Below are 57671 nucleotides of genomic sequence, written 5' to 3'. Positions count from 1 at the left end.
TACCTTTGGCTGGGCAGGCGGCGCTGGCGCTGACCGCTATGCCGCTGCCTGAAACAGGGCTGGCGGTTGAGGCGCATCTGGCCTTTAACCTCGTGCTGGCGGCGGTGATCTGGCCCTTTGCCGGGCTGGTGTCGCGCCTGACTGCCAAGCTGGTGCGCGAAGACGAACAGACACCGCCAATCGAAGTTCAGCTGCTGGACGGCAGCGCGCTTGACACACCAGCTGTGGCGCTGGGCCGGGCAAGCCGCGCGGCGCTGGCGATCGGCGATGTGGTCGAGCGGATGTTGCAGCAAGCCCATACCGCGTTTGAGCGCAGCGATGATGCTCCGCTGGCCGAGGTCGCTGTGCTGGAAGAGCGTGTCGACCGCATGCAGCAAGAGATCAAAAGCTTTCTGTCTCGCCTTGGCCGCGATGCTGGTGAGGATGAGCGGCGGCAGGCTATCACCATCCTCGACTATGTCATCAACCTTGAACATGTCGGCGACATTATCGACAAGGGACTGGGTCCCGAGTTGCGCAAGAAAGCGGTGCTGTCTCTGCGTTTTTCGGAGGAGGGCTTCCGCGAGCTCGATGTGCTGTTCCTGATGACCATCGAGAATCTGCGTCTGGCTCAGACCATCTTTATGACCCGTGACCGTGATCTGGCCCGTCAGTTGATGGAAGAAAAGGTCGAGATTCGGCGGCTTGAGCGCATGTCGGCGCAGCGCCATCTGATGCGCTTGCGTGAGGGGCGGGCTGACAGCCAGCAGACCTCTTCGCTGCATCTGGACATTCTGCGCGACCTCAAGCGGGTGAATGCGCATATCGCCTCGGTCGCCCATCCGATTCTGGACGAGGCTGATTTGCTGATCGAAAGCCGGCTGAAGAAGGGCTGACGGGCAGGGGTGCGTTGCCTGCGTGCCCGCTGTCAGGGCTGGTTCATAGCCATCTTGCGATAGCCCTCCGTGACCACCATCTTGCATGGCGCGATATTGTTCTGGAGGGTTCGATGAAAACTGGGTTGGCCGCGCTGATGCTCATGGCCGTGCCCGCCTCGGCCGAAGTCGTGGGCGAGGTCGGGGTGGACTGGGTTGGAAACGATATCATTGTCGAAGCCATCGCCGATCCCAAGGTTCAAGGCGTGACCTGCCATCTGGCTTACTTTGAGCGTTCGGTGCTTGACAGGCTAAGCCAGGGAAACTGGTTCGAGGATCCCTCGAACTCGGCCATCGAATGCACGCGCACCGGCCCGGTCCGCATCGGGGACATTCGTCGCGGTCCTGAGGGTGAGGATGTGTTCAGCGCCTCACGTTCGCTGATCTTCAAGGCGCTGCGCGTCAAGCGCATCTATGATGAAGACAATCAGGTGCTGATCTATCTGGCCCATACCGATCAGGTGAAAGAGGGGTCGGCCAAGATGTCGATCTCGACCGTGGCGCTGGAGCCGGGCGAGGCGTTGCCTGCAAAGTAAGTCCAGCCTCTGGCCAAGCCGCGCGGATTTCGGATGAAAGCAGCAAAAATCCGTGTCAAAATTGACCGATACGGATTGTTCATGTCCGACAGGTGGACTCCGGCGCCCCAGGGCTGTATGAGCCGCGCGAAACAGGAATGGTAAGATGCGGATTCCGTCCAAGACCGCGAAATATAATCTGGGCCAGGTGGTCCGCCATCGTGAACATCCCTTCCGCGGGGTGGTCTTTGACGTGGACCCCGAATTCTCAAATACTGAGGAGTGGTATGAGTCCATTCCCGAGGATTCGCGTCCGGCCCGCAACCAGCCCTTCTACCATCTTTATGCCGAGACCGAGGCGACCTATTACGTGGCCTATGTCTCAGAGCAGAATCTGGTTCCGGACAATTCCGGGGAGCCACTGGAACATCCTGAAGTGATGGAGATGTTCGGTGAATTTCAAGACGGCCGTTATCCCTTGCAATTCGGGCTGAACTGAAGGGCTTTAGCCCTCATTCGACGCGACTGGCTGCCGGGGCGGTTCGGCTACAGGTACGATAAAGCCTAGGAAATTTCGCCTGCCTTCACGGAAATAGCTCAACGAAGCCGTCAGTTCCTGAATCAAGAACCAGCCAAAACCGCCTTCGGGCAATAAAAGGATTGCATCCAAAGCATCTGCCGGCGCTGAAATCGTGGGCAGGCCGTGAGCCTCCAGACAAGAGGGGGGCAGCGGCCGACCATCATCTGTTACCGCACAGGCTATGCCGCCCACATGTCGAGCGACGCATAGGTGGATCAGCGGTATATGAGGCTGGCCCTGTAACCGCTCAGCTTCGTGTCTGATGCCGTGTTCGCAGATATTGTTCAGCACTTCGGCCAGCGCCAGTTCGACTTTCGAGATGACCTCACTTTCTGCGCAGCCGTCGAACCGCTCACGCAGGAAATGCAGGACCGCGCGCACCGTTGCGGGGTTGGCGCGGAAAATCCGGTGAAACATGGGCTGCCGTCCCGGCGGGGGGCATCGCAGCCGTGTTTCAGCCTGCTTGAATGCCGCATTCATTCCGCGGCTCTTTTATTGCTGCTGGCAGGGGTCTCAGCCCATTCTTGAATGGGAAGAACTTTATCCATTCTGGTCAGACGGAATACCCGTTCGACATTCGGAGTCATGCCCGTCAGCGTTAATTTTTTTCCTGATGGCATCGCCTTGTAAATGGCAATAATCGCCCCAAGGCCCGAGCTGTCCATAAAATCAACCCCGCCCAAGTCCAGAATTATCTGGATTCCTCCGGTGGCGATCATCCCGCGTATGCGATCCTTGAACGCTGTGGCGATAGCTGCATCAAGGCGGCGTTCATCGACACGGATGATCAGCCCGTCTGGATGAGGCAGCGATTTAAGTTGCATCGTCATATCCCGGTTTCCTGTAATTCTGCCTATCTCTAATGTCCTAATCCTTACCGCTTGGTAAGCGCTCTCAGGATTTGCGCCGCAAACAGTGAAAAAGGAATGAAATTATTCCCGGCATTTTAGTTGCCGGTTGATTGCCAATGGATGGAACCGTTGAACCGCAAAACCATGCGTGCCAGAGTTCCGGGACATTCTGCCCATGGATGGAAGAGGAAAACATACGCCTTGCCCATTCCGCGATTTTGCTTGCAGTCGTGTGCCATAAGCGGCGCTTATGGCGGCGCGACCCCGTGGCGCTGATCTGCCGGCCCGGGCGAAGTGCCCCGGTGGTCCGCATTTGCACGGCTTCGGGCGGGGCTCTGCGAGGGGGGGTTATCAGCTTGTTGCCGGCAAGAACGCTCTGCTGCACCTTACGTTGAAGGCTGAGAGTCCGAATCCCGTAATCTTGCGGGTACGTCTGGTGGCCGAAGATGGCGCGGATCGGCGCGCGGGAGATGAGCCTGAACTGTCGGTTATGGACCGGACGTCGTGCCCGGGGAATTAACTGCGTGCTTTTGCCGAGCTTCTGATCGAAAATGCGTTGCCACGGACAGAACGGGACTGATTGTCGCTGCAAGAACTCTCAGAGTACCCCGGGCGGTGCAAAATGCTCCTGCAGGCTCAGCGCATAGGCTTCAACCATCCAAGGGCATTCTGAACCTCTGCCAGATAAGCAGGGGATCTGAAGATCGGGACTGGTTGAATAGAAGGTATCGGCGGGCTGGCATCCTGCGGCCGTTATTCAACACCCGGCAGCAGGAAGGTGTACGAGATGGGCAGGTTTTCAAAGGCTGAGATCACCCGTCGGCTGACCGATGGCTATTGGAAAGCCAGGGCTGCGGCCGCCGTTCGTTCGATGTCAGGTCGCGTGGAGTGCTGAACGTGGACCTCCCCGGGCCGTCGGCAGAGGGCCGGCAGTTTGCCAGAAAGGCTCTGCCCGCCTGGGAGGCGGTTGCCGGTATTACCTTCAGCCGCGATCCCGGTCTCTGCGCCACCATCCATATCACCTTTGGTGACTATGGTCAGGACGCTGTCCTTCATCAATGATGACCGGCGAAAGGATCGCGAGCTGTCATGTGAATGTGGGGTCGCTGTGGCAATGGGTGTATGACGAGAAAACCGATAGCCGGGGCAGCCTGTTCCGTCGTAGCGCGCCTGCTGCGTAATACGGATAGCCCTGAGCCGATCATATTCACCATCCGTGATCGCGACGGTGTGGATACGCTGTATCTTGCCTCGGACAATCATGATCGGCGGATCTCGCCGACGCCTGGAACCGTATCCGGGGCCCATGGCTTGTCGGCAATATTTCGATCACCTCCGATACGCTGATCGGGAACATGCAGGCCGGTTGCGGCAACGATCTGGTGATCGGAAACAGCGCCGACAACGATGTCTATGTCCCCGACGTCAAAGACAAGATCGTTGAGACAAGGGACGGCGGTATCAATCCGGTTCGGTCCTATGCCTGCATGAGGCTGGGCTGGTGGCTTGAGAACCTGGTTCTGGGATCCGACAAGGCGCAGAACGGTTCCGGCAATTCACTGGCGAACCGGATCACCGGAATGCTCGCACCAATCGTCTCAGCAGTCGTGGAGGTAATGACGCGCCTGTCGGCGTGGCCGGAAACGACACTTTTATCGGTGGTGCGGACAGTGGCTCTCTGCTGGGCGGTGGCGGGGCCGACTGCTTTTGCCGGTGGTCGGGATAAGGTACCGGGTTTTCATAACAATATCGACGGGCAGCAAATCGGCGGCACGCTGTGGGGCGGAGCCGAGATGAGCGCGGCCGCGGCACTGCAGGAGATCGGCCGGGTCGTCGATGGCAATACCGTTCAGGATTTTGGCAAAGGCGATACCATCATGCTGAACGGAGTCGGCGATCTTGGCGCGCTCGAAGATGATCCGATCATTTTCTGACGATCTGTCTGCGCATCTTTTCCCGGCTTTGCTGCGTTAAACTGCTGTGGACAGGGCCGCGGCTGCTGATCTGCCTTATATTTGGGCGGAGTGAGGCTCTGCTCTGGCAAAAACGGATTTCCCGACCATTCGCGGGGGACGCGCTGTGGACAGTGCCACTGCGGATGCGAAGATCGGGGACAAAGCAGGGGGTGGTGAAGATGATGAACTGTTACAACGAGATGCTCGAAGGCGATCGGGTGCGTGAACCCTATGCCATGCTGTCTGAATGGATCGAGACCATGCCGGTCGAGATCCGCCAGATGAAGCAGGCCGAGGCCGAGGCGCTGTTTCGTCGCATCGGTATCACCTTTGCCGTCTATGGCGAGGGGGGCGATCCGGACCGGCTGATCCCCTTTGACATGATGCCGCGGGTGTTCCTGCAGGCCGAATGGCGCCGGCTTGAAAGGGGGATCAAGCAGCGCGCCCGGGCGCTGAACGCTTTTCTGCGCGATGTTTACGGGCGGGCCGAGATCGTGCGCGCGGGCCGTATCCCGGCGCGGCTTGTTTATCAGAACGACGCTTATGAAAAAGCGATGGCAAACTTTACCCCGCCACGCGGTGTCTATTCCCATATCGTCGGTATCGACATCGTTCGCACCGGACGGGATGAGTTTTATGTGCTTGAGGACAATTGCCGCACCCCCTCGGGCGTCAGCTATATGCTGGAAAACCGCGAGATCATGATGCGCATGTTCCCGGCGCTGTTCCGCAACAACCGGATCGAGCCGGTGGATCAGTATCCTGAACTGCTGCGCCGCACGCTTGTTTCTGTCGCGCCGCGGAAATGCGAGGGGCCGCCGACCATCGTCATCCTGACCCCCGGCCATTACAACAGCGCCTATTATGAGCACAGCTTTCTGGCCAACCTGATGGGCGTCGAACTGGTCGAGGGCAGCGACCTATTTGTCGACGGCGGCTTTGTTTATATGCGCACCACGCAGGGGCCAAAGCGCGTCGATGTCATCTATCGCCGCATTGATGACCAGTTCCTTGATCCTTTGTGTTTTCGCCGCGATTCCATGCTGGGCGTGCCGGGACTGATGGATGTCTATCGTTCGGGCGGAGTGTCGATCACCTCGGCGCCGGGGGCGGGCGTCGCAGATGACAAGGCGGTCTATACCTTCGTCCCCGAAATGATCCGCTTTTACCTCGGCGAAGAGCCGATCCTGCGCAACGTTCAGACCTGGACGCTGTGGAAAGACGAGGATTATCGCTATGTCATGGCCAACCTCAAGGATCTGGTGGTCAAAGAGGTCCACGGTTCGGGCGGCTATGGCATGTTGATCGGCCCCCGCGCCAGCAAGGCCGAGATCGAGTCGTTTGCCGAGCGGATCAAGGCCAGCCCCGGCAATTACATCGCCCAGCCGACGCTGGCACTGTCCACAAGCCCGACTTTCGTCAATGAGGGAGTGGCGCCGCGACATGTCGACCTGCGGCCCTTCTGCCTGTGCGGAGACCGGATCGAACTGGTGCCGGGCGGGCTGACGCGGGTCGCGCTGCGCGAGGGCTCGCTGGTCGTGAACTCGTCTCAGGGCGGGGGCGTCAAGGACACCTGGGTCCTGACGGAATAGGAAAGGGGTCAGCCATGCTCAGCCGCACCGCCGCCAACCTGTTCTGGATGGGTCGTCATCTGGAACGTGCCGAAACCGCCGCCCGTCTTTTGGACGTGGGTGCGCGTATCACGCTGTTGCCAAACACCGAAGAGGGGTATCGCAACGAATGGGACTCGCTTTTGCGTGCCTCGGGCGCCAGCACTGCATTCGCCGAACATTACGGCGATGAAATCACGCAGGAAAATATCGAAAGCTGGCTTTTCTTTGACCATGCCAACCCGTCCTCGGTCGCCTCATGTATCGAGCGCGCGCGTGAGGGCGGGCGGATCGTGCGCACGGCGCTGACCAGTCAGGTCTGGGATGCGCTCAACACCGCCTATCAAGAACTGCGGTCGCTGGAGCGGCGGCCGCGCAGCCAGCTTGATACCGCGATGCTGACCGACTTTACCACGCGCCATGGCTCGACCGTGCGCGGGGCGATCAACGCAACCCAGTTGCGCAACGACGGCTGGCATTTTCTGAACCTTGGCTATTCGCTTGAACGGGCGGATGCCACTGCGCGGCTGCTGGACGTGAAATATTATGTGCTGCTGCCGCAGGTCGAGTTCGTCGGATCCGGGCTCGACAATTATCAATGGCAGGTGATCCTGCGCGCGCTTTCGGCGCATCGTGCCTTTCACTGGGCCTATGGCGGCGATGTAACGGCGATGAAGGTCGCCGATTTTCTGATCCTAAACGGGGAAAGCCCGCGTTCGCTTCTGACCTCGCTCTACGAGGCGGTCTGGCATCTGGACGGGCTGGTGCGCCGCTATGGCGAGGGCGTGCCCGCCACCGCCTCGGTCCGGGCGCATGAGACGATGAAACGCCTGCTTGCCCGCAATATCGACGAGATCTTTGACGAGGGGCTGCACGAGTTCCTCACCTGGTTCATCAGCGAGGTGGCCAGCATCTCGACCGCCGTGCATGATGATTACCTAAGCGGCCGGATGTAAAAAGGGGGGCGCATCATGCGGCTGAAAATTACCCATGAAACCAGCTATTTCTATGATCCACCGGCGCAGGGGCTGGTGCAGAGCCTGCGGCTGACGCCCTCGGTCTATGAGGGACAGAGGGTTGCGGACTGGACCATCTCGGTCTCGGGCGGGCAACGAGGTGCGGCTTTTCGCGACGGGGCGGGCGACTGGATCGAGGGCTGGACCGTGCGCGGCCCGGTGCAAGAGGTCGTCGTCTCGATCTCGGGTCAGGTCGAGACGCGCGATACCGCCGGTGTTTTGCGCGGCCATCGTGAAAGCGTTCATCCGCTGGTCTACCTGCGCCCGACGCCCGCGACCGGTCTGGATACGGCGTTGCGCGATCTGGCCCATTCGGCCCAGGGCGAGGACGGGTTGGACCTGGCCCATCGGCTGGCTGCCGCCGTGGCACAGGCGGTTGCCTATGGCCCGGGCGTGACCGATGCGCGGACCACCGCGGCCGAGGCGCTGGCGCTGGGGCAGGGGGTCTGTCAGGACCATGCCCATGTGCTGATTGCCTGCGCCCGCGAACGGGGTCTGCCGGCGCGCTATGTCTCGGGCTATCTGCATTCCAGCCGGGATGGTCAACCCCATGACGCAGCCCATGCCTGGGCCGAGATTCATGTCGGCCCCCTTGGATGGGTCGGCTTTGACGCGGCCAATGCCTGCTGCCCCGATGACCGCTATGTGCGGCTTGGCTCGGGTCTGGATGCGGATGACGCGGCCCCGGTGCGCGGCACCACCTTTGGCACGGGCGACGAAAGCCTTGATGTGCGCGTACAGGTCGAGGAAATGGAGCAATAGCCTTGCTGTTGCGCCTCGCCCCCGGCCGGCGTATCCGTCAGGGAGTTTTTGTGCCATGGGACGGTCATGACCTATTGCGTCGGTCTTAAGCTCAACGAAGGGTTGGTCCTTTTGTCGGACACCCGCACCAATGCCGGGCTGGACAACATCTCGACCTATCGCAAGATGTTCTTCTTTGAGAAACCGGGCGAGCGGATCATCACCATCATGACCGCCGGCAGCCTGTCGGTCACCCAGACCACCATCGCCCGGCTGCAAGAGGCGATCGACCTGCCCGAAGCGGATGAGACCACCTCGATCATGCGCGCCCAGACCATGCTGCAGGTGGCGACGATCATCGGCAATACGCTGAACCGCACCCGGCGAGAGATTGTCGAGCAATGCCGCGAACTGAACCAGCAGGCCAGCGCCAGCATGATCGTCGGCGGTCAGCGTGCCGGGGGCGAGATGCGGCTGTTCCTGATCTATCCCGAGGGCAATTTCATCGAGGCGACCGAGGACACACCCTTTCTGCAGATCGGCGAACATAAATACGGCAAGCCGATCCTTGACCGGGTGGTGCGGCCCGACACCTCTCTGGACGACGCACAAAAGGCGGCGCTGCTGTCGATGGATTCGACCCTGCGTTCAAACCTGTCGGTGGGGATGCCGCTGGATCTGGCGGTGATCCGCAAGGACGATTGCCGCGTCAGCCATCGTCGCATCGCCGAGGGCGACCCGGCATTCATGGCCATGTCCGCTGCGTGGTCGGCCGCCCTGCGCGACAGTTTCGTCAAGGTGACGATATAGGCCGCCCGGTCAGGCGGCTCCGTCCTCGTCAAGCATCGCCCGCAGCTCATAGACCAGATCCAGCGCCTCACGTGCGCTGATCGTATCGGGGTTCAGCTTGCGCAGGCGTTCCTCGACCGCCGAAGGCTGGGGTTGCGACATCGCGCCAGGCGCCGGTGCGGGCGTGGCGCGGAACAGCGGCAGATCGTCAAGCAGCGCGGCCGGTTTTCCGGTGCCCTGCCGCTCTCCGTTTTCTAGCTGGTGCAGGATGTCCCGGGCGCGCTCGACAACGGATGGGGGCAGCCCCGCCAGCCGCGCCACCTGCACGCCATAGGACCTGTCGGCGGCGCCCTTTCTGACCTCGTGCAGAAAGATCACCTCGCCCTCCCATTCGCGCACGGCGACAGTGGCATTCTCGACCCCCGGCAGGCGCGCGGAAAGCGAGGTCATCTCATGATAATGCGTGGCAAAAAGCGCCCGGCAGCGGTTTCTGGCATGCAGATGCTCCAGCACCGCCCAGGCGATGCTAAGCCCGTCCCAGGTCGCCGTACCGCGTCCGATCTCGTCAAGGATGACCAGCGCATGATCGTCGGCCTGATTAAGAATTGCCGCCGTCTCGACCATCTCGACCATGAAGGTCGAGCGACCGCGCGCCAGATCATCCGCCGCACCGACGCGGCTGAACAGCTGACTGACAAGGCCGATATGGGCGCGGCGTGCAGGGACGAACGCCCCAGCCTGCGCCAGAATGGCAATCAGCGCGTTCTGGCGCAGAAAGGTCGATTTACCCGCCATATTCGGACCGGTCAGCAACCAGATCGCCGGAGTGCCGCCTTCGGTCAAAGCGCAGTCATTGGCGACGAAAGCCTCGCCCTTGCGCTTTAGCGCGCGCTCGACGACCGGGTGGCGACCGCCTTCGATCATAAAGGCGCGGCTGCTGTCCACTTCGGGGCGCACCCACCCCTCGGCCGAGGCAAGATCGGCAAAGGCAGCGGTCAGGTCGATTTCTGCCAGTGCCCGCGCCGCCTGCCCGATCGGGCCCGCCTGTTCAAGAACGGCACCGGTCAGGCGGGCAAAGATCTGACGCTCGATCTCCAGCGCGCGGTCGCGGGCATTGAGGATGCGCGTTTCAAGCTCGGACAGCTCGACCGTGGTAAAGCGGATCTGGTTCGCCGTGGTCTGGCGGTGGATGAACCGTTCGTTCAGCGGCGGAGCCAGCATCTTTTCCGCATGGGTCGAAGTCGTCTCGATAAAGTAACCCAGCACGTTGTTATGCTTGATCTTAAGGCTTTGGACACCGCTTTCGGCAATATAATCAGCCTGCATACTGGCGATGACGCCACGGCCCTCGTCACGCAGGCGGCGGGTTTCGTCCAGATCCTCGTCATAGCCAGCCGCGACAAAGCCCCCGTCGCGGGCAAGCAGCGGCGGTTCGGCGACCAGCGCCTCGTCCAGCAGGTCGATCAGCGCGTCATGGCCCGTCAGGTCGCGGGCGGCCTCGGCCAGAACCTGTATCTGGTCGTCGCCCAGCATGGCGGCGATACGGGCGGCCTGGGTCAGCCCGGCGCGGATCGCGGCCAGATCGCGCGGCCCGCCGCGTTCCAGTGCCAGCCGCGACAGTGCCCGGTCCATATCGGGGACATGGGACAACGCAGAGCGCAGATCGGCACCAAGGCGCGGATCGTCCACCAGATGGGCGACAGCCGACTGCCGGGCGTGAATTTCGTCCAGATTGCGCGAGGGCGCGCTGATCCTGCGTTCAAGCAGCCGTGCGCCGCCTGCCGTTACGGTGCGGTCAATGGCGGCAAGCAGGCTGCCTTCGCGCCCGCCAGACAGGGCCTGCGTCAGTTCCAGGTTGCGGCGGGTGGCGGCGTCGATCTGCATCGCGCCCCCCAAAGCCTCGCGCACCGGCGGGCGCAAAAGCGGCATCCGGCCCTTTTGCGTCAGCTCCAGATAATCGGCGATCGCGCCCATGGCGGCCAGTTCAGCGCGTGAAAAGTTGCCAAAGCCGTCAAGCGTCTCGACCGAAAACAGTGCGCACAGACGACGCTGGGCGGCGCTGCTGTCAAAGCTGCCGGCGGGCAGTTCGGTCAGTGCGGCGCCCGCCTCGGCCGCGATCTCGGCCAGATCCGAACCTTCGATGACCAGAAGCTCTCGCGGGGCATTGCGCGCAAGTTCCGGTCCCAGCCGAGCGGGCGGGCAGGTCATGACCCGAAAGGCGCCGGTCGAGATGTCGACCCATGCCAGCGCCGAATCCTCGCGTACGCTGGCAAAGCTGGCGAGGAAATTGTGCCGCCGCGCCTCAAGAAGCGATTCCTCGGTCAGCGTACCGGGGGTGACCAGACGCACCACTTCGCGTGCGACCACGGCTTTTGAGCCGCGCTTGCGGGCTTCGGCCGGGTCCTCCATCTGCTCGGCGATGGCGACGCGAAACCCCTTGCGGATCAGCGTCAGCAGATAGCTTTCCGCGGCATGGACCGGGACGCCGCACATGGGGATCGGCTCACCCATATGGGTGCCGCGCTTGGTCAGGGCGATGTCCAGCGCGGCTGCGGCGGCAACCGCATCGTCAAAGAACATCTCGTAGAAATCCCCCATGCGATAGAACAGCAGCGCGCCGGGATTGGCCTCGCGGATTGCAAGATACTGCACCATCATCGGGGTGGGTTGATCGCTCATGTCCAGCCTTGTCGCCTGCGGTCCCTGTTTGGGGACGCCTGTTCCAAGAGACGCTTCTAAGGGACGCGTCGGCTGATGCAAACAGCATGGCTGCAAATCGCGTAGATCAAGGTGAAAACGGGCGCGGGCCACACGAGGCAACTGTCCGGCACCGTTCGCGGTATTTGTCGCGGGAGCCGGGCCTGAATTGTTGTGTCTCCGGTGCCATAAATGCCCGCCCTGTGCGCAAAAATCACGGTGACAGTTGCCGCGCATTGCGGCATCGTCTGCCAAAACCTGTTCGTGAGGCCGGACGATGAGATCGTTGATTCTGGGTGCTATCATGTTGTCATTGGCGGGCGCGGCCAATGCGGCCTGCCCGGATGTCTCGCTGATGCAGAACGCCGCGCGCGGCTGGATCGCAGGTCAGCGCCTGCCCGATCCGCTTGTCCGCACGGCGCAGGATGCAAGCTGTGCCTATGCCTCGTTCCGCAGCGTGCTTGAGACCGAGCTGGGCGCGCCCGTGGGCGTCAAGGTCGGCTTTACCTCACGCCCGGTGCAAGAGCGGTTCGGCGTGACCCAGCCCGTCTCGGGGGCGCTTTTCGCGCCGATGCTGGTGCCCGATGGCTCGCGCCTTAGCCTCAAGGGCAGCCGCTCGCCGTTTTTTGAGGCCGATCTGGTCGTGACCGTCGGCAGCTCTGCCATCATGCAGGCGCGCACCCGCGAAGAGGTGGCGGCGGCGCTGAAAGATGTGCGGCCGTTCATCGAACTGCCCGATCTGGCGCTGCAAAAGGGGGTGACGCCCACCGGACCCCTGATGGCGGCCTATGGCGTGACGCCCTGGCGCGGCGTGCTGGGACGCGGCATTCCGATTTCGGACCTGCGTGACCCGGTCGCCGATCTGGCGGGGCTGACGGTGAACCTCAAGCTTGACGGAAACAGCATCGACGCGGGCACAGGGCAAATGCTGCTGGGCCACCCTCTGGATGTGGTGCTGTGGCTGATCGAGCAGGGCGGCTATGAGCTAAAGCCCGGATCGGTGATTTCGCTGGGCTCGCTGGGCGGTTTGCATCCGGCACTGCCCGGTCACCGGATCGAGGCCGACTATCGGATCGGCGGCAAGACCATGAAGGTCGGTGCCGTGCTTGTCCCCTGATCTTGCGTCTGCGGTGAAAAAAACCTTTGCCAGCAAGGGCGTCGTGTCGCAAGACTGTCACCGGGGGCCGCTAGGTGGCATCCAGCCGCCAACTGGGGGCGTGTTCTGGAACGGAGTTGACCAATGACGATTCAACCGACTGTGGCAGGTCTTGCCGCTTTGATCGCGCTTGGGGCCTCGGGGGCTGCCTCGGCGCAGGATCTTGCGGCGCTGGAGGAGGCCGCCAAGGCCGAAGGTATGCTGACCACCATCGCGCTGCCGCATGACTGGTGCGGCTATGGCGAGGTGATCGCCGGCTTCAAGGCGAAATACCCCGAAATCAAGGTCAACGAGCTTAACCCCGATGCGGGCTCGGCAGATGAGCTTGAGGCGATCCGTGCCAACAAGGACAACAAGGGTCCGCAGGCGCCGGACGTGATCGACGTCGGCCTGTCCTTTGGCCCGCAGGCGCAGGCCGAGGGGCTGATCCAGCCCTATAAGGTTTCGACCTGGGATACGATTCCCGATGATGCCAAGGACCCCGATGGTCACTGGTACGGCGATTACTACGGCGTGATGGCTTTTGGCGTGAACACCGACCTGATCGACGAGGCGCCGAAAACCTGGAAGGACCTGATCAAGCCCGAATATGCGAACGCCTTTGCGCTGGCTGGCGATCCGCGCGCCTCGGCGCAGGCGATCATTTCGGTCATGGCGGCCGGCATCGCCAATGGCGGAGAGCCGGGCGAGGCTTCGGGTCAGAAGGGCATGGAACTGATGGCCGAGGTTCACAAGGCCGGCAATTTCGTGCCCGTCATCGGCAAATCGGCGACCATCGCGCAGGGCGCGACGCCGATCGTCACCGCATGGGACTATAACCTGCTGTCCTGGCGCGACAGTCTGAATGGCAACCCGCCGGTCGAGGTGCTGATCCCCGAGGATGGCGTGGTTGCGGGCGTCTATGTGCAGGCGATCTCGGCCTATGCGCCGCATCCGAACGCAGCCAAGCTGTGGATGGAGTACCTGTATTCGGACGAAGGTCAGCTTGGCTGGCTCAAGGGCTATTGCCACCCGATCCGCTTCAACGATCTGGTCAAGAACGGTAAAGTCCCGCAAGAGCTGCTGGACGCGCTGCCCGAGGCCTCGGCCTATGAAAAGGCGATCTTCCCGACCCTTGAGCAGCAGGAAGCCAACAAGAAGGCTGTGACCGAAGGCTGGGACAAGGTCGTCGGCGCAGCGGTTCAGGAATAAGAGAAAGGGACCCCGTCCACGCGGCGGGGTCACCCCCAACGGGCGAGGCGGAATGAGACAGATCGGCTGGAACTGGCTGGGCATCCTGCCCTTTTTCGCCTTTGCCCTGCTGTTTCTGGTGCTGCCGACGATGAATATCGTCATCGGCGCATTTCAGAACCCGCAAGGTCAGTTTACGTTCGACAATCTTGCGGGGCTGACCTCGCCGCGGATCGTGTCCAGCTTTGCTATTTCGATCAAGGTGTCGCTGGCCTCGGCGCTGCTTGGCTGCCTGATCGGCTTTGCCATGGCGGCAGCGGTGGTGATGGGCGGCGTGCCGGGCTGGATCAAGGCGCCTTTGATGACCTTTTCGGGGGTCGCCTCGAACTTTGCCGGGGTGCCGCTGGCCTTTGCCTTTATCGCCACCCTGGGCCGGGTCGGTCTGGTCACCATGCTGCTGCGGCAGTGGTTTGGCATCAATATCTATGCGCTGGGTTTCAACCTGCTGTCCTTTTGGGGCCTGACGCTGACCTATCTGTTCTTTCAGATCCCGCTGATGATCCTGATCATCACCCCAGCTCTGGAGGGGCTCAAGCGTGAATGGCGCGAGGCGGCCGAGGTGCTTGGTGCCTCGACCGGGCAATATTGGCGGATGGTGGCGCTGCCGATTCTGTTCCCGTCGCTGCTGGGCACTTTCGCGCTGCTGTTTGCCAACAGCTTTGGTGCGGTGGCGACGGCCTATGCGCTGACCGGCTCGTCGCTGTCGATCGTGCCGATCATGCTGTTTGCGCAGATCAGGGGCGATGTGCTGCAAGACCCGCACCTGGGCTATGCCATGGCTTTCGGCATGATCGTCGTGACCGGGCTTGCGAACCTTGCCTATGTCATCATGCGCACCCGGGCCGAGAGGTGGATGCGATGAAACGGGTCTGGTCTTGGGCCGCGCTGATCCTTGGCGGCCTTTATTTTCTCTTGCCGCTTATCGGTACGATCGAGTTTTCGCTACGAATGCGGCGCGGGGAATATTCGCTGGATGCCTATCGCTCGGTGCTGTCGGACGCGAATTTCCGTGCCACTTTCAGCTATTCGGTGGTGATGGCGCTGCTGACCATCGTGCTGGGGGTGCTGATCGTCGTGCCGACCGCCTATTGGGTGCGGCTGCGTCTGCCCCGCCTGCGGCCGGTGATCGAGTTCATCACCCTGCTGCCTCTGGTCATTCCGGCCATCGTCGTCGTCTTTGGCTATATCCGGCTTTACAACACCTCGTCGGTGCTGCCGCTGACCGGGACGGCATCGGGCACCAATCTTTTGCTTTTGTGCGGTTATGCCACGCTGGCGCTGCCCTATATGTATCGCGCCGTCGATACCGGGCTTTCGACGCTTGACGTGCGCAGCCTGACGGAGGCCGCGCAATCCCTCGGCGCTGGCTGGACGCGGATCATCGGCCGGCTGATCCTGCCCAATGTGCTGGGGGCGGTGATGTCCGGGGCATTTCTGTCCTTTGCCATCGTCATTGGCGAATTCACCATGGCGGCGTTGCTGAACCGGCCGGCGTTCGGACCCTACATGCAATTGCTTGGCGCGAACCGCGCTTATGAACCGGCGGCGCTGGCAGTGATCGCCTTTGCCGTCACCTGGGGTTGCATGGGGGTGATGCAACTGATCTCTCGCCTGTTTGGCACACGGATACCCGCGAAATGAGCTTTCTGACCCTAGACCATCTGCAAAAATCCTTTGGTACGACCCGGGTCGTGCACGGCTTTGACCTGAGCGTGGAAAAGGGCGAGTTTGTGTCCTTTCTTGGCCCCTCGGGTTGCGGCAAGACCACGGTGCTGCGCATGGTCGCCGGGTTTGAAACGCCAAGTGCGGGCCGCGTGGTGATCGACGGGCAGGATGTGACCCGCGCCCGGCCGAACCAGCGCCGGATCGGCATGGTGTTTCAGTCCTATGCGCTGTTTCCGAACCTTACGGTGGCGGAAAACGTGGGCTTTGGCCTTAAGGTCGGCGGTGTTCCCCGGGCCGAGCGGGCCGGTCGCGTGACCGAAATGCTTGAGTTGATCGGCCTGCCAGATCTGGGCGGGCGCTATCCCTGGCAGCTGTCGGGCGGTCAGCAACAGCGAGTGGCGCTGGCCCGCGCCCTTGCGCCGCGTCCGCGTGTTCTGCTGCTCGATGAGCCGCTGTCGGCGCTGGATGCCAAGATCCGCGTCAGCCTGCGCAACCAGATCCGAGAGATCCAGCAGCAGCTGGGCATCACCACCATCTTTGTCACCCACGATCAGGAAGAGGCGCTGTCGATCTCGGACCGTATCGTGGTCATGCATAAGGGGGTCGCGGATCAGATCGGCACTCCGGCGCAGATCTATAATCAGCCTGCGACCGATTTCGTCGCCGGCTTTGTCGGCACGCTGAACCGTTTCGCAGCCGAGGTACTGGACCCTGCACGTGGCATCGTCCGCGTCGAGGGGGCAGAGATTGCCCTTGACCGCCCCTTGTCCCTGGGCGGTGTCACCCTTGCCGCGCGGCCCGAAAGCCTGCGCATCGCCGAGCATGGCATCCCGGCCGAGATTACCGGCGTTGAATTCCTTGGTTCGGTTCAGCGTCTGCGGGCGCGGGTGGGCGGGCAGGAAGTGGTGCTTGACCGCTTTAACGAACCGGGGGCTGCCCTGCCTCAGCCGGGCGTTCGGGTGCATCTGACCGCGCCGCCATCGGGCTGGCTGGTGCTGGGTGAATAGTCCACCCGCCAGGGTTGATCGGCAAAAACTTGCCTAAAAGAACATCTGACCTTTGACTGCGCCTTTGTTTTTAATCGGTGCTGTTCCGCCAGTTATTTGCGGCGGCGTTTTTGCGGCTTTTCCGCAAGGTTTTTGTTCTTTGAAGGTGTTTCATGGCGACGATTCCTGGAACGGGCGGCAATGACAGCCTGTCTGGTGGGGACGAACCCGATCTCATCGACGCTGATGCCGGCAACGATACTATAGATGGCGGCGCGGGTAGCGATACGGTCAGTGGTGGCGACGGTGCTGATTTCCTGATCTGGGCGGCCAATCCTGACGCGACTGGCGATCACGACATCTATCACGGTGGTTCGGGCGGCGAGGAGTATGAGCCCGACGTCTACTCCCATAATGGCGGTGATACGCTTAGCCTGGTGTCCGCAGGGGCCGAAGGGTTCGATGTGTATTTCACCAGCGGCAGCTCGGGCGAGGTCGAGGATGCCTATGGCAACACGCTGAGCTTTGACGGTATCGAGCGTGTGGCCACTGGCGACGGCGCCGATCACATCAATGCGTCTGGCAGCGCTGAAGGCATCCGGATTTATGCGGGTGCTGGCAATGATTACATCATTGGCAGCGACGCCACGGATTATATTCAGGGCGGCGACGGCAATGACGAAATCTTTGGCGGCGGCGGCAATGACGTCATCGAGGATGGCCGCGGCGACGACACCATCCATGGCGAGGACGGCGACGACGGTATCCGCTGGGGTAACGGTGGTATCGACGGTTCGGTCGGCAATGACCTGTACTATGGCGGGTCGGGCTATAACACGCTGAACGCCTGGCAGCACGACGCCACCGGCAACGGTGTGCACATGGTGCTTACCACCTCTGACAGCGGTACGGTGGACGCCACCGGTGCGGCGACGGGGCATCTGGAGTTCTACGAGTTCCGGAACCTGCTGACCGGGAACGGCAATGACACGATAGATGGCTCGGCTGCCGGGGTGGACGGGTTCCGCGCCTATGCCGCATGGGGTGACGATTCGATCATCGGCAGCGACGGCGATGACTCGATCGAAGGCGGCTTTGGCACGGATACCATCGACGCGGGTGCGGGCGATGACATGATCTCGATGGCCGGAGACCTGTTTTCCACCAGCCACGCGTGGGAGGATGACGGCTCGGACCTGCTGGTCCTGCGCGACGGCTTTGGCAATGACACCGTGCGCGCCTTTGCCATCGAAACCACGCAGGATGAATGGGGCACCGTGCTGCCTGCTGATCGGCTGGATGTCAGCGATCTGCATGATGCCAACGGTAATCCCATTGATCTGGATGACGTGACCGTCGAGCCCCTTACCGACGCACGCGGCACCCATGCGCGGCTGGTTTTCCCCAATGGCGAGACGCTGCTGCTTTATGAGATCGACCCCGCCGCGCTGACCCGTCAGAAGCTGCATCAGCTTGGTATTCCCTGCTTTTGCCGCGGCACGATGATTCGTACAGACCGGGGCGAAATCGCGGTTGAACAACTGTCGGTGGGCGATCTGGTTCTGACCTGCGACCATGGGTTGCAGCCTATCCGCTGGATCGGCAGCCGGGCGCTGGACGCAATCGATCTGGCCGCTGCGCCAAGGCTACGGCCTGTCTGCATCCGCCGTGGTGCGCTTGGCGAAGGACGGCCTTGCGCCGATCTGATGGTCTCGCCTCAGCATCGCATACTCGTGCGGTCGGCGATTGCGCAGCGCATGTTCGGTTGCCCCGAGGTGCTGGTTGCGGCCAAGCAGCTGTTGGCAATTGAAGGGATCGAAGAGGTCGACCCCGAGATGGTCGGGTATTTCCATATCCTCTTTGACCGGCATGAGATCGTGCTGGCGAACGGGGCCGAGGCCGAGTCGCTATACACCGGTCCGATGGCGTTGAAATCCGTCGGCCGGGCCGCGCGGGAAGAGATATTTACCCTGTTCCCCGAGCTTCGCGAAACGCCGGCCAAGGCGGCAAGGCCGCTGATCCCGGGTGCCAAGGCGCGTCAGCTTGCACATCGCCATGTGCGGAACCGAAAGGCCCTTAATGGTTAAATTCGCAACCAAAGGGTGAAAATCACTGACAAATGCGGCGCTGATCTGCCCCAAAGGACAGGTCCCGCCCTTGGCGTCAGTCTAATCTAATCCGGCCCGGATAGACGTTCGGGGTCGGGTGTTTCTGGACGCTCGTGGTGTCTATCCCCAGTCATTACAGAATGGGGGCAGATATGGCCGTGATTACCGGAGGGGCGGGCAACGACAGCCTGCTGGGCACCGCAGGTCGTGATACGATCAACGGCAATGGCGGAGGCGACACGATCAATGGCGGGCGGAGCAGCGACTCGATAAATGGCGGTGCCGGGCCGGATGTCCTGATCTGGAGCCAGGACCCCAGATCCAGGGGCAATGTTGACGCTTATTATGGTGGCAACACTTTGGAACGCTATGATCCGAACCCGTATGGCAGCCTGTCGGGCGGGGACCGGCTGCATCTGAATGGGACAAAAAATTTCCGCGTTGCTTTCAGTACAACTGAGAATGGCTCAGCCGTCGATGCCTATGGCAACCGGGTGAACTTTCGCGGGATCGAGCGGTTGCAGACCGGCTCGGGCAATGACCTCATCGACGCGCGGTCTGCCAAGCTGAATTCGCCGCATGGTTCGGGTTCGGATTACACCCCCACGCATGGGCTGACGGTCAACAGCGGTGCCGGCAACGATACCATCTATGGCAGCATCGGCGATGATGTGCTTGACGGCGGGAATGGCAATGACCGCATCTATGGCGGTGCGGGCAATGATCTGTTGATGCCGTCGCAGGGCAATGATTACGGTCATGCCGGGGCAGGGGATGACAATGTCCGCTGGGGCAACAACGGTGGCATGGGGGCGATCCATGACATCGGACGCGATACACTGGTTGGCGGAGCTGGCCATGACCTGCTGAACCTCTGGGCCAAAGGGAATGGCGAGAATAGCGTAGGCACTTCGGTTGTCTTTACCAGCAACAGCGCCGGACGGGCCAGCTATCCGCAGGCCAATGGTTCATTGGTGTTCAGCGAGTTCGAGCAGTTCTGGACCCATGAAGGCCGCGATACGGTTTCGGCAGCAACCGCCAATATCCCCCTGAATGGCAAGGGTATTCAGATCAACACCCGTTGGGGCGACGATCGTATCACCGGCAGCGCCGGTAAGGATACGATCGAGGGCGGACCGGGCGCGGATACCATTAACGGCAGTCGCGGCAACGATCTTATCTCGATGACCGACGATATTTCTGCCTCTGATGGAGGTGCTGTGCCGCGCGATGCAGAGCGGGATGTTCTGGTGCTGCAGGACGGTTTTGGCGTCGACACAATACGTGCGTTTCAGGTCGGCGATGTACGCGATTCCGGCGGCGGTATCCTGCGTCAGGGTGACCGGCTGCATGTGACCGGGCTGCACGACCGTCAGGGTAACAGGGTTGATGTGGATGATGTGCGGGTGTCCTCGCATAACGGGCACGCGATGCTGACATTCCCGAATGGCGAGAAGCTGATCCTTGAGGGCGTCAGCCCGTCATCTCTGACCCGCTCGGTCCTGAACAAGATGGGTATACCTCTGCCCTCGGCGCAGACCAGTCAGGCCTCGGCGCAGATGAGTCAGGAAAGCCGCATTGCCGCCGAGGAGCCCGTTGCCGCGGGAACCGAGGCCGTCCCACAAGAGAGCAAGCTGTTCGGCCTGCTTAGCCGCGATATCTTCGTTCTGTGGGGGCGGGCAGAGCTGTCCGATAGCCGCGCAGACAGCGCAGCAGATGTTGAATCCCCGGGCTGGAGCACGTCGCAGCGGCTTTGGGGTCCCCGTGCTCTGCCTGTGCTGCATGAGCAGCAAGAGGTTGCGGATCACGACCCGGCGCCGGGCCTGCTTAAGATCGACAGTTTTGATTTCGACTGGGGCTAACCCGTCCCTGCAGGGGGGCGCTTGTCGGCGTCCCTATTCCCTGCGCATTGCCAGCGCCCGGCGCAGATGACCGGGCAGGATGGTAAAGCCCTTGGCATAGCGCAGAAACAGCCGACGCGGATTTGACAGCATCCGCCACAGCCATTCCATCTTTACCTGACGCACCAGCTTTGGCGCGCGCCGTTGATACCCCGACAGAAAGTCGAGTCCCGCCCCGATCGAGGCAAACCCGACATTGCCCAGCGCATCGCGGGCGCGGATGGCGAAAAGCTCTTGCCGCGGCGCGCCAAGGGCCAGAAAGCACAGTCGCGCGCCAGTTTCGCGGATGCGGGCGATAATTTCGGTCGCTTCATCGCCCATCGGGTCAAAGGGAAAGCCCGGCGCATGGGTCAGCGCGACCCTCAGGCCGGGTACGGCGGATTGCATGGTCTCGGCGGCGCGGGCGAGTGATTCGATGCTGCTGCCGATCAGCGCCACCGGTTCCCCGGCCGCTGCGGCCTCGCGTGCCAGCGGCAGCACCAGATCCGAGCCGGGGGCAAGATCGACCGGCCGGCCCGCGATCCGGGACAGCCAGACGATCGGATTGCCATCGGCGCAGATCAGGTCATGGGCAGCGTAAGCGGTGCGAAAACGGCTATCTTCACCCAGTCTTTGCAGGTGATCGACATTAATCGTGGCGATGGCAAAACCCTGCCCGTCGCGCAGCCGCTGTCGCACGGCAGACAGCAGCGCCGAAGAATCCCGACAGTTGATGTGGACGGCATTGCCGTCGGGAAAGGTGAAATGCATGATAAGCCTCGGGTCCGGCCGGAGTTTCTGGCAGGATGAATTCGCGACGGTGGGATTACAACGTCCTCGCGTGTCGCAGGTCAAGCAGGCGGCCCTGCCGCAAGACTGGAGTCAGGGCCATGCCCTTGTTGGCCTTATTCGCATTGCTGTCCTGGCCGCTGGTGGTGGCAGTGCTGTTTCAGCGTATGGAGCGGCCGCGCGCCCTGATCTGGTCAATCTTTGCAGGCTACCTGCTGTTGCCCCAGCTGGTCGAAATCGACCTGCCAGCTTTTCCGGGGTTGAACAAGCACATGATTCCGGCGCTGGCGGCTGCGGTCATGGTCTGGTTTGTGACCAGGGACCGCGCCCGGGATGAACCCGTCCCGCCGCCGATGGGACCATGGGTGGGGCTGCTTCTGGCGATGAACTTTGTTTCACCCATCATGACGGCGCTGACCAATCCCGATCCGCTGATCGACGGGATCAACTATCGCCCTGCCATGTCGATCAGCCAGGGCATCGCCGACCTGATTTTGCAGTTCATCCAGCTTTTGCCGTTCATGATGGGCTACAAGCTGTTGTGGGATGCCCGGGGGGCTGAACTGTGGCTGCGCTGCCTGGTGCTGGGGGTGCTGTGCTATACGCTGCCGATGCTGATCGAGTTGCGGCTGAGTCCCCAGATCAACGTCTGGGTCTATGGCTATTTCCAGCACGATTTCATCCAGACCATCCGCTATGGCGGCTATCGGCCGATTGTGTTTCTTGAACATCCCCTGTGGGTTGCGCTGATGACCATGACCGCGTTTTTGTCGGCCATTGCCATAGCGCGGAACAATCGGACGGCGCGCAATCTGCTGATCGCGGTCTATCTGGGCTGCGTTCTTGTGCTGTGTAAATCGGCTGGGGCGCTGATGCAGGCGCTGATGGCCGCGCCTCTGGTCGCGTTTGCCCGGCCGCGCATGATGGTGCTGGCCGCCGCCATGGTCGCCACCGTCGCCGTTTCCTATCCGACGTTGCGCACGACCTCATGGATGCCGCTGCAAGGCATCGTGAACCTTGCCATGTCGATATCGCCCGAGCGGGGGCGGTCGCTTGAATTCCGCCTGATGAACGAAGAGGCCCTTCTGGAACGCGCGATGGAGCGTCCGGTCTTTGGCTGGGGCGGTTGGGGGCGGCCGCTGTTCTATGACCCTTATAGCGGCAGGCTGTCCTCGATCCCGGACGGGCAATGGGTGATCTGGGTGGGTGCACGCGGGGTCTTTGGCTATCTGGCGCAGTTCCTGCTGCTGCTGACGCCGATCTTTGCCTTGCTCAGGGCTATGCCACGCGGGCGCTCGGCCCCGAAGCGCAGAGAGCTTGTGGTGCTGGGCACGCTTGCCCTGATGCTGGCGATGAACCTTCTGGACCTGATCCCGAACGCAACGCTGACGCCTTTGACATGGCTGACGGCGGGGGCGCTGCTTGGCAATGCCCGCAGGCTGAGGCAGGGGGTGCAGGGCCAGGACGAAACCATGGCCGAGACGCAAATTCTGCCTAAAAAGGCAGGCCTGCCCACGGTTTTATAGGTTGGTCGAAAGCGCCGGATTCGCTATCCCGGACAGGCGCGCCAACCGTTAATCCGGTTCTGCCCCACGGGGCATTCCACGAGTTCAAGAGGCACTGTACATGGCCTTTGACAAGATCGGCGTTGAGGATTCCGATGTTGCGGTCATCGGCATGGCCGCGCAATTGCCCGGTTCCAAGGGCGTAGCGGAATATTGGGACAACCTGTGCCGCGGGGTTGAGGCGATCCGTCGGCTGACCGAGGCCGAGCTTTTGGCGCGGGGTGAAACCCGCGTGCGGATGTCTGACCCGAACTACGTCCCCTCGGCCGCGATTCTTGAGCAGTTCGATGAATTCGACGCCGAGTTCTTTGGGTTGTCGCCCAAAGAGGCGGCGATCATGGACCCTCAGCACCGCAAGTTTCTGGAAACCTGCTGGCACGCGCTGGAAGACGCCGCCCATGTGCCCGAGCGTTTCGGCGGCAATATCGGCGTCTGGGCTGGCTGCGGACAGGGCAGTTATTATTTCTGGAACGTCTGTTCGAACCGCGATCTGGTTGATGGCGTCGGGCATTTCCTGTTGCGCCATACCGGGAACGACAAGGATTTTCTGTCCACCCGCGTCAGCCATGTCTTTGACCTCAGGGGGCCGTCAGTCAACGTTCAGACCGCCTGCTCGACCTCTCTGGTCGCGATCCACATGGCCTGCCAGTCGCTTTTGTCGGGTGAATCCGACATGGCGCTGGCCGGAGGTGTGACGATCGAGCTGCCCCATGGCCTGGGCTATCTTTACAAGGAAAACGAGATCCTGTCGCCCGACGGCCATTGCCATGCCTTTGACCATCGGGCGCAAGGCACGGTTTTCGGCAGCGGTGCGGCGGTGGTTGTGCTGCGCCGGCTTAAGGACGCGCTGGCCGATGGCGATCATATCTGGGCGGTCATCAAGGGCTCGGCGATCAACAACGATGGTGCGGCCAAGGCTGGCTATCTTGCCCCCGGCGTCGAGGGGCAGGCGCTGGCAGTGGCCGAGGCGCTGGTTATGTCCGGGCTGTCCTCGGACAGTATCGGCTATGTCGAATGCCATGGGACCGGCACGGCGCTGGGTGACCCGATCGAGGTTGCGGCGCTGAATCAGGCCTATGCGCGGGTTTCGGACGGGACGCGGCAGGGGCCATGCCGCATCGGCTCGGTCAAGACGAATATCGGGCATCTGGATACTGCGGCTGGCAGCGCCGGGCTGATCAAATCGGCACTGGCGGTACACCACGGCAAGATTCCACCCAGCCTTGGCTATGAGGCCCCGAACCCTGCTGTCGACTTTGCCGGCGGCCCGTTTGAGGTTAACGGCCGGCTCAGCGACTGGCCGGTGCCGGGTCCGCGCCGGGCGGGGGTGAACTCGCTGGGTGTCGGCGGCACAAACGCCCACGTCATCTTGCAAGAGCCGCCTCAGGCCGCGCCAGCCGGAGAATCCGACTGGCCGTTCCATGTCATCGCCGTGTCGGGGCGCAGCAAGGCCGCACTTGATGCCAACTCCGCTGCGCTGGCGGGTTGGCTGGGGACCAACCCCGGCGTGAACATGGCCGATCTGTCCTTTACCCTGACACAGGGGCGGCGTCAGTTCGAACGGCGCCGCGTGCTTGTTGCCGAAAACGCGGCTGATGCGGCGCGGCTGCTGACCGAGCCTGATCCGCTTTTGGTCTTTGATCACCAGCCGGTCAGCGACACGGCCGGGGCGGTGTTCATGCTGCCTGGCGGCGGTGCGCAATATGCGGGCATGGCGCGCGGGCTTTATGAGACAGAGCCCGTTTTCCGGGAATGGATGGATCGCGGCCTTGACCATATGGCGCAGGCGCATGGTGCTGATCTGCGTGCGCTGTGGCTGCCCGAGCCGGGACAAGAGGCCGGGGCAGACCGGCGTCTGCTGCAACCCTCGCTGCAATTGCCGCTGCTGATGATCTGCGAATATGCGCTGGCGCAATTGTGGATCAGCTGGGGGGTGCGCCCCACCGCCCTGATCGGGCATTCCATGGGCGAGAATACCGCCGCCTGTATCGCGGGGGTGATGAGCTTTGAGGACTGCATCGGCCTTGTGCGTCTGCGCGGGCTGCTGATGGATCGGGTTCCGGCTGGCGGTATGCTGTCGGTGCCACTGCCCCCCGAAGAGTTCGCGGCTGAACTTGCCGAGCTGGAGCTTGACCTTGCGGCGGTGAACGGGCCGGGGCTGTCGGTCGTTTCGGGGCCGGATGCCGCGCTGGACCGCTTTGCCGGGCGTATGGCGACGCGCGAGGTGGAATGCCAGCGCATTGCCATCTCGATCGCCGCGCATTCGCGCCTGCTTGAGCCGGTGCTGGAGGAGTTCCGCGCCTATCTCGCCGCGATCACGCTGAAACCGCCGCAGATCCCGGTGATCTCGAACCGTTCGGGGCAGCCCCTGACCACGGATGAGGCGACCAGCCCCGATTACTGGGTTGCGCATTTGCGCGGCACGGTGCGCTTTGCTGACGGGGTTTCCCATCTTGCGCAGATGCCGGGGCGGGTATTTATCGAGGTCGGGCCGGGCCGGGCGATGCAGGCCATGGCTAAGGCCCATCCGGCGGTTACTGCCAATCAGGTCATTTCGACCCTGCGTCACCGCGACCACGACACTGGCGATGACAGCTATTTCATGGGCGCGCTGGCGCGGTTCTGGGCCTGTGGCGGACAGATCGACTGGGATCAGATCTGGGGTGGGCTGCGCCGTCAGCGCCTGTCGCTGCCCGGTTATGCGTTTCAGCGCAAACGTTATTTTATCGAACGCGCCACCCATGTGGCGACCGGTGCCGCAGAGGAACTGGCCCGCATTGACGAGCCCGCCGACTGGGGCTGGCGTCCGGCGTGGAAACTTGCCGCGCCCGCAATCGAGATCGGGTCACAAGGGCCGGTCGCGCAGGGCGGGCTAAGCTGGCTTATCTTTGCTGATGAGCTTGGCCTTGCCAGCCGGGTGATCGAGGGGCTGCGGGCGCGCGGCCAACGTGTCGCCGTGGTCGAGATCGGGGATACTTTCGCCGACAAGGGCGAGGGGCGCTTTGCCCTGCCGGTAGAATCCGACCGGGAAGGGTATGAGATGCTGCTGGCCGCGCTTGTAGCGCAGGGTATGGCTCCGGATCGTATCCTGCATCTGTGGTCGGTGACGCAGGGGGCACGGTTTCGTCCCGGTTCCAGCCTGCTTAACAGTCAGCTTGAGCGTGGTTTCTTTGGCCTGCTGCATCTGGCGCAGGCGATTGGGGCCGAACTGCCCGAGGCGCGGCTGGATCTGATCGCGGTCTGCAACGATGCGCTGCGCGTGGCTGATGAACCCGCGTCGGTGCCTGAAAAGGCGACGGCTGCGGGCCCGATCCGGGTTCTGCCGCATGAGATGCCGAATGTCTCGGCCCGGCTTGTGGATATCCGACTGCCTGCAAAAGGCGGGATCGAGGCCTTGGCCGACAATCTGTTGGAAGAGGCGCTGGCCCCCTCGGGTGCTGCGGTCGCCGCATGGCGTGACGGGCGCCGGTTTGAACAGAGCCTTGAGAAGGTGGCGCTTGGTGATGACGGCATGGCCGCCATCCCGCAGGGTGCGACCTGCCTGATCACTGGTGGCTTTGGCGGTATCGGGCAGACCATTGCGCGCGAACTTGCCGGGCGCGGTGGGGCGAAACTGGCGCTGATCACGCGCGGGCTGGTGGATTCGCCCGCCGTCATGGCCTCGCTGCGTCAGCTTGAGGCGATGGGGGCCAAGGTTCTGGCCATCCGTGCTGATGTGACCAGCCCTGAGGATATGGCCCGCGCTGTAGCAGAAACCCGGGCGCGCTTTGGCGGCCTTGATGTTGTCCTGCACGCGGCGGGGGTGATCCGGGACAGCCTGATCGCCGCCAAGACCGATGATGAGGCATGGGACGTTCTTGCACCCAAGCTGCTTGGCACCCGCGCGCTGATCGAGGCGCTGGCCGGGAACCCGGCGGGGCTGACGGTGCTGTTCTCGTCGACCTCATCGGTGATCGCGCCGGCGGGACAGGCGGATTACGTCGCCGCCAACGAATATCTGAACGCAGTGGCGCGCAGTGCTCCGGCGGCGCTGGGACGCGTGGTTGCAGTCAACTGGGGCGTCTGGGCTGATGCCGGCATGGCGGCGCGGGCAATGGGGCTGGACACTGCGTCTGCGGTGGTGGTGCCGCAGGATCGGCCGCTGCTTGATGAAAGCCTGCCCATGCCCGGCGGGCGAGAGTTCCGCACCGCCCTAAAGATGCAGGATTGGATTATCGGCGGGCACAAGACGGCCTCGGGTCAGGCGCTGATGCCCGGGACCGGCTGGATTGAGCTGGTGGCCGAGGCGGCGCTGGAATGCGGTCTTGGTCTGCCTCTGGTCATCCGCGACCTGGAATTCCGCCGTCCTGTGCTGGTCGGCGATACCGCGCTTGTCAGCACCCGCGTCCTGCCCGAAGGCGATGCCATGCGCATCGAAATCCTTGAAGATCCGCAGGGAGAGCCGAACGTTTCTGCCCTTGTCTCTGGTCTGCATGAGGCTGCACCCGACGCGCTGACGATCTTGGGGCCGTGGGATCAGGACGGGCAGGGCGCTGCACTGCGCTCGGCTCAGGAAGGGCAGATGGATTTTGGGCCGCGCTGGAAGGTGCTGCGCCGTTTCCGCATCGACAGTGACGAAGGCGTGGCCGAACTGGCGCTTGCGCCCGAGTTCGAGGCGGATCTGGCGCAGGGCTGGCTGGTTCACCCGGCGTTGCTGGATATTGCGACCGGCTGGGCGATGGGGCTGATCCGGGACTGGACGCCAGAACATTTGTGGGTGCCGATGGGCTATCGCTCGATCCGGCTTTATGCGCCTCTGCCTGCGCAGGTGGTCAGCCGCATCCGCAATGCGGGCGAGAACACCGATGCACAGGGCATGGCGCAGTTTGACATTACGCTGGCCGCGCCGGACGGTACCGTCTGCGCCGAGATCCGGGGCTTTGCCCTGCGCAGGCTGGCGGCGGCGATTTCTGCCGCGCCACAGACCCGGGTGCAGCCCACGCGCAGCCTGTCCCCGGCCGAGCGTCGCCTGCAGCACAATATCAGTCAGGGCATTCCTGCCGCGATCGGGCCTGCCATGCTTTGCCGCGCCATCTCGACCGGGTTGGCGCAGGTCTATGTCTCATCTCTGGATCTGCCGGCGCTGATCGCCGAGGCTGGCAAGGTCGAGAAACCCGCCCCCGCCGAAGGAGGGTTCGAGCGCCCCGACCTCGACAGTGATTTTGTCGAGCCCGCCCCCGGCATTCAGGCCGAGCTTGCGGTGATCTGGTCCGAACTTTTGGGCATTGCCCGCATCGGTGCTGCCGACAGCTTTTTTGATCTGGGCGGTCACTCGCTGATTGCGGTGCGGATGTTTGGTCAGCTGCGCAAGAAATTTGGCGTGGACCTGCCGATCTCGACCCTGTTCGAGGCCCCGACGATCACCGATCTTGCTGCGCTTGTCGAAAAGCAGACCGGCCCGCGCGAGCTGGTCCCGCCCGACAATGTGCATGAGCTGCCGGTTGCGGCGCGGCCCCGGTTCCGTTTCCTCGTCGATATGGGCGGGCGGGGGCAGGGAACGCCCTTCTTCATGGTGGCCGGTATGTTCGGCAATATCATGAACCTGCGCCAGCTTGCCCAGCGTCTGGGGCCGGATCGCCGCTTTTACGGCATTCAGGCGCGTGGCCTGCTGGGCGATGACAAGCCGCATGAGGATTTCACCGAAGCGGCCCGCGACTATATCGAAGAGCTGCGTCAGGTGCAGCCCGGGGGGCCCTATTTGCTGGGCGGCTTTTCGGGCGGCGGGCTGATCGCCTATGAGATGGCGCGGCAGCTGCACGCGGCGGGCGAAGAGGTGGCGATGCTTGTCATGCTGGATACGCCCCTGCCGCTGCGCGAGCCGGTCAGCCGCAAGGATCGCCTGATGATCCGTCTGGGTGAGTTGCGCGAAGGCGGGCCGGGCTTTGTCTGGAAATGGCTGCGGGACCGCGTCGCCTATGAATTCCGCCGCCACAGCAAGGCCAAGGCCGCGCAGGCCGAAATCTCGGGCGAGGTTGCAACCGGCGTGTTCCACGATCTGGCGATCGAAGCGGCCTTCCTTGCCGCGCTGCCCAAGCTGCAACTGTCGGTCTGGGACGGGCCGGTGACGCTGTTCCGCCCGCCGCCGGACCAGCGGTGGAAGGTGACGGGCGGGCGCTGGGTCAACTCGGGCCGTGACTATGTCATTGCTGACAACGGCTGGACGCCGTGGATGTCAGAACTGCAGGTGATCGAAGTGCTGGGCGACCACGACTCGATGGTGCTTGAGCCGAACGTGCGTCGCCTTGCCTCGGTTCTGCGCGATATCCTGCGCGGGGCGGAAAGCCGCGCCGGGGCTTTGGCCGGGGTCAGGGCGGCAGAGTGATCCCATGACCCGGCCTGCACATATGCCCAGCGTTCATGTCATCGTGCTGAACTGGCGCACGCCAGAGATGTCTTTGCAGGCCGCCGAGGCCGCATTGCGTGAAATGCAGGGCATCGACGGCGGGCTGACCATCGTGGACAACGACTCGGGCGATGGCAGTTATGAGGCGATACAGACCGGGGTGCTTGTCCGTGGCTGGTCCCCAGACCGGGTTGAGGTGGTGCAGTCGGGCTGGAATGGCGGATTTGGCGCGGGGAACAATTACGGCATCCGTCAGGGGCTGCCGGATGGCCGACGCGCTGACCTGATCTATCTGCTGAACTCGGACGCGATCCCGCAGCCGGGGTCTATCCGGGCGCTGGTCGATTATCTGGGCACCCATCCCCGGGCCGGGATTGCCTGTTCGCGCCTGCGCGGCGTTGATGACGTGCCCCATAGTACTGCCTTTCGCTTTCCCAGCGCGGCAAGCGAATTTGAAGCGATGAGCCGGACCGGGCCGATCACCCGGCTTTTCAGGCGCAAGGTGGTGTCTTTGCCGCAGCCTGAACGCTCTTGCCCCGTGGATTGGTCGGCAGGCGCTTCGATGATGATCCGCATGGACGTGCTGGATCAGATCGGCCTCTTTGATGAAGGATTTTTTCTTTATTACGAGGAAACCGACCTCTGCCACCGTGCCGCCCGTGCCGGCTGGCAGACCCATTATGTGGTCGAAAGTCTGGTGCTGCACATCGGTTCGGTAAGCACCGGCATGAAGCAATGGAGGCGTGCGCCGGATTACTGGTACGATTCACGGCGGCGCTATTTTGAAAAACATCATGGGCGGCTGGGCGCGCTTTGGGCCACGGTCGCGCATCTGGGCGGCGCGGGAATATTTCGCCTGCGCTGTCTTTTGTCGGGGCGCAGGGCGGATATGCCGCCGGGCCATCTGGCCTGTCTGACGCGCCACGCGCTTCGTTTTCAGCCAAAGCCCGTTCATGTTGAAAAGGGTAAGCCATGACGCAATTTTCCGCGATTCTGGTGGGTAATGAATCCCTGTTGCGCCACGCGGCCGAGATGCTGCTGGCGCGCGGGCATCGCATCAATGCGGTGGTGACGCGCAACCCCGGCCTGCGCGACTGGGCGCAGGGTGCGGGGCTGGCGGTTGAGGATCAGGATGCGCCGATGCCGGCTGACGCACCCCAGGCCGACTGGTTGTTCAGTGTGGCCAACCTTTCGATCCTGCGGCCCGGGATGCTGGCGCGCGGTCGCCAAGGTGCGATCAACTTTCACGATGGGCCGCTGCCCAAACTCGCGGGGCTGAATGCTCCGGTCTGGGCGATCATCGGTGGCGAGGCGCAGCATGGCGTCACCTGGCACATGATCGAAGGCGGCGTGGATGAGGGCGACATCCTGACCCAGCGCCTGTTCGGGATCCGTCCCGACGATACGGCCCTGACCCTGAACGCGCGCTGCTTTGCCCGTGGGGCCGAAAGCTTTGCCGAAGTGGTCGACCAGCTGGAGACGGGCACCATTCAGCGCATCCGGCAGGACCTGTCGCTGCGCAGCTATGTCGGCCGCGACAAGCGTCCTGAGGCGGCCGCGGTTCTGGATTTCTCGCAACCGACGGCGCAGATCGGGGCGCTGGTGCGCGGTCTGGATCACGGCGGTTACTGGAACCCGCTGGTCATGCCCAAGATCGTGCTTGGCGATCAGGTGCTGCTGGTCACGGGATCAGAAGGGGTCGAGCCCACCCGTGCCGCGCCGGGGACAGTGCTGGCGGCGGATGGGGATCTGGCGCTGATCGCGGCGGCGGATGGGGCGGTGCGGCTGCGCCTTGCCTCTGACGCGCCTGCGGTGGGTACGGTGATCGCGCCGATAGCTGAAGATGAGCGTGCGCGCCTGACCGACCTGGCTGCGCAGGCTGCGAAACATGACGGATACTGGCGGGCGCGGCTTGCGCGGATGAATCCGGGGGTGCTGGCCGGCGAAGCCTCGGGCAAGAGCCGGCGGCTTGCCCTGATGCCTGGTGCTGCGCCTGAACGTATCGCTTTGGCCGCGGCGCTGTTGGCGCGGCTGGCCGGGCAGGCCGAGCTTGACCTTGCGCTGCGCCCCTCGGGCCAGCCCGAGGCAGCAGGGATCGTTGCTGATTGGCAGCCCCTTTTGGTCAATGCCTCGGGGGGGCAGACGCTTGCCGAACTGGGGCAGGCGCTGGCCGATGAGATCACCTTGCAGGCCAAGCGCGGCGTCTTCATGGCCGATCTTTTGTACCGCGCGCCTGAACTGCGCGGCATGGCGGTGCCGGATCTGGCAATCAGCCTTGATATGCAGGGGCCGGTCCGGGGCGCGGCGCTGACCGTGACCCTGACCGAAAGCGGCGCCTGGCTGGATCACGACCCCGGTCGGGTCACCCCCGCGCAGGCGCAACGGCTGGCGCGCGCGCTTGATGCGGTGCTGGCCTTGCCCGCTGCGACGCTGCTGCGCGATATTCCCCTGATGGACGACGCCGAGCGCCAAGAGCTTTTGGTTGCGCGCAATGCCACTCGGGTCGATGTGCCGCTGGTCTGCATTCACGAAATGATCTCGGCAATGGCGGCCGGCGACCCGGATGCTGTCGCGCTGGCGTTTGAGGATCGCACGTTGACGCGCGGCCAGCTTGACCGTGCTGCCAATGCGCTGGCGGCAAGGCTGGTCCAGATGGGCGTCGGGGCAGATCAGCCGGTGGGGCTGTTTGCCCGCCGCTCGCCCGAGCTGGTGATCGGTGCGCTGGCGATCTGGAAGGCGGGCGGGGCCTATGTGCCGCTGGACCCCGATTATCCTGCCGACCGGATCGAACTTTACATCGAGGATTCGGGCGCGGCTGTCGTGCTGGTTCAGGACGGTCTTGCCGACCGGCTGCCCAGGCACAGCGCGCAGGTGGTGACTATTCCGACCGGTCTGCCCCATGGGCTGGTCGCGCCGCCCGCCAGCGCCGTCGGCCCTGAAAATCTGGCCTATCTGATCTATACCTCGGGTTCGACCGGTCGGCCCAAGGGCGTGATGGTTGAACATCGCAATGTCGCGAACTTCTTTGCCGGGATGGATGAGGTCATTCCCCATCAGCCAGGCGACGCATGGCTGGCGGTGACCAGCCTGTCCTTTGACATCTCGGTGCTTGAGGTTTTCTGGTCGCTGGCGCGTGGTCTCAGACTGGTTATCGCCAGCGAGGAATCGCGGCTGGCAGTCTCTGCGACCCCGGCAAAGCCGCGCCACGAGGTTCGGGGTGGCATGCAGTTCAGCCTGTTCTACTGGGGCAATGATGACGGGCCGGGGCCAAGGAAATACCAATTGTTGCTGGAGGGCGCGCGCTTTGCCGATCAGAACGGCTTTGTCGCTTTGTGGACGCCCGAGCGTCATTTCCATGCCTTTGGCGGGCCATATCCGAATCCGTCGGTTTCTGGTGCGGCGGTCGCTGCGGTGACCAGGAATATCTCGGTCCGCGCCGGTAGCTGCGTTCTGCCCCTGCATCACCCCGCCCGGGTGGCCGAGGAATGGGCGGTAATCGACAACCTGACCTCGGGTCGGGCGGGTCTTGCCATCGCTTCGGGCTGGCAGCCGGACGATTTTGTCCTGCGCCCCGAAAACGCGCCGCCAAACAACAAGGCCGCGCTTGCGCAGGGCGTGGATCAGTTGCGCCGCCTGTGGCGCGGCGAGGCGGTCGAGTTTCCGCGCAAGGACGGCAGCATGTTCGGTGTCGTGACCCAGCCCCGTCCGGTGCAAAAGGAACTGCCGTTGTGGATGACGGTGGCCGGAAACCCCGATACCTGGGTCGAGGCCGGGCGTCTGGGCATGAATGTCCTGACCCATCTGCTGGGCCAAGGCATTGATACCGTGGCAAGCCGCATCAAGGATTATCACGCCGCGCTGCGGTCTGTGGGGCATGACCCGGCGAATTTCACCGTCACGCTGATGCTGCACACCTGTCTGGCCGAGGACCGCGAGACGGCGCGCGAAATTGCCCGCGAGCCGATGAAGAGCTACCTGCGCAGTGCCGCGGCTCTTGTCAAACAATACGCCTGGGATTTCCCGGCCTTCCGCCGTCCGGCGGGCATGACGAACCCGATGGCGATCGACCTTGGTTCGCTGCCCGAAGAGGAACTGGACGGCATCCTGGAATTCGCGTTTCTGCGCTATTTCGAGGATTCCGGGCTGTTCGGTTCGATCAAGGACGGGGTTGCGCGGGTCGAGCAGCTTAAATCCATCGGCGTGGGTGAGATCGCCTGCCTGATCGACTATGGCATTGCGCCCGAACAGGTGGTGGCGGGCTTTCCGCTGCTGGCCCGGCTGCGGGCCGAGGTGAACCCACATGGCGACCAGCCCGAGGATGGTGATTTCTCGATTGCCGCTCAGATCCGGCGCTGGAAGGTCACCCATCTGCAATGCACGCCCAGCATGGCGCGCATCCTCGTTTCGGACCCTCAGGTCGCGGCAGCCATGTCGGGACTGAAATGCGTGATGGTCGGGGGCGAGGCGTTGCCGCCCTCGCTGCTTGCTGAGATCAAGGCGGCGACACGGGCGCGGGTCCTGAACATGTATGGCCCGACCGAGACGACGATCTGGTCAACCGTCGCCGATCTGACCGACACGGCCGAGGTGACACTGGGCCGGCCTATCGCGAATACCCGGCTTTATGTGCTGGATGGCGATGGTACGCCCGTGCCCCCCGGTGCGCAGGGCGAGCTGTGGATTGGGGGTCATGGCGTCGCGCGCGGCTATTGGCAGCGTGAGGATCTGACCACGGCGGCCTTCCGTCCCGATCCTTTCGTCCCGGCGGATGGTGCCCCGCCTTGGGGTGTGCGCATGTATCGCACGGGAGATCTGGTGCGCTGGGGCGAGGATGGTGGCCTTGATTACATCGGCCGGGCCGATCATCAGGTCAAGCTGCGCGGTTTCCGCATCGAACTGGGCGAGATTGAGGCCCAGCTTGCCGCCCAGCCCGGTGTGTGCGAGGCGGTGGCGCTGGTGCGTGAGGATGTGCCCGGCGACAAGCGGCTGGTGGCCTATGTCACCGGCGCCGCCAATCTGTGCGAAAAGCGGCTGCGCGAAGCTCTGCAGGCGCATTTGCCCGTCCATATGGTGCCTGGTCGGATTGTGCGGCTTGAAAAGATGCCGTTGACTCCGAACCGCAAGATTGACCGGAAGCACCTGCCGGTCCCGGGGGCCGTGACTTCTGCCCCGATCGGGACTGCTGCCGGGGTCGCGACGCAGACGGCCATCGAGGCCGTCCCCGCCGCCGCGGCTATGGCCGCGAACACCGCCCCGACCGAGGATCTGTCGAAGGAGGTGCAGGCGATCTGGTGCGAGGTGCTGGGGGTCGAACAGGTTGGCCCGCGCGACAGTTTCTTTGCGCTTGGCGGCCATTCGTTGCTGGCGATCCAGCTGCACCGGACCTTGCGTGACCGGCTGGCGCTGCCGCGGCTGGGGGTGACGGATATCTTCCGTTTCCCGGTCATGGGGGATTTCCTGCGCCATGTCGCAAATTTGGTTCCGGCCAATGACGCAGCCCCCGCGGCGGCTGCCGCGCCGCCGGTTGTCACCGCCCAGACGCCGGCACCGGCTGCGCCCGTGGCGGCGCCTGCCGCTACGCCATCCGTCGCGGGGGATGACATCATGGCCCGGCGGCGGGCCTTGCGGGCACAATTGCGCGGCGCGCGGTGAGCGCTGCCGCTGCCCTTGAGGCGCTGGCGCGCCGCTTGCTGCCCGTCGGTTATGGCTGCGCAGTGCTGCCCCTTAGTGCGCAGCCCGCGCCGCTGTTGCCCGAGGAGAGGGTGGCCATCGTCCGGGCCGTTCCCAAGCGGCAGCGCGAATTCGCCTTAGGTCGCACCGTCCTGCGCATGGCGATTGGTGAGGCTGGGCATGATTTGCCGCCAACGCGCCCCATTGCAATGCGGCCCGACCGCCAGCCCGACCTGCCCGGAGGCATTCACGCCAGCCTGTCGCATGGCGGCGATTACTGCATAGCCATTGCCGCACCCCCCGGAGGGGCAAGCGTCGGGATCGATATCGAGCCCTGCGACCGTGACCAGCCTGCCGGGCTGACCGAGGCGATCATGCCGTTTCGCCTGCACACTTCTGCGGCGCCTCTTTTGGCCTTTTGTGCCAAAGAGGCGATGTTCAAGGCGCAGTATCCGCTGACCCGCCGTATGCTGGATTTCCGCGAGGTACCGGCTGTGATCGGCCCTGCGCGCTTTCGCGCCTGCATGGGGGATCGGCTGATCGGCGGGCGCTGGGGGCGGGTCGATGGATACTGGCTGGCCGTCAGTCTGTGGCGCGGCTGATTAGCTCTGCCAGCCTTTGCGCAGATTCCTGGATGTCGTGACGCCTGATGACGCGGGCGCGGGCGGCCATGCCCATGCTGTGAAGTGTCCGGGGATCGGCTTCGGCCGCGTCCAGCATGACGCGGGCAAGGGCCTCGGGGTCTCCGGCGGGGACGAGCCAGCCTTCATGTCCGGGGCGCACCAGTTCGGGGATCCCGGCGATATAGGTGGCGATGATCGGCCGGGCGCAGGCCATCGCCTCCATGATGACGACCGGCAAACCTTCGGCAAAGCTGGGGGTGACAAGCACATGGGCGGCGTCAAGTGCAGCGCGTACGCCCGCCTCGTCCTGCCAGCCTAGCAGCCGGACGGCCGCGCCCATGCCTTCGGCGGCGATCAGCGCCTCGATCTGGGGGCGCAGCTCTCCGTCCCCGACCAGTGACAGGCGCAGCGCGGGGTTTTGACGCCACGCCGAGGCAAAGGCGCGGATCAGCAGGCCAAAGCCCTTTTGCTCGGCAAAGCGGCCGATGGCGACCATGTGAAACGGGCCTTGCGGCAAGGGCGCGGGGTCAGCCCAACGGGTAAGGTCAAGGCCGCAATGTACCACATGGACCTTGTCCCAGTCCCCGGGCGCTGCCCAGCGGCAAAGCTGTGAGCGGCCATAGCTGCTGACGGCGACACAGAACTCGGCAAGCGCAAGCTTGCCGCCCAGATCAAGCGCCTGGACATTGTCGAACTCTTCCGGCCCGTGGACCGTGAAGCTAAAGCGCGGTCCGCCAAGCAGCCGCGCGTAGGCTGCGACCCGGGCCGGGTTGGTCCCGAAATGCGCATGGATATGGGTCAACCCCAGCGCGCGGGCGCGGGCGGCAATACGGGCGCCTTCGGCCAGATAGACGATTTGTCGCGCCAGGCTGGATTCCCCGGCCCGCGCCCGCCGCCATGCCAGCCGCAAAGCCGAGGTAAGCTGGCGCGGCTGAGCGCGGCCTTGCCGGAACAGATCGCCAAGAAGCTGGCGGCCCCCGGCCTCAAGTACGCGTTCGGTCCGGGCATATTCGGCCAGATCGGCGGGATCGGTCAGCGCACCCTTATCCCCGCGCATGGCAAAGCGGTGGATGTGAAAACCCAAAGCCCCGAGCGCGGCGATTTCGCGTCGGATGAAGCTGTGCGAAGGGCGGGGATAGGTGTTCACCAGATAGCCGATTCGCAAGGCGGCGGCTCCCTCTCGGAAATGTGTGGGCTCAGCCAGCGGCATTTTGACAACACCTTGAGCGAGTCCGTGGCTGGTTTGGTTTAACGACGCGGGGTAATATCCTAAGGGCAACCGGCTCTCAAAACTTTGTCTGGCGCTTTGCCGTTTCTTTGGCACTATGGATGTCAGAGATCCTGGTGTTGAAGGAGAACGACCCTGACTGGCATTCTGACCATTAGTATCGCCGTGGCGCTGGTAGGCGCGGTGATCGGGTTCGTAGCCTTTGATCTGCCAGTCTGGGCGGCGCTACTTGTTTATGTGGTCAGCGGAACGGCTGCGATGCTGTTCATTGCCTGGCGGCGCTTTAGATGCGCCGAGCGCCACGAAGTGGTCGAGCGCAGCACAACGGCTCAGTAGCCGGTACAGCGCAGGACCACCCCAACCGTCCGGGCGATGATCGAAATATCGCCCTTAAGGCTTAGTTCAGCGGCATAACGCGCATCGAACGTGGCCCGGGCCGCGAAGGTGCTGTTGTTACGATCCGAGATCTGCCACAGCCCGGTGACGCCCGGCCGCAGATGGTAATAATCCGCTCCGGGATAAAGCTGTGCCTGCTCCAGCATCATCGGCCGGGGGCCCACGATGCTCATGTCGCCGCGCAGCACATTCCACAGCTGCGGCAGCTCATCAAGCGAGGTCTTGCGCAGGAAATGCCCAAAACGGGTGATGCGCGGATCGTTCTTCAGCTTTTGCGTCAGTTCCCATTCGGCCTTGGCCTCGGGATTGGTTGCCAGATGCTCGGCCAGCCGTGCCTCGGCGTTCTCGACCATGGTGCGCAGCTTCCACAAACGAAAGCTGCGGCCTGACCGTCCGACACGCGGCTGCGTATAGAACGGCTTTTCCCCCTGCCACAGGATAATCGTGGCAAGGATAATCACCACCGGCAGAACAATCGGTGCCGCCATCAGGACGGCGATAATATCCAGCGGGCGCTTAAGGAAACGGGTGTAAAAGGATCGAACGCCGATGGGTTCACTGGAGACCCCGTCAGAGGGTGGTTGCAGCACCGATCCTATAGCTTCGATATCGAAATCAGTGGTGTGCCGCATTTGGAAACTACCTCAATCAGTACCGGCGCAGTATAGCCCGGATGTGTAATAAAACTAGAATGAATTGGCGTGCTGACTAAAAGTATAGGTTTGTTTAAAATCAATAAGTTATATAGCAAATACAGGGACTTTATATGCCTGTCTGATGGTCGGAATCAAGGATGGTTATGCCCGGCCGTCAGCGTTCCGGTTGATTTTCGGATAATGTGGCAACTGTCGGTTGAGCGGCATGGATTATGTAATTCGGTGATGCCATGATAGGGAATTAATAACCACAATCGACAGTTGTTAATATGTCTGGGATTATGCAATTTTTAATTGAAAGCGTCACTGCTGTCTATATTGGGCATAGCCTTGTCAGCCCTACAGTTCCCGGCATGATGCAGAGTTTGCTGCAAGAGCCGGTCGAAATGCAGATCATCAACGGCGCCCCACTAGAGGTGCAGTGGAATGATGCGCATCATGCCCAAGGGGTGAACGGGCGTGAGTGGCTACCGGAACATCCCGTCGATGCGCTGGTCCTGACCGAGCGTGTGCCTTTGGATCCGGCGATGGAATATCATGACACGCTGGGCTATGCGGCGCGTTGGGTTGCTTTGGCGCGTCAGTCGAACCCGGCGGTGCGACCCTATCTTTACCAGACCTGGGACTATATCGAGGCGGGGCCGACCGGACCCTGGCGCGATCGTATCCTTGCGGATCTGCCCAAGTGGCAGGCTATTGTTGATCACGTGAACATGGACCTGCCACAAGGGGCTGAACCGATGCGCCTGATCCCGGTTGGTCTGGGCATGGTGCGTCTGCATGACGCGGCCAGTGCGGGCGAGGTCCCGGGCGCGACTTCGATCCGCGACTTTTTCCGCGACGACATCCACCCGACCGAGGCGGGGGGTTTTTACTATATCGCGATGATACATTACGCGGCCCTGACCGGCAAAAGCCCGGTTGGCCTTACGAACCAGATCCCCGGGGGCGGGGGTCCCTATCCCCGTGTTCCCAAAGAACAGGCCGAGGTTCTGCAACAGCTGGCATGGCAGACGGTACAGGAATTAGCGGGGCACTAACGTCCCCGCGCCCATTCCTGGCTGTTGCGGCCCAGCCGGACGGCCAGGGCCACCGTGGAATAGGCAGCAAAGCCCAGCAGATCGCGGGACGCAAGACCGACCAGCTGGGCCTTGCTGGGGCGAACATGGCCCTGCCGGGGCGGCAGTTCGGGGAACAGGCGCGCGATCTCGGCCACGCCCTGATCCTGCCGGCGGCGTACGCGTACCAGCCGCGAAAACCCCTCGACCAGCGGCCATTCATAGGGCTCATCGACAAGAAACCGCTCGGTTTCTTCGAATTGCAGCCGCGCGAACGTGTCGTCCGAGATGATGCGCGGAAACGCACCCCAGCGCGCGCGCCCCGCCTGATTGACCGCAAACAGCCCTGCTCCGGTAACGCCCTGCGCGACAAAGGGCAGCTTTTGCCAGAACCGCGCATAGGCACGAGAGACCCAGCTATGCGCCGGGGCGACGACCAGCCGCCCGCCCGCATAGCGCGGCTCTGCCACGTCCAGAATGCGGACAATACCCGAAAGCAGCCTTGGCCCCATGCGGATATCGGCGTCCAGATACAGCCGGATCCCCGGCCCGGCGCAGGCGTCCCCATGATTCAGGGCACCGATCTTGCCGCCCTCGGCCAGTTCCTCGACACGCAGCCGCCAGCCGCGCTCTGCAAAGACGGGGGCGCAGGCGCGTGCGCGGCCGGCAGTATCGTCATGGCAGCCGTTAGCGATCACGATCAGCTCGACCGGCCCCTGATGGTCCTGAGCCAGCACATGGCCGAGGCAGGCGCCTATGTAATCCGCCTCGTCATGGGCGGGCAGGATGATGGTGCAGGGTGTCATTCAGGGACTGCCAGGTTCTGGGCCGAATCGCCTGGGGTGCAGGGGGTGGGCCGAACGGGCGCACCATTCTGCCTGGGGTGGCGTTGCGCAACGGGGCAGTGCACCAGAAAGGGGCGGGAAATACCGCGTATCATCGTGCTCCGGCATGTTTTCAGTTGTCGCGTTAATGACCTGGACGTTACCATGCCGGTGCCGGGAGAGTCATCGGCAGGCCGCCGTCGCCCAGGACGGCACTGTTTCATCAGAGGCAAAGGGGCCACAGGTTTGACGCCTGCGACAGGGAATCAACCGGACAAGATGCCGGCTGGACAAACTGCACCCAATGCGGCGTGGGGTCAGGTCTCCAGCAAGTTCATCCGCCGTGAGGCGGCGCTGGCCGCATCGGATGCGAAACACGCCAGGATCATTGCGCAACGGTTTGCGCTGTTGCGCACCCGTATCCTGCGCGAGATGCGCAGCCGCGGCTGGCGCAAGCTGGCGGTGGTGCCGGTGACGCCGGGGGCGGGCGGGACCTTCGTCGCGGTCAATCTGGCACTGGCTCTGGCGCGTCAGCCCCATACGCGGGTCGCGCTGATCGACTTTGACCTTGGCCGGCCCGGCGTTGCGGGCCAGTTGGGCATTCCTGGCTGTACCGCCGTTTCTGCCGCGCTGCGTGAGGGGGGCGATCTGGGCAGGTTGGTTTCGCGTGTAAACGAGGCGCCGAACCTTTCGGTGCTGGCCCCCGAAAGGGCTGAGCCGAACGCGGCCGAGCTTTTGCAGGACGAGGCGCTGGCACAGGCCATGACCCGCCTGCACGACAATCGCCCGGTCGAAATTTCGATCATCGACACGGCGGCGCTTTTGGATCAAGACGCGGCGCTTGCTGCCCTGCCTTTGACCGATGCGCTGCTGCTTGTCGCGGACGGGCGGCGCGGCACCGCCGCCGACATGGAGGAATGCGAGCGGCTGCTAGCAGGCATGCCGCCTGTTATGGGCGTGGTCCTGAATAAATCGGAAGATTAATGTTCGTTATTTGATCAAGACAGGGCTCAGGATTTGGGACCGATTCAATCCTTGCAGGATCTGATTTCGATGGTCTGGCGGCGCTTGCCGCTGGTCCTGACGATCGTGGTTCTGGGCGTACTGGTTTCTTTCTATCTTATCGTTTCTTCGCCGCGCATTTATCAGGCCTCGGCGGTGATCCAGATCGACATGCCTGCCGCCATCGAGCAGGGCAGTGACAGCTCGCTTCCCGCCTCGCGCCGGGTGCAGCTGATCGAACAGCGTCTGATGGCGCGTGCCAACCTGCGCGACGTGACCGAGCGGCTGGGTCTTTTCGCTGACTCCCCCCTGAGCGAAAGCGAAAAGCTGGGGGCGTTGCGCAACTCGACCAAGATCGAAAGCATCACCGCACCTGGCGTTTCGGTCGATTCGCGGATGTCTCTGGCCGCTATCGTCATCACTGCGCAGGCCGAAACCCCGGTGACGGCGGCGGCGATTGCCAACGACTTTGCCGACAGCGTCGTCAACCGCGACCGCGAGAACCGCAATGCCCGCATCCTTGAATCGCAGGAATATCTGCGCTCGGAAGAGCGCCGCCTGAACGAGGCCCTTTCGGTTCAGGAACGCAAGGTGATCGAATTCAGCAGCCGTAATGAGGATTCGCTGCCTTCATCCCAGGAATTTTTGCAGACCGAGCTGGCCCAGCTGACCGAGATGGAAACGGCGCTGGACCGTGACATCATGACCCTGCAGCGCGAGCGGCTGTCGCTTGAGGCGGGCGGTACGGCGGCGGATGCCCGCCCCTCGGCCTCGCTGGTTCAGCAGATCCGCGCGGCAGAAATCGAACTGGCGCAAGCCCGCCGCACCCTTTCGCCCGAGCACCCCGAGATCAAGCGCCTTGAGGAAAACCTTGAGCGGCTGAACAGCGGGGGCGGCAGCGGCGGCTCGGATGTGGTGCGCCGTCAGGCCGAACTGATCGACGCCCAGTTGGCCCAGCTGAACGAGCAAAAGGCCGGCATCGCCCTGCGCCGGGCCGAAATTGATCAGGCGCGCGCCCGTTCGGCCCAGGTCACGCGTGAGCTTGAGGCGATGAACCGCGAACAGCGCCGCCTGCAGGATCGCTATAATGAGATCTCGCGCCAGCTGGCTCAGGTCGAGACGCAGCAGATGCTGATGGAAAACGACCAGACCGAGCGGTTTGTCCTGTTGGAACGCGCCCTGCCGCCAGAATATCCCGCCCTGTCGAACCGCAAGAAAAGCGCGGTGATGGGGGTGGGGGGCAGCATCGCGCTGGCGCTTGCCGTGGCCTTTGTGCTTGAGTTGCTGAATCCGGTCCTGCGCCGCGGCGACCAGTTTGCACGCGTGACCGGCACCCGCCCGGTCATCTCATTGCCTTATCGCCTGTCCAGGGCTGACCTGCGCGCGCGCCGTCTGCGCAATATCTATATGATCGTGCTGCTGGTGGTGGGCGTCTTTGTCGCCCTGTGGCTGATCGGCAAGGTCCCCGGCCTGCCGTCCCCCGGAGTCGTCAGCATGCCGACCGACGGAATGGGTTGATGACTCAGCAGGAGGTAACCTCTGACGCGCATGTCTCCGAGGCACCGCGCAGAAAGGGCCTCGCTTCGCGCGCGCTGGGCAGCGGCATGTGGTCGATGGCGAATTTCGGCCTGGGCCAGATCATGCGGCTGGGGTCGAACCTGATCCTGACCCGCATTCTTAGCCCGGATGATTTCGGCCTGATGGCGCTGGTAACCAGTTTCCTGATCGGGCTCAGCATGTTCAGCGACATGGGCTTTGGCCCCTCGATCATGCAGAGCAAACGCGGGGATGAGCCGGATTTTCTTGATACGATCTGGACGCTCAAGATCATCCGCGGTTTTCTGATCTGTCTTGCCGCGATGGTGATGGCATGGCCGCTGGCGGTATTTTATGACGCGCCGCTGTTTGGCTGGGTGTTCCCGGTGGCGGCGACCTCGATGATTGTCGGGGGCTTTCTGCCCACCCGTATCGACACCGCCGCGCGGCATCTGCAAATCGGGCGGCTGACGGTGATCGAGCTGGCCAACCAGCTGATCGGCATCCTGATCACCATTGCCGCCGCGCTGATCCTGGAATCGGTCTGGGCGCTGGTCTGGGGCAATGTCCTTGGGGCCTTTGCCCAACTGTTGATGTTCCGGCTGTTTCTGCCCGGCCACCGCAACCGCTTTCGGATGGAGCCCAAGGCCCGCGCCGAAGTGATGAAATTCGGCAAATGGATCTTTTTCAGTACCATCTGCGGATTTTTGCTGTTTCAGGGCGACCGCATCATTCTTGGCCGGGTTCTGACCCTGCATCAGCTGGGGATCTATAACATCGGGCTGTTTCTGGCGACGGTGCCGGCGATGCTGGGCTCATCCATTGGCGGGCGGCTGTTCATCCCCATGTATCGCGAGCATCCGCCGACGGCGGGCGAGGATCATCGCCGAGCGCTTGCGCGTACCCGCGCCGGGCTGACGGCACTGTTGCTTTCTGTCGCCGTCGTGCTGGCCTGGGTGGGGCCGCCGCTTGTCGATCTGCTTTATGACGCGCGCTATGTCTCTGCCGGGGGTGTGCTGGTCGCCATCGTCTGTATTCAGATGCTGCAGGTCATCCCGATCAGCTATGAATACTCAGCGCTGGCGGCAGGGGATTCGCGTGGCTTTTTCATCATGCAATCGTCGCGCGCGGTGATCTATTTCACGCTGGTCGCGGCGGGGGCGTTCCTTTATGGCCTGCCGGGGCTTTTGATCGGGCAGGCGCTGTCGCAGGTCTTTTGCTATCCGGTGACGGTGTGGCTGGCGCGGCGGCACGGTTGCTGGGACCCGCGCCATGACCTGATTGCCACGCTGGTGGCGCTGGCGGCCGCGGTTACGGCTCTGGCCGGGCACCGGGAGGCAATCGTCGGGGCGCTGTTTTCCTAAGATCAGTTTCAAGCATTTTACCCCTTCCGGTTCCTCGGGCCCCGGGTCTATTGCATAAGGCCACGTCATGAGGAGGACCCGGATGAGCGACGACAACACCCCGCGCAAATCCCGCATCACGCGGGAAGAGGCTCTGGCCTATCACCTGGAGCCCCGTCCGGGCAAATTCGACATCGTCGCCTCGACTCCCATGGCGACCCAGCGCGATCTGTCGCTGGCCTATTCCCCCGGCGTTGCCGTCCCGGTCGAGGCGATCGCCGAGCGGCCAGAGACCGCCTATGACTATACCGTCAAGGGCAATATGGTTGCTGTTATTTCAAACGGCACGGCGATCCTTGGGCTGGGCAACCTTGGGGCGCTGGCCTCGAAGCCGGTGATGGAGGGTAAGGCGGTACTGTTCAAGCGCTTTGCCGATGTGAACGCCATCGACATCGAACTGGATACCGAGGACCCTGACGAAATCATCAACGCCGTGCGCCTGATGGGGCCGACCTTTGGCGGTATCAACCTTGAGGATATCAAGGCTCCGGAATGTTTCATCATTGAGCAGCGCCTCAAAGAACTGATGGATATCCCGGTCTTTCATGACGACCAGCACGGCACGGCGGTGATCTGCGCGGCGGGGCTTATCAACGCGCTTGAGCTGTCGGGTAAAAAGATCGAGGACGTGAGGATTGTCCTGAACGGCGCGGGCGCGGCGGGAATCGCCTGTCTGGAACTGTTGAAATCCATGGGCGCGCGGCATGAAAACTGCATCATGTGCGACACCAAGGGCGTGATCTATCAGGGCCGCACCGAGGGCATGAACCAGTGGAAATCGGCCCATGCCGTGGTGACCGAGGCCCGCACGCTGGAAGATGCGCTCAAGGGTGCGGATGTGTTCCTGGGCGTTTCGGCCAAGGGGGCGGTGACGCAGGATATGGTCGCCTCGATGGCCGACAATCCGGTCATCTTTGCCATGGCGAACCCCGATCCGGAAATCACCCCGGAAGAGGCTCATGCGGTTCGTCCCGACGCCATCGTCGCGACCGGCCGCTCGGACTATCCCAACCAGGTGAACAACGTTCTGGGCTTTCCCTATCTGTTCCGCGGCGCGCTTGATATCCACGCCCGCGCCATCAATGACGAGATGAAGATCGCCTGCGCCCGCGCGCTTGCCGAGCTTGCGCGCGAGGATGTGCCGGATGAGGTTGCGGTTGCCTATGGGCGCAAACTGCAATTCGGCCGCGATTATATCATCCCGACCCCTTTTGATCCGCGACTGATCCATGTCGTGCCGCCAGCTGTGGCGCAGGCGGGTATGGATACCGGCGTCGCCCGCCGCCCGATCATCGACATGGACGGCTATGTCCAGTCGCTGAAAGCCCGCATGGACCCGACAGCGGCCATTCTGCAGGGCATCCATGCCCGGGCGCGTCAGGCCCAGGCCCGGATGATCTTTGCCGAAGGCGATGATCTGCGGGTGCTGCGGGCCGCCGTGGCGTGGCAGCGCGGCGGCATGGGGCAGGCGCTGGTCGTTGGCCGCGAAAGCGACGTCAGGGAAAAGCTCGAGGCCGTGGGCATGGGCGATGCTGCCCGTGAACTGACCGTGGTGAACGCGGGCAATTCGCGCCATCTCGATCAATATCACGAGACGCTTTACACCCGCTTGCAGCGCAAGGGTTTTGACCGCGAGGACACCAACAAGCTTGCCAACCGCGACCGTCATGTCTTTGCCGCGCTGATGCTGGCGCATGGCCATGGCGACGGGCTGGTGACCGGGGCCACGCGCAAGAACGCCCATGTTCTGGCTCAGATCGGCAAGGTTTTCGACGTCACGCCCGCTGATGGCGCGGTTGGCATCACCGCCGTTCTGCACAATGGCCGTGTCATCCTGATGGGTGATACGCTGGTTCACGAATGGCCCGAGGCCGAGGATCTGGCCGATATCGCCATTCGCGGCGCACAAGTGGCGCGCGACCTTGGGATTGAGCCCAGGGTGGCCTTTCTGTCCTTTTCGAACTTTGGCTATCCGATCAGCGAGCGCGCGGTAAAGATGGCCCATGCGACCGAGGTGCTGGACGCCCGGCGCGTTGATTTCGAATACGAGGGCGAGATGACCGTTGATGTGGCGCTGAATCCGACGCAGGCGGCGAAATACCCGTTCTCGCGGCTCAAGGGGCCTGCGAACGTGCTGGTGGTGCCGGCGCGGCATTCAGCCTCGATCTCGGTCAAGCTGCTGCAAGAGATGGCGGGGGCGACGGTGATCGGCCCGATCCTGACCGGGGTGCCGCACCCGATCCAGATCTGCTCGACCGGTTCGACAGTGAACGACATCCTGAACATGGCCGCCATCGCGGCAGGCCGGCTGGGTCAGGTCCGGTAAAATGATAAGGCGCCCCGGCACAGGGGCGCCTGTTCAGTCGGGCAGGGCGGTTGTCCGGGTGGTCCCGGGCTGTCAGCCCCCGGCCGCGCCAAAACATTCGCCGCGTTCGACCTGACGCTGTCTTTCGCGGAAACGGGCGCGGTCAGCCTCGGTATATTCGTCCACGCAGCGGTGGCAGCAAACGCCCAGCTCATACTCCGGGCGGTTGCGGTCCTCGGGCGCAAGGGGGCGGCGACAGGCGTGGCACAGCTCATGCTGGCCCTGACGCAGCCCGTGGCCAAGGCTGACACGCTTGTCAAAGACAAAGCACTCACCGCGCCACAGGCTGTCTTGTTCGGGCACTTCCTCAAGATACTTCAGGATGCCGCCTTTGAGGTGAAAGACCTCGGGCAGCCCTTCGCCCAGCAGGAAATTGGTGGATTTCTCGCAGCGGATGCCGCCGGTGCAGAACATGGCGATGCGCTTGCCGGCAAAGCGGTGAGCATTCTCGCGCCACCAGTCCGGGAATTCGCGAAAGCTTTTGGTGCCGGGGTTGATCGCGCCCGCGAAAGTGCCGATTTCGACCTCGTAATCGTTACGGGTGTCGATCACTGCCACATCGGGCGCAGCGATCAGGGCGTTCCAGTCCTGTGGATTGACATAGTTGCCGACCGCGGCAGAGGGATCCACGTCGGGCTGGCCCATGGTGACGATTTCGCGTTTGATGCGCACTTTCATGCGGCCAAAGGGCATGGTCCCGGCCGAGCTTTCCTTCCACTCAAGCGTCTCGCAGCCGGGCAGGGCGCGGATATGGGCAAGGACCGCGTCGATCCCTTCGCGCGTGCCGGCAATAGTGCCATTGATCCCCTCGCGCGCCAGCAGCAGCGTGCCTTTGACGCCGTTGGTGCAGGCGCATCTGGCCAAGGGCGCCCTTAGCGCCTCGGGGTCGGGAAAGCGGGTGAAATGGTAAAGCGCAGCGACTGTCAGCATGGCATCGGCTTAGCGTCCCGCCCGCAGGCATTCAAGTTGCCGCATTGACGCCCCTGCCGCCGGAGCCTACCAATTTTCGGAACAAACCAGAGAGGCACCATGGCAAAGGCCCTGATTGTCATCGACATGCAACTGGACTTCTGTCCGGGCGGGCGGCTTGCCGTCGCCGGCGGGGATGAGATCGTGCCGGCGATCAATGCGCTGATGGCGGGGTTTGACGCCGTGGTGCTGACGCAGGACTGGCATCCCCGTGATCACGCAAGCTTTGCCGACAACCATCCCGGAGCCGCCCCTTTTTCTCAGATCGAGATGCCCTACGGCCCGCAGGTGCTGTGGCCGGCGCATTGCGTGATCGGCAGCGAGGGGGCGGGTTTTCATCCGGGCCTTGACGCGACGCACGCTGATCTGGTGATCCGCAAAGGGTTCCGGGCGCAGATCGACAGCTATTCGGCATTTTACGAAAATGACCACCAGACTGCGACCGGGCTGGCGGGTTATCTGCGGGACCGGTCGATCGGGGATCTGACCTTTGTCGGGCTGGCGCATGATTTTTGTGTCGCCTGGTCGGCCATTGATGCGGTCAGACTGGGTTTCCGCGCTACGGTGGTCGAGGACGCAACCCGCGCCATCGACCTGAACGGTTCGCGCGAGGCCGCGCGTGAGGACATGCACAAAGCGGGGGTGACGCTGGCATGATGACCCCGACTGTCGATATTGCTACCCGGGTCTATAACCATAAATGGAAGATCGACCCGATCGTCCGTTCACTGATTGACGATGATTTCTACAAGCTCTTGATGTGCCAGTCGGTTTTTCGCAACCGGCCGAATACGCATGTCACCTTTAGCCTGATCAACCGCACCAGCTCGATCCGTCTGGCCGAGCTGATCGACGAAGGCGAACTGCGCGAGCAGCTGGACCATGTGCGCGGTCTGTCGCTGACGCGTGGCGAAAGCACCTGGCTGCGGGGCAATACCTTCTATGGCAAGCGCCAGATGTTCCGGCCGGACTTTATGGAGTTCCTCGAAAACCTGCGCTTGCCCGCCTATCATCTGGAAAAGCGCGACGGTCAGTACGAGCTGATCTTTGAGGGCAGCTGGCCCGAGGTCATGCTGTGGGAAATCCCCGCGCTTGCCATCATCATGGAACTGCGCTCGCGCGCGGTGCTAAGGGATATGGGCCGGTTCGAATTGCAGGTGCTTTATGCCCGTGCGATGACCCGGCTGTGGGAAAAGATCGAAGAGTTGCGCAAGCTGGGTCCCGATCTGCGCATCGCCGATTTCGGCACCCGGCGGCGGCACAGCTTTCTTTGGCAGGACTGGTGTGTGCAGGCCATGGTCGAGGGGCTGGGGGATGAGCGTTTCATCGGCACCTCGAACTGTCTGATTGCCATGCGCCGCGACATCGAGGCCATCGGCACCAACGCCCATGAACTGCCTATGGTCTATGCTGCGCTTGCCGAAACGGATGATCAGCTGCGTCAGGCGCCCTATCGTGTCCTTGCCGACTGGCACGAAGAGCATGACGGCATGTTGCGCATCATCCTGCCCGACACCTATGGTACCAAGGGTTTTCTTGAACATGCGCCGGATTGGCTGGCGGGCTGGACCGGCATCCGTGTCGATAGCGGCGACCCCGCTGAGGGGGCTGAGACCGCGATCCGGTGGTGGCAAAGCCGCGGCGAGGACCCGCGCGAAAAGCTGATCATTTTTTCGGACGGGCTGGACGTGGACAAGATCAGGGACCTGTTCAACCAGTTCCACGGCCGCGCCAAGATCAGCTTTGGTTGGGGCACGCTGCTGACCAACGACTTTCGCGGGCTGGTGCCGGGGGATGGGCTCGCGCCCTTCTCTCTGGTCTGCAAGGCTGTGGCGGCCGAGGGCAGGCCGACTGTCAAACTGTCGGACAATCCCGGAAAGGCCACCGGTCCCGAGAATGAGATCGAGCGTTACAAGCGCATCTTTGACGTCGGCCAGCAAAAGGCGATGCAGGTCATCGTCTGAACCGAATCCGCCGCGCCAGAAGGCTTTCCGGCACGGCGGGCTGTCTCTATGCTCAAAGGCTGTCGCGCCAGCGGTTGACCAGCGGATAGCGCCGGTCAAGCCAGAATGCCTTGGTCGAGATACGCGGCCCGGGCGCGGCCTGATAGCGTTTCCATTCGCTGCCATAAAGCAGCGCCTCGACCTTTCTGACCGTATCGGGGTCAAAACCCTGCGCGACCAGATCGCTTAGCGCCAGATCTTTTTCGACCAGCCCTTCAAGGATTGCATCCAGCACCTCATAAGGGGGCAGGCTGTCCTGATCCTTTTGGTTCGGGCGCAACTCGGCCGAGGGGGGCTTGGTGATGATCTGGGGCGGGACGACCTCGCCCGTGCGCCCCAGCATCCAGTCACGGTGGTTACGGTTGCGCCAGCGGCAGGTTTCGAACACCCGGGTCTTGTACAGGTCCTTGATCGGGTTATAGCCGCCCGCCATGTCGCCATAGATCGTCGCATAGCCGACCGCGACCTCGGATTTGTTGCCGGTGGTCAAAAGCAACTCGCCGAACTTGTTCGACAGCGCCATCAGCATGACGCCGCGCAGGCGGGACTGGATGTTTTCCTCGGTCGTGTCGGGCCTGGTCCCCTCCATCAGATGGGCCAGCGCATCCGAGACAGCGTCGCGTGCGCCCTCGATATGGACGGTGTCGAGGCGCACCCCCAGCCGGTCCGCGCAATCCTTGGCATCATCCAGACTGGCCTGCGAGGTGTATTCGCTGGGCAGCATGACACAGCGGACATTCTCGGGGCCGATGGCATCGCAGGCGATGGTGGCAACCAGCGCCGAGTCGATACCGCCTGACAAGCCCAGAACCACCTTGCGAAAGCCCGATTTGCGCATGTAATCGCGCAGGCCCAGCATCATGGCGTGATAGTCCTGTTCCCATTCGTCGGGCTGGGGGTCCATCTGGCCCGACACCGCGCGCCAGCCCTGGGGCGTGCGCTCAAGATCGACATGGGTCAGGATTTCGTCAAAGGGGGCAAGCTGCATGACCTTGACGACGCCGCCGTTCTCGCCGGGGTTCAGCACAAAGCTGGCACCGTCATAGATCTGATCGTCCTGTCCACCGACCGAGTTCAGATAGATCAGCGGCAGGCCGGTTTCGACGACACGGGCGACCATGTGGCCCATGCGCAGGTCCAGTTTGTTGCGGTGATAGGGGCTGCCATTCGGGACCAGAAGCAGCTCGGCCCCGGTCTCGGCCAGCGTCTCACTGACCGCAGGCCACCAGGCGTCTTCGCAGATCGGGCTGCCGATGCGCAGACCATCAAGGCTGTAGGGTCCCGAGATCGGCCCGACATCGAAAAGCCGCATCTCGTCGAAAAGCTGTTTGTGGGGCAGCTCGTGCTTAAGCACCCGCGCAGCCACCTTACCACCTTTAAGGATCCAGTAGGCGTTATAAAGCCGGTCCCCCTCGGCATAGGGGCCGCCGATGCCGATGGCGGGGCCTTCGGCGCAGTCCTGCGCAAGGGTTTCGATCCGCGACATCGCTTCGCGGGTGAAGCCCGGTTTCAGCACCAGGTCCTGGGTCTGGTAGCCGGTGACGAACATTTCGGGCAGGGCAAGCAGGTTCGCGCCAGCCGCGCGCGCCTGTTCCCATGCCTGGCGGGCCTTTTCGGCATTGCCGGGCAAATCGCCCACGGTGGGGTTAAGCTGCCCAAGGGTGATACGGAACCTGTCGGTCATGGCACTTCCTTAACGGATTTCGCTATCTGTGATAGGCGAGGGAGCGGCAAAGGAAAAGTCGGGCTTTGCGCCTGTGCGCACCTTGCGATAAACCGATGGCAAAAGCAGCAACGAGGCGGAGTGCAGGATCCATGAAGGCAGCCCTTGTCGCCTGCGCGATGATTCTGGCTGGCGCAGGCATGGCCGGCGCGCAGTCGGTCATCACCAAACAATATGATGACGGCGGCGTCTATGAGGGCACCTTCCGCAATGGCAAGCAGCATGGGCGGGGGACCTACAGGCTGCCCTCGGGCTATGAATATACCGGCGACTGGGTTGAGGGTGAGATTCTGGGGCAGGGTATCGCCAAGTTCCCCAATGGCTCGGTCTACGAGGGCACCTTTGCCAAGGGCAAGCCGAACGGCAAGGGCAAGATCACCTACGCCGATGGCGGCAGCTACGAAGGCGACTGGCAGGACGGCCAGATCACCGGGCGGGGGATCGCGCGCTATGCCAATGGCTCGGTCTATGAGGGCGCGTTTCAGAACGCCCTGCACCACGGCAAGGGCGTCCTGACCCAGCCGAACGGCTATCGCTATGAAGGTGACTGGAAACAGGGCATCAAGGACGGTCTGGGCAAGATCACCTACCCTGACGGTGCCACCTATGAAGGCGAGATGAAGGCCAATCAGCGCTCGGGTCAGGGTAAGCTGACGATGCCCGACGGCTTGACATATGACGGCGGCTGGCTGGCCGGTCAGATGTCAGGTCAGGGCAAACTGACCCAGCCGTCTGGCGACAGCTACGAGGGCCGCTTTGCCAACGGCAAACGTGAGGGTAAGGGCGTTGCGCTATATGCCAACGGCGATCGTTACGAAGGCGATTTCCGCGCAGACAAGCGCTGGGGCGTCGGCACGTTCACCGGCACCGACGGTTATGTCTATACCGGGGATTGGGTCGAAGGCCGTATGGAGGGTCTTGGCCGCATCACCTACCCCGATGGCTCGGTCTATGAAGGTGCGCTAAAGAACGATCTGCCGGACGGGCGCGGCCTTATCACCTATCCCGATGGTGCAAGCTATGACGGTGATTGGGTCGCAGGCATGATCGAGGGGCAGGGCGTGGCCAAATACGCCAACGGTCTGATCTATGAGGGCGGTTTCAAACGCGGCCGCAACGAGGGGCAGGGCCGCATGACCTATCCTGACGGCTATGTCTATAACGGCGCGTGGCGCGATGGGCAGCGCCACGGGCAGGGGCAGGCAACCTATGCCGACGGCACGACCTATGACGGATCTTTCGTCAACGGTTTGCGCCATGGCAAAGGGCGGCTGATCGCTCCGGACGGTTTCCGCTATGAAGGCAGCTGGAAAGAGGGTGAGATCGACGGCGAAGGCGTCGCCACCTATGCCAATGGTGACGTCTACACCGGCCATTTCGTGATGGGCAAACGGCAGGGCGCGGGTGTGATGCGCTATGCGACCGGAGAGGTCGCCGCAGGGGAATGGGACGACAACCGTCTGGCCGTGCCGACCGAGGGCGCAGAGCCCGAAGGGGCGGGCACCCCTGAAGGCGTAGTGCCCGCCGAGCCTGCGGTCGGCGAATAAAGGACGGGCTTAATCTATCAGCCGTGCCTGCGCGCTTTCGGGCCAATGCGCAAAGGGCAGCACGCGCCCGTTGCGGCGGCTTTCAGCCACGCGGTCCAGATCAACCTCGGCCTTGACCCAGCCGGGCTGATCCAGCGGCCCCTCGGCAAGAATGCCGTTTTCCGGCCAAAGCCCGTCGGGGGGTGCATAGATCGCCGCTGCACCACGGTTTTCGTCAATGGCCGGATTCCAGTCCACCTCTCCGACTGTCGGGGCATGTACCACGATGCATTGGTTTTCCAGCGCCCGGGCCATTGCGCCGATGCGGACCCGGTTGAACCCGGCAATTGTATCAGTGCAAGAGGGGGTCAGGATGATCTCGACCCCCGCCTCGGCCAGCACGCGGCCCAGCAGGGGGAATTCGCTATCATAACAGATCAGCACACCCAGCCGCCCGACCGGGGTGTCAAAGACGCGCAGCCCTGGCGCGCCGACAACATCCCAATCCTCGCGTTCGAACCGGGTCATGACCTGTTTGTCCTGATGGCCGATCCGTCCTTGGGGGCCGAACAGCACCGCGCGGTTGACCGGGCGCGGCCCCTCGAAACAGGGACCCGAAGCGGCAAGGATATGCACCCCGTGCTGTGCCGCCAGCTCGGCATGCAGAGCATCGCGCGCTGTCTCATGGCGGGCCACCTCGTGCAGCGAAGCCTCAAGATCGCCCGCGACTTCGCGTCCTCCCAGCGAGGCGAGTTCCATCGCGCTATATTCGGGAAACACCAGCAGATCGCAGTCAGCCGCATCCTTGACCCATGCCGAGATCTTGGCGCGATAGGCGTTGAAATCCCAAAGCCAGTCAAAGGGATAGGCGGCGGCGGCGATCTTGATGATGCGGGTCACAGCTCTTTCATCCAGAATTGCAGGGGTTTGCGGCTTTGGGTGGACTCGCCGATATCGCGCCATTCGAATTCGGCTACGGCCCCGGGCAGGGGGGCATAGCCGCGCTTGCGCCAGAACCCGTCGAGGGGCAGGTAATCCGCAGGCCGTGCCGGATGGTCTGCGGGGCGGATCACGCTGCAAAATGCGCTGAAGCGGCGGCCAAGTGCCCGGCCCTGCGCCTCGCGCCCGTCAAAGAAGACATGGCCCAGCCCGCGGCCGCGGTATTCGGGCAGCAGGACCGACTCGGCGCAGTAAAAGATCTGGTCCAAAGGTTCGGGTCGCCCTGCAAAGGCGGCTGCGAAGTCATCGGCGTGATCCTCCATCGGCGCACCGGTGGCGGCACCGATCATACGCCCGCCGTCCCAGGCGGCGACGACGACCGCGCCGGGCGATTCATAGGCGCGCAGGTAATTGCGCTCATATTCCAGATCGCCGTCATAGAGATAGGGCCAGTCGCGAAACACCGAGATGCGCAGCCGTGCCAGATCATCCAGCACGGCGGTCACGGCTGCTCCGGTCAGGGTTTCGGTGCGGATCACGCCGAGACCTGTCGCGTCCAGTCGGTCAGGTTGTAATAGGTCGTCACCCGGGCGATCTTGCCGTTACGGATGGTGAAAAAGGTCCCGGCGGGCAGAACATATTTCTGGCCCCTGGCCTCCGGCAGGCCCTCATCGGTGGCCAGATAGGTGCCGTTGACGACGAATTCGGCCGCGGCACGATCCCCGGCCTCATTGGCAAAGATGACGATATCCGTCAGCACTTCCCTGTAGCAACGGGTCATATGGGCGTTGAATTCCGCGAATTTTTCTTTGCCGCGCCGGATGCCGCCTTCATTGACGTGATGTTCGACATCGTCATGCAGATAGCTCAGCATCTCGTCGGTGCGACCGGCGTTGAATGCGGCGTAATAGGCGGTGATCAGGGCCTTGCTGTCCATCGGAACCTCCTTGTTTCGACCCCTCTAGCGCGAGGCGGGGGCTGCGTCACCTCCACCCTTAGGCGGAGGCGCGATAATGCACCGGTTCTGACGTATTCCTGCCGTTTTTTATTTTCATTTTTTTGGAGGTATTTTCATGATTTCTTCGTGTTTTGCGATTGCCTTTTCGAGGTCGTCAAAGACGGTGAGTTTTCCCCGGTCGAGTACGGCGCCCATGTTGCACATCTTGCGGATCATCGGCATCGAATGGCTGACCACGATCGCCGAAGAACTCGCCATACGGTCGGCAAAGACGCGCTGCGACTTGGCGCGGAAATTGGCGTCGCCCACGCTGGTCACCTCATCGACCAGATAGGTGTCAAAATGGATCCCCATCGAGGTCCCCATCGCCAGACGCGACCGCATCCCCGAGGAATAGCTTGCGAATGGCTGGTGGTAATGGGCGCCAAGCTCGGCAAAATCCTCGACGTAATCGACCAGCTCATCGGTATCGACGCCGTAAATCCGCGCCACAAAGCGCACGTTCTGCGCCCCGGTCAGCTCGCCATGGAAACTGCCGGCAAAACCCACCGGCCATGAGATGGTGCCATCCGACAGCACCCGCCCCGAGGTCGGCGCCACCGTCCCGGCAATCATCCGCAAAAGCGTCGATTTGCCCGCCCCGTTGCGCCCAAGAAGCGCAACCGAAGCACCGGTCGGAAACACCGCGTTGATATTGTCCGCAACCTGCGTCTCGCGCCCCTTGAGACGATAGATCTTGGTCAGGTTCTCCAGCCAGATCATCGCTTAGCGGCGGTCCCGGACACTGTAATAGATCAGCACAAGGATCGACCAGCCGGCCAGCAGCAGCCCCGCCACCATGGCCAGCAGCCAGGGACGGTTCGGCTCGGTCGCGCTCTGCGCCACCTTGGGCTCGATATGGGCGGCAAGATAGCGTGCCTGGCGCTGCGTCTCGGCCAGGGCCGTCTCATAGGCGATCCGCGCCGAACGATAGGCACCCTCGGCAAATTCACGGTCCACGGCCAGCTTTTCATATTCCGCCATCAGCTGGGCATAGCTCTCGCCCGCAGGGCCCTGGCCCTCGGCGCCGAACTTGCTGCGCTCGGCCTCGATCAGCCGGCGTAGGGCCTCGATCTTTTGCTGGGCCTGAACCACCCGGTGATCGGTCGGCTGGGCATTGTCCAGCAGCAGGTCATGGGCAACCAGCGCCTCGGCCAGCTGCGCCTGCAACCCGCTCAGCACCCCCATCTGGCCGGCCAGATCGGCCTCGGGGTCGACGATCTGCGAGCGCATGCGAAAGGCGGTCATCGCCTGGCGCGTCTCGGTCAGCTCGGCGCGGGCCTTGTCAAGCTCGGCCCGGGCAAGGCGCGTCGCGTCGTTGCGGGCGACGGTCGAGATCTCGTTGATCTTGTCCGAACTGGCCTGGAACACCGCCGCCGCGATCGCCTGCGCATCCTCGGGGGTAAAGGCGCTGACCTTCAGCGTGATAAGCTGGGTGCTGCTGTCGTAAAGCACCTTGACCTGGCGCTGCCAGTAATCGGTCAGATCCTCAATGTGGTTTTCGGGATTGAAGGCAAAGACAAAATCATGCGGCCAGGCGCGCGAGAAACGGGCGTGCAGGTCAAGCTCGGCGTCGATCCGCTCGACCATGTCCTGGCTGCGGATATATTCGTAAAGCACATCGGTATCGGCCGCCCCGCCGCCACCGGCCAGTGGCGACAGCCCGCCCAAAAGCTCGATCGAGGGGGCGGCCTGTTCGTTGCGCACCGTAAAGCCGACGGTCGAGACATATTGATCGCTGGCCCGCAGCCACAGATAGGCAGCCCAGATCAGCGTCGGCAGCACCACCAGCGCAAGGAATGAGCCAAGCATCAGCCAATGCCGCCGCCGCGGCTGGGCGATGCCGACCGGTGGCCGCACCGGCTGGGCGGGCACCGCCCTGGCCGGGGTCGTGGCCACAGCCCGGGCCGGGGTCGGCGCCACCGGTTTGGCAACCGGCTTTGCCGCAGGCTTGGCGACGGGCCTGGCCACCGCCTTGGCCGGAGGCTGTGCCGCGGGTTTGGCCGCAGCAGCCGCAGGTTTGGCCGCGGCAGCGGGTGCAGGCTCCTGCATGGGACGGACCGGAATCGGCCTGGCCTCCTGCTCCTGCGGGCGCAGCGCCGGAGGATTGGTCTTGCCCGCCGCAGGCTGCGGCCCGGTCACCTGCGGCTGGGCCACCTGCGGCTGGGCGCGTGACGCATCCGCCTGACCCGCATCCGCAGGCCCGGCGGGCTGGGCCGGCTGAGCCTTGGCCCCCAGGCCCTGCTGCTGCTGAAAGGGACGTTGCGCGACGGCCGGCGCGGCCGTTTGCGGCGCAGCGGGCGCAGCCGCCTCGGGGGCGGGGCTTGCGCTGGCTTGCTGCCGGGCGGCCGGCTGGCCGGTCTTGTCACCGGCCGGAGGAGAAGAGGTGGTCACGGGCGGGGGCCTTCGCTGGTTTACCTTTCGACTGCAGTTGTTACATATTGCCGCCCGTACAGACCAGCGTTTGCGTTCACATGTCCGATATCGCCCCCGTTCCGGCACGCCCCGTTCCAGCATCCCCGGACCGCCGTCCCCAGCGGCCCGGCCGGCATGGGCCGCGTTTCCGCATGGTCCGCACCGTGACCGCCCTGATGCTGCGAGAAATCGCCACAACCTATGGCCGCTCGGTCGGCGGCTATATCTGGGCGATTCTCGAACCGGTCCTGGGGGTGGCGCTGCTTAGCGTGCTCTTCAGCCTTGCGCTGCGCAGCCCGGGGCTCGGGTCGAACTTTCCGCTGTTTTACGCCACGGGCTTCCTGCCCTTTGCGATGTTTCACGACCTGTCCAGTAAAACCGCGGCGGCAATCCGCTTTTCCAGGCCGTTTCTTGCCTATCCCAGCGTGACCTTCATCGATGCGCTGATCGCACGGGTGGTGCTGAACGTGCTGACCCATGCCACGGTCATCGCCATCGTCATCTCCGGCATCTATGTCGCCTTTCAGCTGCCCGGTCCGGTGGACCTTGCCCCCGTGCTCGAGGCACTGCTGCTGCTTGCCCTGCTGGGCATGGGCGTCGGCACGCTGAACTGTTTTCTGATCACCAGCTTTCCGATCTGGGAGCGGATCTGGAGCATCATCACACGCCCCCTCTTTCTCGTCTCGGGCATCTTCTTTCTCTACGACCTCATGCCCGCAAAGGCCCAGGCGCTCTTGTGGTACAACCCCCTTATCCATTGCATCGGACTGATGAGACGAGGCTTCTACCCCACATATGAGGCCGCATATGTCAGCAGAACATATGTCCTGACCGTCGCTATAACACTCATCGTCGCAGGGCTCGCACTGCTCGAAAAAAAACACAAAAAATTACTCGAACGCTAAAGAA

The 57671-nt window shown here is 63.1% G+C and carries 45 protein-coding genes (1 of these 45 running past the window's edge); 31 read left to right on the top strand and 14 right to left on the bottom strand.

Annotated elements, in window-relative coordinates; translation table 11 throughout:
* From M511_RS11775 to hspQ, 3 genes are all read left to right on the top strand, one after another.
* Positions 1-875, top strand: the 3' portion of a protein-coding gene (locus tag M511_RS11775; protein WP_085502285.1) for a Na/Pi cotransporter family protein. 754 nt of this gene lie to the left of the window's left edge; only the last 875 of its 1629 coding nucleotides appear in the window; its start codon lies off the left edge, out of view; its stop codon occupies positions 873-875.
* 113 nt (positions 876-988) lie between these two features.
* A complete protein-coding gene (locus tag M511_RS11770) occupies positions 989-1450 on the top strand; it encodes a CreA family protein (protein ID WP_010395610.1) in 462 nt (153 codons plus the stop codon).
* 145 nt (positions 1451-1595) lie between these two features.
* Complete coding sequence (hspQ, locus tag M511_RS11765) at positions 1596-1928, top strand: heat shock protein HspQ (protein WP_010395606.1); 333 nt, start codon at positions 1596-1598, stop codon at positions 1926-1928.
* A 6-nt stretch (positions 1929-1934) separates the two neighbouring features.
* Here hspQ and M511_RS11760 read toward each other — a convergent pair whose 3' ends face one another.
* Together M511_RS11760 and M511_RS11755 are read right to left on the bottom strand one after the other, a co-directional pair.
* Positions 1935-2426 (bottom strand): ATP-binding protein, encoded by a 492-nt coding sequence (locus tag M511_RS11760; protein WP_227493373.1) that lies wholly within the window; start codon positions 2424-2426, stop codon positions 1935-1937.
* Positions 2427-2485: 59 nt separating this feature from the next.
* Complete coding sequence (locus M511_RS11755) at positions 2486-2839, bottom strand: STAS domain-containing protein (protein ID WP_010395602.1); 354 nt, start codon at positions 2837-2839, stop codon at positions 2486-2488.
* 909 nt (positions 2840-3748) lie between these two features.
* Between M511_RS11755 and M511_RS11750 the strand changes: the two genes are divergently transcribed.
* From M511_RS11750 to M511_RS11725, 6 genes are all read left to right on the top strand, one after another.
* Positions 3749-3922 carry a zinc metalloprotease gene (locus M511_RS11750; protein WP_158004472.1) on the top strand — a complete coding sequence of 58 codons (174 nt, stop codon included), beginning with the start codon at positions 3749-3751 and terminating at the stop codon, positions 3920-3922.
* 293 nt (positions 3923-4215) lie between these two features.
* Positions 4216-4794: a hypothetical protein gene (locus M511_RS11745; RefSeq protein WP_085502284.1), complete on the top strand. Its 579-nt coding sequence runs from the start codon at positions 4216-4218 to the stop codon at positions 4792-4794.
* Between the two features lie 200 nt (positions 4795-4994).
* Entirely contained in the window at positions 4995-6407 is a 1413-nt protein-coding gene (locus M511_RS11740) for a circularly permuted type 2 ATP-grasp protein (protein ID WP_029371918.1), read from the top strand.
* Positions 6408-6421: 14 nt separating this feature from the next.
* On the top strand, positions 6422-7381 hold the full coding sequence (locus M511_RS11735) for an alpha-E domain-containing protein (RefSeq protein WP_085502283.1): 960 nt from the start codon (positions 6422-6424) through the stop codon (positions 7379-7381).
* 15 nt (positions 7382-7396) lie between these two features.
* Complete coding sequence (locus tag M511_RS11730) at positions 7397-8203, top strand: transglutaminase family protein (RefSeq protein WP_010395594.1); 807 nt, start codon at positions 7397-7399, stop codon at positions 8201-8203.
* Positions 8204-8269: 66 nt separating this feature from the next.
* Entirely contained in the window at positions 8270-8992 is a 723-nt protein-coding gene (locus tag M511_RS11725; RefSeq protein ID WP_010395591.1) for an Ntn hydrolase family protein, read from the top strand.
* 9 nt (positions 8993-9001) lie between these two features.
* Here M511_RS11725 and mutS read toward each other — a convergent pair whose 3' ends face one another.
* Positions 9002-11650 carry a DNA mismatch repair protein MutS gene (mutS, locus tag M511_RS11720; RefSeq protein ID WP_085502282.1) on the bottom strand — a complete coding sequence of 883 codons (2649 nt, stop codon included), beginning with the start codon at positions 11648-11650 and terminating at the stop codon, positions 9002-9004.
* A 295-nt stretch (positions 11651-11945) separates the two neighbouring features.
* Here mutS and M511_RS11715 point away from each other — a divergent pair, with 295 nt between their 5' ends.
* From M511_RS11715 to M511_RS11685, 7 genes are all read left to right on the top strand, one after another.
* Positions 11946-12785, top strand: a complete 840-nt coding sequence (locus tag M511_RS11715; protein WP_029371916.1) for a 2-keto-4-pentenoate hydratase — start codon at positions 11946-11948, stop codon at positions 12783-12785.
* 123 nt (positions 12786-12908) lie between these two features.
* Positions 12909-14015: an ABC transporter substrate-binding protein gene (locus tag M511_RS11710; protein ID WP_085502281.1), complete on the top strand. Its 1107-nt coding sequence runs from the start codon at positions 12909-12911 to the stop codon at positions 14013-14015.
* Between the two features lie 52 nt (positions 14016-14067).
* The gene (locus M511_RS11705) at positions 14068-14916 is read left to right on the top strand and encodes an ABC transporter permease (RefSeq protein WP_010395582.1); all 849 of its coding nucleotides are present in this window, start codon (positions 14068-14070) and stop codon (positions 14914-14916) included.
* Positions 14913-15695, top strand: coding sequence for an ABC transporter permease (locus M511_RS11700; protein WP_010395581.1), 783 nt, complete (start codon positions 14913-14915; stop codon positions 15693-15695). Before M511_RS11705 ends, M511_RS11700 begins: the two co-directional genes overlap by 4 nt.
* A complete protein-coding gene (locus M511_RS11695) occupies positions 15692-16726 on the top strand; it encodes an ABC transporter ATP-binding protein (protein ID WP_010395580.1) in 1035 nt (344 codons plus the stop codon). Before M511_RS11700 ends, M511_RS11695 begins: the two co-directional genes overlap by 4 nt.
* A 152-nt stretch (positions 16727-16878) precedes the next feature.
* The gene (locus M511_RS11690) at positions 16879-18792 is read left to right on the top strand and encodes a Hint domain-containing protein (RefSeq protein ID WP_085502280.1); all 1914 of its coding nucleotides are present in this window, start codon (positions 16879-16881) and stop codon (positions 18790-18792) included.
* A gap of 173 nt (positions 18793-18965) precedes the next feature.
* A complete protein-coding gene (locus tag M511_RS11685) occupies positions 18966-20675 on the top strand; it encodes a calcium-binding protein (protein WP_085502279.1) in 1710 nt (569 codons plus the stop codon).
* A 33-nt stretch (positions 20676-20708) separates the two neighbouring features.
* Here M511_RS11685 and M511_RS11680 read toward each other — a convergent pair whose 3' ends face one another.
* On the bottom strand, positions 20709-21464 hold the full coding sequence (locus M511_RS11680; RefSeq protein WP_010395576.1) for a WecB/TagA/CpsF family glycosyltransferase: 756 nt from the start codon (positions 21462-21464) through the stop codon (positions 20709-20711).
* Between the two features lie 119 nt (positions 21465-21583).
* On the opposite strand from M511_RS11680, the gene M511_RS11675 reads away from it, so the two are divergent.
* The 5 genes from M511_RS11675 (at position 21584) to M511_RS11655 (ending at position 35701) form a co-directional block, all read left to right on the top strand.
* Positions 21584-23008 carry a hypothetical protein gene (locus tag M511_RS11675; RefSeq protein ID WP_010395574.1) on the top strand — a complete coding sequence of 475 codons (1425 nt, stop codon included), beginning with the start codon at positions 21584-21586 and terminating at the stop codon, positions 23006-23008.
* A gap of 100 nt (positions 23009-23108) precedes the next feature.
* Positions 23109-29408: a type I polyketide synthase gene (locus tag M511_RS11670; protein WP_085502278.1), complete on the top strand. Its 6300-nt coding sequence runs from the start codon at positions 23109-23111 to the stop codon at positions 29406-29408.
* 4 nt (positions 29409-29412) lie between these two features.
* A complete protein-coding gene (locus M511_RS11665; RefSeq protein WP_085502277.1) occupies positions 29413-30405 on the top strand; it encodes a glycosyltransferase family 2 protein in 993 nt (330 codons plus the stop codon).
* The gene (locus M511_RS11660) at positions 30402-35081 is read left to right on the top strand and encodes a MupA/Atu3671 family FMN-dependent luciferase-like monooxygenase (protein WP_085502276.1); all 4680 of its coding nucleotides are present in this window, start codon (positions 30402-30404) and stop codon (positions 35079-35081) included. The genes M511_RS11665 and M511_RS11660 overlap by 4 nt, the downstream gene beginning before the upstream one ends.
* Complete coding sequence (locus tag M511_RS11655) at positions 35078-35701, top strand: 4'-phosphopantetheinyl transferase family protein (RefSeq protein WP_085502275.1); 624 nt, start codon at positions 35078-35080, stop codon at positions 35699-35701. The genes M511_RS11660 and M511_RS11655 overlap by 4 nt, the downstream gene beginning before the upstream one ends.
* Here the strand turns inward: M511_RS11655 and M511_RS11650 are convergent.
* A complete protein-coding gene (locus M511_RS11650; protein WP_176224547.1) occupies positions 35682-36887 on the bottom strand; it encodes a glycosyltransferase in 1206 nt (401 codons plus the stop codon). The two genes, M511_RS11655 and M511_RS11650, sit on opposite strands and share 20 nt — an antisense overlap.
* A gap of 246 nt (positions 36888-37133) precedes the next feature.
* Here M511_RS11650 and M511_RS11645 point away from each other — a divergent pair, with 246 nt between their 5' ends.
* A complete protein-coding gene (locus M511_RS11645; RefSeq protein WP_240547612.1) occupies positions 37134-37286 on the top strand; it encodes a hypothetical protein in 153 nt (50 codons plus the stop codon).
* On the opposite strand, the gene M511_RS11640 is transcribed toward M511_RS11645, so the two are convergent.
* Positions 37280-37978: a sugar transferase gene (locus M511_RS11640; RefSeq protein WP_010395562.1), complete on the bottom strand. Its 699-nt coding sequence runs from the start codon at positions 37976-37978 to the stop codon at positions 37280-37282. The two genes, M511_RS11645 and M511_RS11640, sit on opposite strands and share 7 nt — an antisense overlap.
* A 377-nt stretch (positions 37979-38355) precedes the next feature.
* On the opposite strand from M511_RS11640, the gene M511_RS11635 reads away from it, so the two are divergent.
* Positions 38356-39042, top strand: coding sequence for a hypothetical protein (locus tag M511_RS11635; protein ID WP_240547611.1), 687 nt, complete (start codon positions 38356-38358; stop codon positions 39040-39042).
* Here the strand turns inward: M511_RS11635 and M511_RS11630 are convergent.
* A complete protein-coding gene (locus M511_RS11630) occupies positions 39039-39866 on the bottom strand; it encodes a glycosyltransferase family 2 protein (RefSeq protein WP_085502272.1) in 828 nt (275 codons plus the stop codon). The two genes, M511_RS11635 and M511_RS11630, sit on opposite strands and share 4 nt — an antisense overlap.
* A 297-nt stretch (positions 39867-40163) precedes the next feature.
* On the opposite strand from M511_RS11630, the gene M511_RS11625 reads away from it, so the two are divergent.
* The 4 genes from M511_RS11625 to M511_RS11610 all read left to right on the top strand — a co-directional run bounded on the left by M511_RS11625 (position 40164) and on the right by M511_RS11610 (position 46151).
* The gene (locus M511_RS11625; protein ID WP_085502271.1) at positions 40164-40868 is read left to right on the top strand and encodes a CpsD/CapB family tyrosine-protein kinase; all 705 of its coding nucleotides are present in this window, start codon (positions 40164-40166) and stop codon (positions 40866-40868) included.
* Between the two features lie 33 nt (positions 40869-40901).
* Entirely contained in the window at positions 40902-42404 is a 1503-nt protein-coding gene (locus tag M511_RS11620; protein ID WP_227493371.1) for a GumC family protein, read from the top strand.
* On the top strand, positions 42404-43786 hold the full coding sequence (locus M511_RS11615; RefSeq protein ID WP_085502270.1) for an oligosaccharide flippase family protein: 1383 nt from the start codon (positions 42404-42406) through the stop codon (positions 43784-43786). Before M511_RS11620 ends, M511_RS11615 begins: the two co-directional genes overlap by 1 nt.
* Positions 43787-43868: 82 nt before the next feature.
* Complete coding sequence (locus tag M511_RS11610; protein WP_010395549.1) at positions 43869-46151, top strand: NADP-dependent malic enzyme; 2283 nt, start codon at positions 43869-43871, stop codon at positions 46149-46151.
* A 72-nt stretch (positions 46152-46223) separates the two neighbouring features.
* Here M511_RS11610 and trhO read toward each other — a convergent pair whose 3' ends face one another.
* The gene (gene trhO / locus M511_RS11605; RefSeq protein WP_085502269.1) at positions 46224-47120 is read right to left on the bottom strand and encodes an oxygen-dependent tRNA uridine(34) hydroxylase TrhO; all 897 of its coding nucleotides are present in this window, start codon (positions 47118-47120) and stop codon (positions 46224-46226) included.
* A 99-nt stretch (positions 47121-47219) separates the two neighbouring features.
* On the opposite strand from trhO, the gene pncA reads away from it, so the two are divergent.
* Entirely contained in the window at positions 47220-47816 is a 597-nt protein-coding gene (gene pncA / locus M511_RS11600) for a bifunctional nicotinamidase/pyrazinamidase (protein ID WP_010395545.1), read from the top strand.
* A complete protein-coding gene (gene pncB, locus M511_RS11595; RefSeq protein WP_085502268.1) occupies positions 47813-49123 on the top strand; it encodes a nicotinate phosphoribosyltransferase in 1311 nt (436 codons plus the stop codon). The genes pncA and pncB overlap by 4 nt, the downstream gene beginning before the upstream one ends.
* A 52-nt stretch (positions 49124-49175) precedes the next feature.
* Here the strand turns inward: pncB and M511_RS11590 are convergent, their stop codons facing one another.
* Complete coding sequence (locus tag M511_RS11590) at positions 49176-50846, bottom strand: NAD+ synthase (RefSeq protein WP_010395541.1); 1671 nt, start codon at positions 50844-50846, stop codon at positions 49176-49178.
* Positions 50847-50977: 131 nt separating this feature from the next.
* On the opposite strand from M511_RS11590, the gene M511_RS11585 reads away from it, so the two are divergent.
* On the top strand, positions 50978-52432 hold the full coding sequence (locus M511_RS11585) for an MORN repeat-containing protein (RefSeq protein WP_010395539.1): 1455 nt from the start codon (positions 50978-50980) through the stop codon (positions 52430-52432).
* A gap of 9 nt (positions 52433-52441) precedes the next feature.
* On the opposite strand, the gene M511_RS11580 is transcribed toward M511_RS11585, so the two are convergent.
* The 5 genes from M511_RS11580 to M511_RS11560 form a co-directional block, all read right to left on the bottom strand.
* Positions 52442-53299 (bottom strand): carbon-nitrogen hydrolase family protein, encoded by an 858-nt coding sequence (locus tag M511_RS11580; protein ID WP_085502301.1) that lies wholly within the window; start codon positions 53297-53299, stop codon positions 52442-52444.
* 8 nt (positions 53300-53307) lie between these two features.
* Positions 53308-53889 carry a GNAT family N-acetyltransferase gene (locus M511_RS11575; protein WP_085502267.1) on the bottom strand — a complete coding sequence of 194 codons (582 nt, stop codon included), beginning with the start codon at positions 53887-53889 and terminating at the stop codon, positions 53308-53310.
* Positions 53886-54287, bottom strand: a complete 402-nt coding sequence (locus M511_RS11570) for a ketosteroid isomerase-related protein (RefSeq protein ID WP_010395534.1) — start codon at positions 54285-54287, stop codon at positions 53886-53888. Before M511_RS11570 ends, M511_RS11575 begins: the two co-directional genes overlap by 4 nt.
* A 114-nt stretch (positions 54288-54401) precedes the next feature.
* Positions 54402-55070 carry an ABC transporter ATP-binding protein gene (locus M511_RS11565; RefSeq protein WP_010400754.1) on the bottom strand — a complete coding sequence of 223 codons (669 nt, stop codon included), beginning with the start codon at positions 55068-55070 and terminating at the stop codon, positions 54402-54404.
* Positions 55071-55073: 3 nt separating this feature from the next.
* Positions 55074-56741, bottom strand: a complete 1668-nt coding sequence (locus M511_RS11560; protein ID WP_085502266.1) for a KpsE/RkpR family capsule polysaccharide export protein — start codon at positions 56739-56741, stop codon at positions 55074-55076.
* A 173-nt stretch (positions 56742-56914) separates the two neighbouring features.
* Between M511_RS11560 and M511_RS11555 the strand changes: the two genes are divergently transcribed.
* Positions 56915-57667 carry an ABC transporter permease gene (locus M511_RS11555; protein ID WP_010400760.1) on the top strand — a complete coding sequence of 251 codons (753 nt, stop codon included), beginning with the start codon at positions 56915-56917 and terminating at the stop codon, positions 57665-57667.
* The last annotated feature ends 4 nt before the right edge of the window (positions 57668-57671 follow it).

The sequence above is a fragment of the Paracoccus sp. J56 genome (assembly GCF_019633685.1).
GTDB lineage: Bacteria > Pseudomonadota > Alphaproteobacteria > Rhodobacterales > Rhodobacteraceae > Paracoccus > Paracoccus kondratievae.
This window is presented reverse-complemented; position numbering and strand designations above follow the sequence as displayed.

What these genes read in the sequence shown, in the direction of transcription:
- M511_RS11770 (WP_010395610.1), top strand. Translation starts at nt 989, where the DNA reads ATGAAAACTGGGTTGGCCGCGCTGATGCTCATGGCCGTGCCCGCCTCG.
- hspQ (WP_010395606.1), top strand. Translation starts at nt 1,596, where the DNA reads ATGCGGATTCCGTCCAAGACCGCGAAATATAATCTGGGCCAGGTGGTC.
- M511_RS11760 (WP_227493373.1), bottom strand. Translation starts at nt 2,426, where the DNA reads ATGTTTCACCGGATTTTCCGCGCCAACCCCGCAACGGTGCGCGCGGTC.
- M511_RS11755 (WP_010395602.1), bottom strand. Translation starts at nt 2,839, where the DNA reads ATGACGATGCAACTTAAATCGCTGCCTCATCCAGACGGGCTGATCATC.
- M511_RS11745 (WP_085502284.1), top strand. Translation starts at nt 4,216, where the DNA reads ATGCAGGCCGGTTGCGGCAACGATCTGGTGATCGGAAACAGCGCCGAC.
- M511_RS11740 (WP_029371918.1), top strand. Translation starts at nt 4,995, where the DNA reads ATGATGAACTGTTACAACGAGATGCTCGAAGGCGATCGGGTGCGTGAA.
- M511_RS11735 (WP_085502283.1), top strand. Translation starts at nt 6,422, where the DNA reads ATGCTCAGCCGCACCGCCGCCAACCTGTTCTGGATGGGTCGTCATCTG.
- M511_RS11730 (WP_010395594.1), top strand. Translation starts at nt 7,397, where the DNA reads ATGCGGCTGAAAATTACCCATGAAACCAGCTATTTCTATGATCCACCG.
- M511_RS11725 (WP_010395591.1), top strand. Translation starts at nt 8,270, where the DNA reads ATGACCTATTGCGTCGGTCTTAAGCTCAACGAAGGGTTGGTCCTTTTG.
- mutS (WP_085502282.1), bottom strand. Translation starts at nt 11,650, where the DNA reads ATGAGCGATCAACCCACCCCGATGATGGTGCAGTATCTTGCAATCCGC.
- M511_RS11715 (WP_029371916.1), top strand. Translation starts at nt 11,946, where the DNA reads ATGAGATCGTTGATTCTGGGTGCTATCATGTTGTCATTGGCGGGCGCG.
- M511_RS11710 (WP_085502281.1), top strand. Translation starts at nt 12,909, where the DNA reads ATGACGATTCAACCGACTGTGGCAGGTCTTGCCGCTTTGATCGCGCTT.
- M511_RS11705 (WP_010395582.1), top strand. Translation starts at nt 14,068, where the DNA reads ATGAGACAGATCGGCTGGAACTGGCTGGGCATCCTGCCCTTTTTCGCC.
- M511_RS11700 (WP_010395581.1), top strand. Translation starts at nt 14,913, where the DNA reads ATGAAACGGGTCTGGTCTTGGGCCGCGCTGATCCTTGGCGGCCTTTAT.
- M511_RS11695 (WP_010395580.1), top strand. Translation starts at nt 15,692, where the DNA reads ATGAGCTTTCTGACCCTAGACCATCTGCAAAAATCCTTTGGTACGACC.
- M511_RS11690 (WP_085502280.1), top strand. Translation starts at nt 16,879, where the DNA reads ATGGCGACGATTCCTGGAACGGGCGGCAATGACAGCCTGTCTGGTGGG.
- M511_RS11685 (WP_085502279.1), top strand. Translation starts at nt 18,966, where the DNA reads ATGGCCGTGATTACCGGAGGGGCGGGCAACGACAGCCTGCTGGGCACC.
- M511_RS11680 (WP_010395576.1), bottom strand. Translation starts at nt 21,464, where the DNA reads ATGCATTTCACCTTTCCCGACGGCAATGCCGTCCACATCAACTGTCGG.
- M511_RS11675 (WP_010395574.1), top strand. Translation starts at nt 21,584, where the DNA reads ATGCCCTTGTTGGCCTTATTCGCATTGCTGTCCTGGCCGCTGGTGGTG.
- M511_RS11670 (WP_085502278.1), top strand. Translation starts at nt 23,109, where the DNA reads ATGGCCTTTGACAAGATCGGCGTTGAGGATTCCGATGTTGCGGTCATC.
- M511_RS11665 (WP_085502277.1), top strand. Translation starts at nt 29,413, where the DNA reads ATGACCCGGCCTGCACATATGCCCAGCGTTCATGTCATCGTGCTGAAC.
- M511_RS11660 (WP_085502276.1), top strand. Translation starts at nt 30,402, where the DNA reads ATGACGCAATTTTCCGCGATTCTGGTGGGTAATGAATCCCTGTTGCGC.
- M511_RS11640 (WP_010395562.1), bottom strand. Translation starts at nt 37,978, where the DNA reads ATGCGGCACACCACTGATTTCGATATCGAAGCTATAGGATCGGTGCTG.
- M511_RS11635 (WP_240547611.1), top strand. Translation starts at nt 38,356, where the DNA reads ATGATGCAGAGTTTGCTGCAAGAGCCGGTCGAAATGCAGATCATCAAC.
- M511_RS11630 (WP_085502272.1), bottom strand. Translation starts at nt 39,866, where the DNA reads ATGACACCCTGCACCATCATCCTGCCCGCCCATGACGAGGCGGATTAC.
- M511_RS11625 (WP_085502271.1), top strand. Translation starts at nt 40,164, where the DNA reads ATGCCGGCTGGACAAACTGCACCCAATGCGGCGTGGGGTCAGGTCTCC.
- M511_RS11615 (WP_085502270.1), top strand. Translation starts at nt 42,404, where the DNA reads ATGACTCAGCAGGAGGTAACCTCTGACGCGCATGTCTCCGAGGCACCG.
- M511_RS11610 (WP_010395549.1), top strand. Translation starts at nt 43,869, where the DNA reads ATGAGCGACGACAACACCCCGCGCAAATCCCGCATCACGCGGGAAGAG.
- trhO (WP_085502269.1), bottom strand. Translation starts at nt 47,120, where the DNA reads ATGCTGACAGTCGCTGCGCTTTACCATTTCACCCGCTTTCCCGACCCC.
- pncA (WP_010395545.1), top strand. Translation starts at nt 47,220, where the DNA reads ATGGCAAAGGCCCTGATTGTCATCGACATGCAACTGGACTTCTGTCCG.
- pncB (WP_085502268.1), top strand. Translation starts at nt 47,813, where the DNA reads ATGATGACCCCGACTGTCGATATTGCTACCCGGGTCTATAACCATAAA.
- M511_RS11590 (WP_010395541.1), bottom strand. Translation starts at nt 50,846, where the DNA reads ATGACCGACAGGTTCCGTATCACCCTTGGGCAGCTTAACCCCACCGTG.
- M511_RS11585 (WP_010395539.1), top strand. Translation starts at nt 50,978, where the DNA reads ATGAAGGCAGCCCTTGTCGCCTGCGCGATGATTCTGGCTGGCGCAGGC.
- M511_RS11570 (WP_010395534.1), bottom strand. Translation starts at nt 54,287, where the DNA reads ATGGACAGCAAGGCCCTGATCACCGCCTATTACGCCGCATTCAACGCC.
- M511_RS11565 (WP_010400754.1), bottom strand. Translation starts at nt 55,070, where the DNA reads ATGATCTGGCTGGAGAACCTGACCAAGATCTATCGTCTCAAGGGGCGC.
- M511_RS11555 (WP_010400760.1), top strand. Translation starts at nt 56,915, where the DNA reads ATGGTCCGCACCGTGACCGCCCTGATGCTGCGAGAAATCGCCACAACC.